This is a genomic window from Roseovarius sp. THAF27, assembly GCF_009363655.1.
Classification (GTDB): Bacteria; Pseudomonadota; Alphaproteobacteria; order Rhodobacterales; family Rhodobacteraceae; genus Roseovarius.
Genome location: NZ_CP045393.1, coordinates 3,922,842 through 3,977,755, shown reverse-complemented (window position 1 = coordinate 3,977,755; position 54,914 = coordinate 3,922,842). Strand labels below are relative to the sequence as shown.

At 66.4% G+C, this 54,914-nt stretch carries 57 protein-coding genes and 1 riboswitch (2 of these 58 cut by a window edge); of the genes, 33 read left to right on the top strand and 24 right to left on the bottom strand.

The window, feature by feature from the left end:
• Both pyk and FIU89_RS19700 read left to right on the top strand, forming a co-directional pair.
• A protein-coding gene (gene pyk / locus FIU89_RS19705) for a pyruvate kinase (RefSeq protein ID WP_152494166.1) crosses the window boundary here: on the top strand, positions 1-1,054 show its 3' portion. Its footprint begins 392 nt before the window's first position; the window shows 1,054 of its 1,446 coding nt (coding positions 393-1,446); the start codon falls outside the window, past its left edge; the stop codon is at positions 1,052-1,054.
• Between the two features lie 46 nt (positions 1,055-1,100).
• A complete protein-coding gene (locus FIU89_RS19700) occupies positions 1,101-1,325 on the top strand; it encodes a hypothetical protein (RefSeq protein WP_152494165.1) in 225 nt (74 codons plus the stop codon).
• Between the two features lie 61 nt (positions 1,326-1,386).
• Here the strand turns inward: FIU89_RS19700 and adh are convergent, their stop codons facing one another.
• The 3 genes from adh to FIU89_RS19685 all read right to left on the bottom strand — a co-directional run bounded on the left by adh (position 1,387) and on the right by FIU89_RS19685 (position 4,971).
• Complete coding sequence (adh, locus tag FIU89_RS19695; RefSeq protein ID WP_152494164.1) at positions 1,387-2,907, bottom strand: aldehyde dehydrogenase; 1,521 nt, start codon at positions 2,905-2,907, stop codon at positions 1,387-1,389.
• Positions 2,908-3,040: 133 nt separating this feature from the next.
• Positions 3,041-3,901 carry a helix-turn-helix domain-containing protein gene (locus FIU89_RS19690; protein ID WP_152494605.1) on the bottom strand — a complete coding sequence of 287 codons (861 nt, stop codon included), beginning with the start codon at positions 3,899-3,901 and terminating at the stop codon, positions 3,041-3,043.
• A gap of 179 nt (positions 3,902-4,080) precedes the next feature.
• Positions 4,081-4,971: a cation diffusion facilitator family transporter gene (locus FIU89_RS19685; protein ID WP_152494163.1), complete on the bottom strand. Its 891-nt coding sequence runs from the start codon at positions 4,969-4,971 to the stop codon at positions 4,081-4,083.
• A gap of 214 nt (positions 4,972-5,185) precedes the next feature.
• On the opposite strand from FIU89_RS19685, the gene rpmI reads away from it, so the two are divergent.
• Entirely contained in the window at positions 5,186-5,386 is a 201-nt protein-coding gene (gene rpmI, locus FIU89_RS19680; RefSeq protein WP_152494162.1) for a 50S ribosomal protein L35, read from the top strand.
• A 13-nt stretch (positions 5,387-5,399) separates the two neighbouring features.
• On the top strand, positions 5,400-5,765 hold the full coding sequence (gene rplT, locus FIU89_RS19675) for a 50S ribosomal protein L20 (RefSeq protein ID WP_152494161.1): 366 nt from the start codon (positions 5,400-5,402) through the stop codon (positions 5,763-5,765).
• Between the two features lie 332 nt (positions 5,766-6,097).
• On the opposite strand, the gene FIU89_RS19670 is transcribed toward rplT, so the two are convergent.
• Positions 6,098-6,778: a hypothetical protein gene (locus tag FIU89_RS19670; RefSeq protein ID WP_152494160.1), complete on the bottom strand. Its 681-nt coding sequence runs from the start codon at positions 6,776-6,778 to the stop codon at positions 6,098-6,100.
• A 252-nt stretch (positions 6,779-7,030) separates the two neighbouring features.
• Between FIU89_RS19670 and FIU89_RS19665 the strand changes: the two genes are divergently transcribed.
• From FIU89_RS19665 to FIU89_RS19580, 18 genes are all read left to right on the top strand, one after another.
• Entirely contained in the window at positions 7,031-7,918 is an 888-nt protein-coding gene (locus FIU89_RS19665; RefSeq protein ID WP_152494159.1) for a fatty acid desaturase, read from the top strand.
• 49 nt (positions 7,919-7,967) lie between these two features.
• On the top strand, positions 7,968-9,038 hold the full coding sequence (gene pheS / locus FIU89_RS19660) for a phenylalanine--tRNA ligase subunit alpha (protein WP_152494158.1): 1,071 nt from the start codon (positions 7,968-7,970) through the stop codon (positions 9,036-9,038).
• Positions 9,035-9,484: a hypothetical protein gene (locus FIU89_RS19655; protein ID WP_152494157.1), complete on the top strand. Its 450-nt coding sequence runs from the start codon at positions 9,035-9,037 to the stop codon at positions 9,482-9,484. Before pheS ends, FIU89_RS19655 begins: the two co-directional genes overlap by 4 nt.
• A 55-nt stretch (positions 9,485-9,539) precedes the next feature.
• Entirely contained in the window at positions 9,540-9,956 is a 417-nt protein-coding gene (locus FIU89_RS19650) for a BLUF domain-containing protein (RefSeq protein WP_152494156.1), read from the top strand.
• 73 nt (positions 9,957-10,029) lie between these two features.
• The gene (locus tag FIU89_RS19645; RefSeq protein WP_152494155.1) at positions 10,030-10,308 is read left to right on the top strand and encodes a YrhK family protein; all 279 of its coding nucleotides are present in this window, start codon (positions 10,030-10,032) and stop codon (positions 10,306-10,308) included.
• A gap of 120 nt (positions 10,309-10,428) precedes the next feature.
• Positions 10,429-11,361, top strand: a complete 933-nt coding sequence (locus tag FIU89_RS19640) for a dimethylarginine dimethylaminohydrolase family protein (RefSeq protein WP_152494154.1) — start codon at positions 10,429-10,431, stop codon at positions 11,359-11,361.
• A gap of 112 nt (positions 11,362-11,473) precedes the next feature.
• Entirely contained in the window at positions 11,474-12,853 is a 1,380-nt protein-coding gene (locus FIU89_RS19635; protein WP_152494153.1) for a hypothetical protein, read from the top strand.
• A gap of 87 nt (positions 12,854-12,940) precedes the next feature.
• A complete protein-coding gene (locus FIU89_RS19630; RefSeq protein ID WP_152494152.1) occupies positions 12,941-14,227 on the top strand; it encodes an ABC transporter substrate-binding protein in 1,287 nt (428 codons plus the stop codon).
• Positions 14,228-14,262: 35 nt separating this feature from the next.
• Positions 14,263-15,189 carry a branched-chain amino acid ABC transporter permease gene (locus FIU89_RS19625; protein ID WP_152494151.1) on the top strand — a complete coding sequence of 309 codons (927 nt, stop codon included), beginning with the start codon at positions 14,263-14,265 and terminating at the stop codon, positions 15,187-15,189.
• Complete coding sequence (locus tag FIU89_RS19620; RefSeq protein ID WP_152494150.1) at positions 15,186-16,130, top strand: branched-chain amino acid ABC transporter permease; 945 nt, start codon at positions 15,186-15,188, stop codon at positions 16,128-16,130. The genes FIU89_RS19625 and FIU89_RS19620 overlap by 4 nt, the downstream gene beginning before the upstream one ends.
• A complete protein-coding gene (locus FIU89_RS19615; RefSeq protein ID WP_152494149.1) occupies positions 16,130-16,834 on the top strand; it encodes an ABC transporter ATP-binding protein in 705 nt (234 codons plus the stop codon). The genes FIU89_RS19620 and FIU89_RS19615 overlap by 1 nt, the downstream gene beginning before the upstream one ends.
• Positions 16,834-17,529: an ABC transporter ATP-binding protein gene (locus FIU89_RS19610; protein WP_152494148.1), complete on the top strand. Its 696-nt coding sequence runs from the start codon at positions 16,834-16,836 to the stop codon at positions 17,527-17,529. The genes FIU89_RS19615 and FIU89_RS19610 overlap by 1 nt, the downstream gene beginning before the upstream one ends.
• A 106-nt stretch (positions 17,530-17,635) precedes the next feature.
• Complete coding sequence (locus FIU89_RS19605; RefSeq protein WP_152494147.1) at positions 17,636-18,487, top strand: xanthine dehydrogenase family protein subunit M; 852 nt, start codon at positions 17,636-17,638, stop codon at positions 18,485-18,487.
• Positions 18,488-18,495: 8 nt separating this feature from the next.
• The gene (locus FIU89_RS19600) at positions 18,496-21,174 is read left to right on the top strand and encodes a molybdopterin cofactor-binding domain-containing protein (protein WP_152494146.1); all 2,679 of its coding nucleotides are present in this window, start codon (positions 18,496-18,498) and stop codon (positions 21,172-21,174) included.
• On the top strand, positions 21,167-22,606 hold the full coding sequence (locus FIU89_RS19595; protein WP_152494145.1) for a 6-hydroxynicotinate reductase: 1,440 nt from the start codon (positions 21,167-21,169) through the stop codon (positions 22,604-22,606). Before FIU89_RS19600 ends, FIU89_RS19595 begins: the two co-directional genes overlap by 8 nt.
• Entirely contained in the window at positions 22,606-23,448 is an 843-nt protein-coding gene (locus FIU89_RS19590; protein WP_152494144.1) for a UPF0280 family protein, read from the top strand. Before FIU89_RS19595 ends, FIU89_RS19590 begins: the two co-directional genes overlap by 1 nt.
• Positions 23,441-24,022, top strand: a complete 582-nt coding sequence (locus FIU89_RS19585; protein ID WP_152494143.1) for an amino acid synthesis family protein — start codon at positions 23,441-23,443, stop codon at positions 24,020-24,022. The genes FIU89_RS19590 and FIU89_RS19585 overlap by 8 nt, the downstream gene beginning before the upstream one ends.
• A 425-nt stretch (positions 24,023-24,447) precedes the next feature.
• Complete coding sequence (locus FIU89_RS19580) at positions 24,448-26,232, top strand: ABC transporter ATP-binding protein (RefSeq protein WP_152494142.1); 1,785 nt, start codon at positions 24,448-24,450, stop codon at positions 26,230-26,232.
• Between the two features lie 152 nt (positions 26,233-26,384).
• Here the strand turns inward: FIU89_RS19580 and glp are convergent, their stop codons facing one another.
• Genes glp through fdhD form a run of 5 tightly spaced genes read right to left on the bottom strand, consistent with a single transcriptional unit; the run spans position 26,385 to position 31,045 of the window.
• Positions 26,385-28,493, bottom strand: coding sequence for a gephyrin-like molybdotransferase Glp (glp, locus tag FIU89_RS19575; RefSeq protein ID WP_152494141.1), 2,109 nt, complete (start codon positions 28,491-28,493; stop codon positions 26,385-26,387).
• The gene (gene mobB / locus FIU89_RS19570; RefSeq protein ID WP_152494140.1) at positions 28,490-28,981 is read right to left on the bottom strand and encodes a molybdopterin-guanine dinucleotide biosynthesis protein B; all 492 of its coding nucleotides are present in this window, start codon (positions 28,979-28,981) and stop codon (positions 28,490-28,492) included. Before mobB ends, glp begins: the two co-directional genes overlap by 4 nt.
• Entirely contained in the window at positions 28,978-29,622 is a 645-nt protein-coding gene (gene mobA, locus FIU89_RS19565) for a molybdenum cofactor guanylyltransferase MobA (protein WP_152494139.1), read from the bottom strand. Before mobA ends, mobB begins: the two co-directional genes overlap by 4 nt.
• On the bottom strand, positions 29,619-30,164 hold the full coding sequence (locus FIU89_RS19560) for a YcxB family protein (RefSeq protein ID WP_152494138.1): 546 nt from the start codon (positions 30,162-30,164) through the stop codon (positions 29,619-29,621). Before FIU89_RS19560 ends, mobA begins: the two co-directional genes overlap by 4 nt.
• Complete coding sequence (gene fdhD / locus FIU89_RS19555) at positions 30,161-31,045, bottom strand: formate dehydrogenase accessory sulfurtransferase FdhD (RefSeq protein ID WP_254701740.1); 885 nt, start codon at positions 31,043-31,045, stop codon at positions 30,161-30,163. The genes FIU89_RS19560 and fdhD overlap by 4 nt, the downstream gene beginning before the upstream one ends.
• 62 nt (positions 31,046-31,107) lie before the next feature.
• On the opposite strand from fdhD, the gene FIU89_RS19550 reads away from it, so the two are divergent.
• Together FIU89_RS19550 and FIU89_RS19545 are read left to right on the top strand one after the other, a co-directional pair.
• A complete protein-coding gene (locus FIU89_RS19550) occupies positions 31,108-31,821 on the top strand; it encodes an AzlC family ABC transporter permease (protein WP_152494136.1) in 714 nt (237 codons plus the stop codon).
• The gene (locus FIU89_RS19545) at positions 31,818-32,144 is read left to right on the top strand and encodes an AzlD domain-containing protein (RefSeq protein ID WP_152494135.1); all 327 of its coding nucleotides are present in this window, start codon (positions 31,818-31,820) and stop codon (positions 32,142-32,144) included. The genes FIU89_RS19550 and FIU89_RS19545 overlap by 4 nt, the downstream gene beginning before the upstream one ends.
• A gap of 96 nt (positions 32,145-32,240) precedes the next feature.
• Here the strand turns inward: FIU89_RS19545 and FIU89_RS19540 are convergent, their stop codons facing one another.
• From FIU89_RS19540 to FIU89_RS19525, 4 genes are all read right to left on the bottom strand, one after another.
• Complete coding sequence (locus tag FIU89_RS19540; protein WP_152494134.1) at positions 32,241-32,378, bottom strand: aa3-type cytochrome c oxidase subunit IV; 138 nt, start codon at positions 32,376-32,378, stop codon at positions 32,241-32,243.
• An 84-nt stretch (positions 32,379-32,462) separates the two neighbouring features.
• Entirely contained in the window at positions 32,463-32,918 is a 456-nt protein-coding gene (locus FIU89_RS19535) for a hypothetical protein (protein ID WP_152494133.1), read from the bottom strand.
• A gap of 7 nt (positions 32,919-32,925) precedes the next feature.
• The gene (locus FIU89_RS19530; RefSeq protein ID WP_152494132.1) at positions 32,926-33,966 is read right to left on the bottom strand and encodes an MBL fold metallo-hydrolase; all 1,041 of its coding nucleotides are present in this window, start codon (positions 33,964-33,966) and stop codon (positions 32,926-32,928) included.
• Entirely contained in the window at positions 33,966-35,681 is a 1,716-nt protein-coding gene (locus tag FIU89_RS19525; RefSeq protein ID WP_152494131.1) for an acyl-CoA dehydrogenase, read from the bottom strand. Before FIU89_RS19525 ends, FIU89_RS19530 begins: the two co-directional genes overlap by 1 nt.
• Before the next feature lie 133 nt (positions 35,682-35,814).
• Here FIU89_RS19525 and FIU89_RS19520 point away from each other — a divergent pair, with 133 nt between their 5' ends.
• The gene (locus tag FIU89_RS19520) at positions 35,815-36,771 is read left to right on the top strand and encodes an L-threonylcarbamoyladenylate synthase (RefSeq protein WP_152494130.1); all 957 of its coding nucleotides are present in this window, start codon (positions 35,815-35,817) and stop codon (positions 36,769-36,771) included.
• Between the two features lie 13 nt (positions 36,772-36,784).
• On the opposite strand, the gene FIU89_RS19515 is transcribed toward FIU89_RS19520, so the two are convergent.
• Positions 36,785-37,267, bottom strand: coding sequence for an invasion associated locus B family protein (locus tag FIU89_RS19515; RefSeq protein ID WP_152494604.1), 483 nt, complete (start codon positions 37,265-37,267; stop codon positions 36,785-36,787).
• A gap of 207 nt (positions 37,268-37,474) precedes the next feature.
• Between FIU89_RS19515 and FIU89_RS19510 the strand changes: the two genes are divergently transcribed.
• Both FIU89_RS19510 and FIU89_RS22650 read left to right on the top strand, forming a co-directional pair.
• Positions 37,475-38,515 (top strand): asparaginase, encoded by a 1,041-nt coding sequence (locus FIU89_RS19510; RefSeq protein WP_152494129.1) that lies wholly within the window; start codon positions 37,475-37,477, stop codon positions 38,513-38,515.
• A gap of 55 nt (positions 38,516-38,570) precedes the next feature.
• A complete protein-coding gene (locus FIU89_RS22650) occupies positions 38,571-39,008 on the top strand; it encodes a hypothetical protein (protein WP_254701739.1) in 438 nt (145 codons plus the stop codon).
• Positions 39,009-39,217: 209 nt separating this feature from the next.
• Here FIU89_RS22650 and FIU89_RS19500 read toward each other — a convergent pair whose 3' ends face one another.
• The 7 genes from FIU89_RS19500 to serB form a co-directional block, all read right to left on the bottom strand.
• Positions 39,218-39,913 carry an ATP-binding cassette domain-containing protein gene (locus tag FIU89_RS19500; RefSeq protein ID WP_152494128.1) on the bottom strand — a complete coding sequence of 232 codons (696 nt, stop codon included), beginning with the start codon at positions 39,911-39,913 and terminating at the stop codon, positions 39,218-39,220.
• Positions 39,900-41,456: a thiamine/thiamine pyrophosphate ABC transporter permease ThiP gene (locus FIU89_RS19495; protein ID WP_152494127.1), complete on the bottom strand. Its 1,557-nt coding sequence runs from the start codon at positions 41,454-41,456 to the stop codon at positions 39,900-39,902. Before FIU89_RS19495 ends, FIU89_RS19500 begins: the two co-directional genes overlap by 14 nt.
• Positions 41,432-42,424 carry a thiamine ABC transporter substrate binding subunit gene (thiB, locus tag FIU89_RS19490; RefSeq protein WP_152494126.1) on the bottom strand — a complete coding sequence of 331 codons (993 nt, stop codon included), beginning with the start codon at positions 42,422-42,424 and terminating at the stop codon, positions 41,432-41,434. Before thiB ends, FIU89_RS19495 begins: the two co-directional genes overlap by 25 nt.
• A 33-nt stretch (positions 42,425-42,457) precedes the next feature.
• A riboswitch (TPP riboswitch) is annotated at positions 42,458-42,568 on the bottom strand.
• 239 nt (positions 42,569-42,807) lie between these two features.
• Positions 42,808-43,122: a YciI family protein gene (locus tag FIU89_RS19485; RefSeq protein WP_152494125.1), complete on the bottom strand. Its 315-nt coding sequence runs from the start codon at positions 43,120-43,122 to the stop codon at positions 42,808-42,810.
• Positions 43,123-43,143: 21 nt separating this feature from the next.
• Positions 43,144-43,587: an SRPBCC domain-containing protein gene (locus FIU89_RS19480; RefSeq protein WP_152494124.1), complete on the bottom strand. Its 444-nt coding sequence runs from the start codon at positions 43,585-43,587 to the stop codon at positions 43,144-43,146.
• 3 nt (positions 43,588-43,590) lie between these two features.
• A complete protein-coding gene (locus FIU89_RS19475) occupies positions 43,591-43,914 on the bottom strand; it encodes a helix-turn-helix transcriptional regulator (protein WP_152494123.1) in 324 nt (107 codons plus the stop codon).
• A gap of 73 nt (positions 43,915-43,987) precedes the next feature.
• The gene (serB, locus tag FIU89_RS19470; RefSeq protein ID WP_152494122.1) at positions 43,988-44,860 is read right to left on the bottom strand and encodes a phosphoserine phosphatase SerB; all 873 of its coding nucleotides are present in this window, start codon (positions 44,858-44,860) and stop codon (positions 43,988-43,990) included.
• A 301-nt stretch (positions 44,861-45,161) separates the two neighbouring features.
• Between serB and FIU89_RS19465 the strand changes: the two genes are divergently transcribed.
• From FIU89_RS19465 to FIU89_RS19440, 6 genes are all read left to right on the top strand, one after another.
• Positions 45,162-45,944, top strand: a complete 783-nt coding sequence (locus tag FIU89_RS19465; protein WP_152494121.1) for a Crp/Fnr family transcriptional regulator — start codon at positions 45,162-45,164, stop codon at positions 45,942-45,944.
• A gap of 156 nt (positions 45,945-46,100) precedes the next feature.
• Positions 46,101-47,279: a phosphoserine transaminase gene (locus FIU89_RS19460; protein WP_152494120.1), complete on the top strand. Its 1,179-nt coding sequence runs from the start codon at positions 46,101-46,103 to the stop codon at positions 47,277-47,279.
• Positions 47,280-47,367: 88 nt separating this feature from the next.
• The gene (gene serA / locus FIU89_RS19455; RefSeq protein ID WP_152494119.1) at positions 47,368-48,963 is read left to right on the top strand and encodes a phosphoglycerate dehydrogenase; all 1,596 of its coding nucleotides are present in this window, start codon (positions 47,368-47,370) and stop codon (positions 48,961-48,963) included.
• 208 nt (positions 48,964-49,171) lie between these two features.
• On the top strand, positions 49,172-49,783 hold the full coding sequence (locus FIU89_RS19450) for a dimethylsulfonioproprionate lyase family protein (protein WP_152494118.1): 612 nt from the start codon (positions 49,172-49,174) through the stop codon (positions 49,781-49,783).
• Between the two features lie 41 nt (positions 49,784-49,824).
• Positions 49,825-50,523 carry a metallophosphoesterase family protein gene (locus tag FIU89_RS19445; RefSeq protein WP_152494117.1) on the top strand — a complete coding sequence of 233 codons (699 nt, stop codon included), beginning with the start codon at positions 49,825-49,827 and terminating at the stop codon, positions 50,521-50,523.
• Positions 50,524-50,592: 69 nt separating this feature from the next.
• Positions 50,593-51,768 carry an acetyl-CoA C-acyltransferase family protein gene (locus FIU89_RS19440; RefSeq protein WP_152494116.1) on the top strand — a complete coding sequence of 392 codons (1,176 nt, stop codon included), beginning with the start codon at positions 50,593-50,595 and terminating at the stop codon, positions 51,766-51,768.
• Between the two features lie 125 nt (positions 51,769-51,893).
• Here the strand turns inward: FIU89_RS19440 and pbpC are convergent, their stop codons facing one another.
• The 3 genes in view from pbpC to FIU89_RS19425 are tightly spaced (each overlapping or abutting the next) and all read right to left on the bottom strand, a layout consistent with a single transcriptional unit that may run on beyond the window.
• On the bottom strand, positions 51,894-53,942 hold the full coding sequence (pbpC, locus tag FIU89_RS19435) for a penicillin-binding protein 1C (RefSeq protein WP_152494115.1): 2,049 nt from the start codon (positions 53,940-53,942) through the stop codon (positions 51,894-51,896).
• Entirely contained in the window at positions 53,929-54,507 is a 579-nt protein-coding gene (locus FIU89_RS19430; protein ID WP_152494114.1) for a putative glycolipid-binding domain-containing protein, read from the bottom strand. Before FIU89_RS19430 ends, pbpC begins: the two co-directional genes overlap by 14 nt.
• Positions 54,504-54,914 carry the 3' portion of an alpha-2-macroglobulin family protein gene (locus tag FIU89_RS19425; protein WP_152494113.1) on the bottom strand. It continues 5,031 nt past the right edge of the window, so only the last 411 of its 5,442 coding nucleotides appear in the window; its start codon lies off the right edge, out of view; the stop codon is at positions 54,504-54,506. Before FIU89_RS19425 ends, FIU89_RS19430 begins: the two co-directional genes overlap by 4 nt.

Genomic DNA, 54,914 nt, shown 5'->3' with positions numbered 1-54,914 from the left:
CCGCCTGAAGGTCACCAAATGCGGCAATGACTATGCCGAAACCGAGGTTGTCACCGGCGGCACGATTTCGGATCGCAAGGGCGTGAACGTGCCTGACGTCGTGCTGCCGCTGGCAGCGCTGACCGATAAGGACCGCGCCGACCTGGAGTTCGCCTGCGAGCTTGGCGTGGATTGGCTGGCGCTGAGCTTCGTGCAGCGGGCGCGGGACGTGATCGAGGCAAGCGCGCTGGTGCGCGGGCGCGCGGCGATCATGGTGAAGGTGGAAAAACCGTCGGCGGTGACGGATTTCGATGCCATCCTGAAAGAGGTCGACGGGATCATGGTGGCCCGCGGCGACCTGGGCGTGGAACTGCCGGTGCAGAACGTGCCGCCGTTGCAAAAGCGGATGGTGCGCAAGTGCCGCGCGGCGGCCAAGCCGGTGATCATCGCCACGCAGATGCTGGAATCGATGATTTCCAGCCCGATGCCCACCCGCGCCGAGGTCAGTGACGTGGCCACGGCGATTTACGAAGGCGCGGACGCGATCATGCTGTCGGCGGAATCGGCGGCTGGCGAGTACCCGATCGAGGCGGTGCAGACGATGGACAACGTGGCCCGCGAGGTCGAGGAGGATCCGACCTATACCGAGATCATCGAAGCCTCGCGCAAGGCCGACCGCACCACGGTGGCCGACGGGATCGTCGCCGCGGCGCGGGAAATCGCGGAAACCACCGATGTGGCGGCGATCTGTTGCTTTACGCAAAGCGGCACGACCGCGCTGCTGACCGCGCGCGAGCGGCCGCGCGTGCCGATCATCGCCATGACGAACGTGCGCGACACGGCGCGGCGGCTGTCGCTGAACTGGGGCACCGACTGCGTCATGACGCCGGAACTGTCGCGGTTCAAGATGGCGGTGCAGAACGCCACGCGCGCCGCGCTGAAGCAGGGATACGCCACCGAGGACGACCTGGTGATCGTCACCGCGGGCGTGCCGTTCAACGTGCCGGGTACGACCAATATCCTGCGAGTAGCGCCCTGTAATCAAAAGGAACTTTCTTCGACTGACCAAGACTGAACTGCGCTATACTATTCCGCAGAGCAGTTAACGGAGGATCTTTTGAATGGATCCCGATCTTCTTTTCGTCATTGGTCTGGTGCTGGGTGTCTTCTCTATCCCGTCGATCCTGTCGGCGCTGTCGGACGGGCATGCGCCGCGGGTTGCGGCGCTGACGATAATCGCATCCGCTGTGATGATCTTTTGGGCAGTGCAGAACAAGCCGGGCGGGTATGATTTCAGCGAGATACCCGACGTCTTTGTCCAGGTGGTGGCAAGGTACCTGACCTGAGGCCGCTTGGACGGCCCTGGCGTGAAAAAGGGGCGACACATCGTGCCGCCCCGATCCGATCCTAGAAGAAACCCAGCTTGTTGGGGTTGTAGCTGACCAGCATGTTCTTGGTCTGCTGGTAGTGGTCCAGCATCATCTTGTGGTTCTCGCGCCCGATGCCGGACTGCTTGTAGCCGCCAAAGGCCGCGTGCGCCGGGTAGGCGTGGTAGTTGTTGACCCAGACGCGCCCGGCCTGGATGCCGCGCCCGAAGCGGTAGCAGGTGTTGGCGTCGCGCGACCAGACCCCGGCGCCAAGGCCGTAGATCGTGTCGTTGGCGAGCTCCAGCGCCTCGGCCTCGTCCTTGAAGGTGGTGACCGAGACGACGGGGCCGAAGATTTCCTCCTGGAAGACGCGCATCTTGTTGTGGCCTTTCAGGATGGTGGGCTGGATGTAGTAGCCCTCGGAGAGCTCGCCCTCCATCTGGGCCGCCGCACCGCCGGCCAGCACCTCGGCGCCTTCCTCGACACCGATCTGCAGGTAGCTGAGGATCTTGTCCTGCTGTGCGCGGCTGGCCTGTGCGCCCACCATCGTGTCCATCAGGCGGGGGTCGCCCTGCTTGATGGCCTTCACGCGTTCGATGGCGCGGGCGATGAACTCTTCATAGATGTCTTCCTGGATCAGCGCGCGGCTGGGGCAGGTGCAGACTTCGCCCTGGTTGAAGGCGAAGAGCACGAAACCCTCGATCGCCTTGTCGAGAAAGGCGTCGTCCTTGGCCATCACGTCGGAGAAGAAGATGTTGGGGGACTTGCCGCCCAGTTCCAGCGTGACGGGGATCAGGTTCTCGGTCGCGTATTGCATGATCGTGCGGCCGGTCTGGGTGGAGCCGGTGAAGGCGATCTTGGCGATGCGGTTGGATTTCGCCAGCGCCGCGCCGACCTCGGCGCCGTAGCCGTTGACGATGTTCAGCACGCCGTCGGGCAGCAGGTCGGCGATGACCTCCATCAGCACCATGATCGCGGCGGGGGTCTGTTCCGCCGGTTTCAGGACGATGCAGTTGCCGGCGGCCAGCGCCGGGGCGAGCTTCCACGCGGCCATCAGCACCGAGAAGTTCCACGGGATGATCTGGCCCACGACACCAAGCGGCTCGTGGTAGTGATAGGCGACGGTGTCGGCGTCGATTTCGGACATCGCGCCTTCCTGGCCGCGCAGGACGCTGGCGAAGTACCGGAAATGGTCGACGGCGAGCGGGATGTCGGCATTGACGGTCTCGCGGATCGGCTTGCCGTTGTCCCATGTCTCGGCCACGGCGATCAGGTCGAGGTTTTCCTCGATCCGGTCGGCGAGTTTGAGCAGGATGTTGGCGCGTTCGGTGGCCGAGGTGCGGCCCCACGCGTCTTTGGCGGCGTGGGCGGCGTCGAGCGCCAGCTCCACGTCGGCGGCATCCGAGCGGGCGATTTCGCAGACCGGCTGGCCGGTGATCGGGGTCACGTTGTCGAAATACTTGCCGTTCACGGGCGGGGTGAATTTGCCGCCGATGAAGTTGTCGTAACGGGTCTTGAACGGCGATTGGAATTCCGCCGAGAGTTGCGTCTGTTCGTTCATGTTGGTTCCTCCTGGTCGCCTCGGGTCCTCCGCCCGAAGTCGTGACGACAGGGGTGACGTGCGAAGAGCGATTCGTCAGGAGGGGGGCAAGCGGTGGTGGCGCGGGGGTGTCTCAGAACTGAGACAGGTCGGGTCAGGTGTCGTCCAGACCCAGCCGTTTCATGCGCCGATAGAGCGTGGCGCGGCCGATTCCCAGCGCGCGGGCGGCCTCGGACACGTTGCCGCCAGCGCGGGTGAGGGCGCGCACGACGGCGGCGCGCTCGGCCTTCTCGAAGCCGCGGGGGCCGTCCTCGCGCCCGAAGATGTCCGAGGCGGGGCGGGGCGTGAAGACGCCGCTGGGCGACAGGCCGAGCGCCTTGCGGGCCTCGCGGGTGGCGCCCACCACGATGTCGTCGCCATCCACGGCCAAGAGCGTCGCCGCGCTGCCTTCGGCAGAATCGGCCACCACGATGCGGGCCTTCGGATAGGAGGCGCGAAAGAAATCTGCCTCGATCGCGTGGGCGGTCTGATCGACCATCGCGGCGATGAGGCGGTTATAGGCCTCGGTCTGGTCGACACGGGCCGAGGAGACGTCGAGCGCGGCCAGAAGCCCGCCATCGGGGCCGAAAATGGGCGCGTCCATGCAGCTCATGCCGATGTTGCGGGCGAGGAAGTGGTCGTCGCGGTGAATGGTGATACGGCGTTTCTCGGTCAGGCAGGTGCCGATGCCATTGGTGCCCTCCGCGGCCTCGGACCAGTCGGCGCCGACGGCGAGGCCCCAGTCCTCGAACGTGGTGCGGTCCCCGTCGGAACAGCGCTGGTCGAGGATGACGCCGCTTTCGTCGGTCAAGAGGACGCCGCAGCCCGAGAGGCCCACGAGACCGAAAAGCTGGTCAAGCTTGGGGGCGGCGATGGTCATGAAGCGGTCGAGGCGGGCGCGGCTTTCGTCGGCCACGCTGTGATCGACGCGCTGGCCCTGTGCCGGGGCGGCGGGATCGAGCCCGTGCCGTTCCATCGAGCGGTGCCAGGACGCGGCCAGTGCCGAGCGCGCGGCGGCGCTGGGCGAGTTCACCGCGTTCACGACCTTGTCGATATGGCGCTTCCTGTCCAGCCTGCCGATCCTCCCTGGGCCGGATGTTACCGGCAATCGGATTTCCGCGCAAATGGCGCTTTGACGCGAGGCGGGGTCGGGGGTCAGTCCAGCACGACGATACCGGAATGCTTCTGCTTGTGCTCGGGCTCCACGTGGATGGTGATCCGTGCGCCCTCGACCGCCTGTTTCAGGGCGGCTTCGACCCGGTCGCAGATCTCGTGCGCGTCGAAGACCGTGGTGTCGCCGGGCACGACGAGGTGAAAGTCGATGAAGATCGCCGGCCCGGCATGGCGGGTGCGCAGGTCGTGCGCCTCGACCGCGCCGCCGGCCTCGGTCGCGATGATCTCGCGCACGGTGTCGAGCGTTTCGTCGGATACGGCCTCGTCCATCAGGCCGCTGAGCGATTCGCGCACGACGCGCGAGCCGGACCAGAGGATGTTGACCGCGACGATGGCGGCCATGATCGGGTCGAGCATCCACCAGCCGGTGATCATCGCCAGAAGGACGCCAAGCGCGACGCCCGCCGAGGTGACGACATCGGTCCACAGGTGGCGTCCGTCGGCGACGAGCGCGGGCGACGAATTGGCTCGGCCGCGGGTGACCAGGACCCAGGCCCAGAGCGCGTTGAAGACCGTGGCGGCGCCGTTGATCAGAAGCCCCTCGACCGGCATGTCGAGTGCTGCGGGATCGAGAAAGCCGCGATAGGCCTCGCGCAGGATGACGAGTGCGGCGATGATGATCATCACGCCTTCGAGCACGGCGCTGAAGAACTCGGCCTTGTGGTGGCCGTAGGGGTGCGAGGAATCCGCCGGTATGGCGGCGATGCGGATCGCGATGAGCGCCGCGATGGCCGTGGCCACGTTGACGGTGCTTTCCAGGGCATCCGACAGAAGGGCCACCGAGCCTGTCAGCCACCACGCCAGGCTTTTGATCGCGAGCACGATCGCACCGACGAAGATGCTTGCCATGGCGAGCCGGAGGGTGGTGGACACTGGCGCCTCCCGTGGGTTGGGAAAATTCGGTCTAGCCCTGCGGGTGCGTGTTGGCAAGCGCCCGGGGCACGCCCCCTTTCCAGGACGGCCGCAAACCGGGGCAAACCCCCTTGCTTTACGCACGCTGTCGTCCTATACGGCGCTCTCATTCGCGCGGCCGGCCGAAGTGGCATGCCGAGTCGCGCATAAGACCGACCATCAAGAGGAGCCGGAAATGCCCAAGATGAAGACGAAATCGAGCTGCAAGAAGCGGTTCAAGGTGACGGCCAAGGGCCGCGTGGTGGCTGGCCAGGCCGGCAAGCGCCACGGCATGATCAAACGCACCAACAAATTCATCCGCAACGCGCGTGGCACCACGACGCTGAGCAAGGCTGATGAGCAGATCATCAAGCCGATGATGCCTTACGCACGCTGAGGAGGTTCGAGACATGTCGAGAGTCAAAGGTGGGACCGTTACCCACGCCCGTCACAAGAAAATCACCAACGCCGCAAAAGGCTATTACGGCCGTCGCAAGAACACCTTCAAGGTGGCGGCACAGGCCGTGGACAAGGCCAACCAGTACGCCACGCGCGACCGCAAGAACCGCAAGCGGAACTTCCGCGCGCTGTGGATCCAGCGGATCAACGCCGCCGTGCGCGCCCATGACGAATCGCTGACCTATTCGCGGTTCATCAACGGCCTGTCGCTGGCCGGTGTCGAAGTGGACCGCAAGGTCCTGGCCGATCTGGCCGTGCACGAACCCGCCGCATTCGGCGCCATCGTGGAACAGGCAAAAGGCGCGCTGACCGCGTAAGCCTGCCGTTCGAGGGACAAGAAACGAGCGCCGTCGGGTCACCCCGGCGGCGTTTTTCTTTGTGCCGGGATCGTTAACAATTTTCTAAAATCAGACATACTTTCTCCGCAAAGTTGTGCGATGCCTTTTGACACAACGGCCCGGAAAGGGCGGCAACCCAGGAGGCAGAGACATGGTACGCGTGATCGTGCAGACCCGCGACGGGCAATCCGAACTGAGTGAAAAGGCCAAGCGGCTGCTGGCGGCGCATGACCGCGAAGTGCGCGAAATGCGCAGCACGTCAGCGGCCTGAGTTCCATTGGCCCGGTCCGGGGCGGGCGTGTGGATGCGGCTCAGGCCGCGTCTGGCCGTCCGAACGTCGCGGTGTTGGCCGGCGCAAGAAAGATCGACGTGGTCAGCAGGCTGAAGACGAATTCGTAAACCTCCCACTGCCGGGGGATCTCGACCACCAGCATCACCACGCTGGCGACAATGCCCATGATTCCGTGACGCCATGACGGCACCGGCCAAGCCAGGCGGTCCGCGATGCGCGTGACAAGGCGGGATCTGCCGTAAAGCGCCGGCAACGCCAGCAGGTAGAGCAGGATCGCGACAGTTAGCCCGCTGCCGAACACCGTCTTGGTCAGCTGCTTGCCGCCCACGACGATGTTGTGCAGCGTGATTTCCTCCTGGAAGTTGACCTCCCGGAGCGAGGCGGGCGTCTCCAGCCCCAGGATGCGCTGCCCCCAGGAAATCTCTTCGCCCGTGCCGAAAACGAAGATCAGGGCGTAGATCGACAGGCAGAGCCCGGCCAGCGCCTGGCCTTTGCGGCACTGGCGCGCGGAGTGCCATGCCAGCACCAGCGCCGACACGAACAGCATGACGGCGGTGCCGTACTCGACGGGGCCGTCCTCGATGGCGAAGCCGGTGGCGAACTGAGTGTCGAAGCCCAGGATCCAGTAGACCAAGGTGAAGAGGAGACTGGCGTTCATCAGCCCGAAGAGGAACTGGTCCACGGGGGAAAGGTTGCGCATAGGGACCTGCTATTGTTGATTAAAAAGCCTGCCCGGCTGCGCTATGGTCCGTCGTTGGGGGTGTCAAGTAACCCGTGCGTGAGCGGGGGCCGGCGATCTCCCCTTGCCGGAGCGCGAGGGGCTGCCTGAAGCGTTCCGCCTTTGACCTGAGGCCTCAGCAAAAGGCGGAACGCGTCCAACGATTGTGCGGAGCACTGCATTTCTTGAAAATCCGTGATTCAGGTTTTTCGCGAAACGCTATAGGCTTTCCGCATGGATCACCGGGAGTTCATCGCCACCTTGCCTCGGGACGTATTGGCCGGGCTGACCGAGGCCGAGAATGCGCCCGGCGTATTCCGGCTGGCGGTGCATTTCGGGCTGATCGGGCTTTTCGGTGTCTGGATCGGGCTGGGCTGGCCTTTGTGGGGGGCGCTGCTGATTCCGCAGGGCATCGCCATCTGTTTCCTGTTCACGCTGGAGCACGAGGCGACGCACAAGACGCCGTTCCGGTCGCCCTGGCTGAATGAAGCGGTGGGGCGGGTGTGTGGCCTGCTGATCGTGCAGCCGTTCGAGTGGTTCCGGTATTTTCACCTTGCGCATCACCGGCACACCAACATCCCCGGCGAGGACCCCGAACTGCTGGCCGGGGCCAAACCCGAAGGCTGGCGCGCCTATCTTTGGCATGTGACCGGCCTGCCGTTCTGGGCGGCCATGCTGACCCGGACCCTGCGGAATGCGGCGGGGGTCGACCCGGGCGATTACGTGCCCGAGCGCGCGCGGCCGCGCTTGGTGAGGGAGGCGCGGGCGATGCTGGCGCTCTACGCCGTGGCGCTGGCGAGCCTCGTGGTGACGCCCTTGCTGTTCTGGGCCTGGATCCTCCCGGCGCTTCTGGGGCAGCCGTTTCTGCGGCTGTACCTGCTGGCGGAACACGGGCGCTGTGCCTTCGTGGCGGATATGTTCCGGAACACGCGCACCACCCATACCAACCGGATCGTGCGGTTCCTGGCGTGGAACATGCCCTATCACACCGAGCATCACGCCCTGCCGCAGGTGCCGTTCCACCGCCTGCCGGAGCTGCATGGCATGATGCAGGGGCATCACGGTGTCGTCTCGGACGGGTACGTGGAATTCACCCGAGAGTATGCCGCGACCTTGCGCTGATGGGCCAGTCGGGGTAACCGGCGTTCAAACCGGGATTGAGTGAAACGCCATGGATGACCTGAGAGACAAGTACCTGAGTGCCATTGCCGAGGCCGGTGACGAGGCCGCGCTGGAGGATCTGCGCGTGCAGGCCGTGGGCAAGAAGGGCGAAGTCGCGCTGAAGATGCGCGAGCTGGGCAAGATGACGCCCGAAGAGCGGCAGGAGATGGGGCCGAAGCTGAACGCGCTGAAGGACGAGATCAACTCTGCGCTGGCGGCCAAGAAGGTGGCGCTGGCGGATGCCGCGCTGGACGAACGGCTGCGCGAGGAATGGCTGGACGTGACCCTGCCGGGACGGCCGCGGCGGCAAGGCACGATCCACCCGATCAGCCAGGTGACCGAGGAAGTCACGGCGATCTTCGCCGACATGGGGTTCGCCGTGGCCGAGGGGCCGCAGATCGACACCGACTGGTACAATTTCGACGCGCTGAACATCCCCAGCCACCACCCGGCGCGGGCCGAGATGGACACGTTCTATATGCATCGGGCCGAAGGGGACGACCGCGCGCCCGACGTGCTGCGCACGCACACCTCGCCGGTGCAGATCCGGCACCTGGAAAAACACGGCGCGCCTTGCCGGATCATCGCGCCGGGCCGCGTCTATCGCGCCGATTACGACCAGACCCACACGCCGATGTTCCACCAGGTCGAAGGGCTGGCCATCGACAAGGATATCTCGATGGCGAACCTGAAATGGGTACTGGAGGAGTTCTTCACCGCCTATTTCGGCACCTCGGTGAAGACCCGTTTCCGGGCCTCGCACTTTCCCTTCACCGAACCGTCGGCGGAGGTGGACATCCAGTGCGCCTTTGAAGGCGGCACGGTCAAGGTGGGCGAGGGCGACGACTGGCTGGAAGTGCTGGGGTCGGGCATGGTGCATCCGCATGTGCTGCGCTCGGGCGGGATCGACCCGGATGAATGGCAGGGCTTTGCCTTCGGCATGGGGATCGACCGGATCGCGATGCTGAAATACGGCATCCCGGACCTGCGGGCTTTCTTTGATTCGGACCTGCGGTGGCTGCGGCACTACGGCTTCGCGGCGCTGGATGTGCCGACGCTGCATGGCGGCTTGAGCCGGTGACCGTCGGGCAGGGCATTCTGGCGCTTTTGTGCGTGATTGCCACTCTGCTTACCTATATCGCAATCAAGGTTGCGCGGGCGTTTCGGCGGCTGACCGAGGCGCGGATCAGGCTCTATACCGAGCATTTGACCCACTTGCACGGGATGGCGCATGCGCTGAACCACGGGCAGGATCTGCCTAAGCGTGCGCCGGGGGCGGACCGGGCGATCGACGTGATCGCGTCGGTCGCGGTGATGCGGGCCAGCACTGAGGCCTACGAGGCGGTGCTGGCGTATCACCATGCCCGGAGTGAGCGGCAGGGTGCGGCGCGGATCGAGGCCGCGAAGCAGGCGCTGGAGGCAAAGCTGGTCGAGCTGAATGCGCGGATGCGCGACGATCTGAAGCTGAACCGTGGCGCGGGCCAGATTCCGAATGCAGAGCTGTTTCGCGCCCAGCGCGGATCGTGATCGCGTAGACAGCGCAGCGTTCGTGGCCTAGGCTGAGCGCGAAAGGAGCCCTGTCATGGCGCTCACGCAGTTGATCTATGCCTCTCGCCCCTTCGGATACGACGATGCGATGCTGGCCGGTATCCTGCTGGATGCGCGGCGGTGCAATGAACGGGACGGGATCACCGGGGCGTTGATCTGTCGGGCGGATCTGTACCTACAGTTGCTGGAAGGGCCCGACAAGGCCGTTAGGCACTGTTACGCGCGCATTCGGCAGGATGACCGGCATATCGAACCGCGCAACCTGCTGGAGCGGTCGATCAAAACGCGATTGTTCCCGGCCTGGGCGATGAGGGACGACCCAGCGCAATCTTGGGTCTGGAGCCGCGAGGCGGTGCGCGCGGGCGCGGTGGAACAGGCGACCGAGGACGAGGTTCTGGGCTTTTTCAACCGGCTGGCGGCGGACGGCGTGGTGCCTTTTCCGCAGGATTAGGGTCTTTTGCTTGCCAATTCGGGCGGCGTGGTCTTTCTAGGGCGCGACTTTCGACAGACCCGGGGAGAGTGCCATGCAGATGTTCAAGGACAAGCGCCATGTGAATGCCGAGACACGCCGGCTTTACGCCATTTTCGAGCTGTTGCACACGCTGGCGGATTTCGTCGCCGCGTTCTCGTTCCTGATCGGGTCGATCCTGTTTCTGTGGAAGGCGACGGAAACGGTGGCGGTCTGGCTGTTCATCGTGGGGTCCGTGTTCTTTTGCCTGAAACCGACGCTGAAGCTGATCCGCGAGGTCAAGCTGGCCTCGGTCGGGGATACGGAGGACCTGGCGGAGCGGTACAGGCCTTGAGGTTTCGCGCCCGCAACGGCTCTGTTTTGCGCAAGGACCGGGCGCGATGGCGGTGCCAGTGCGGTCGCGCTTGACTTGGACGTGGCATCGGCTCAGCCTCTCGCGCAAAGGAGAGCGGACATGAAAGATCAACCGGCTGACAATTTTACCCTGCGCGCACGGCGCGAGGGCGGCGGCACGCCCAGGCTGAACGACTGGGGAGCGGATAGTGACTATGGCACGTTGCGGTCGGTGCTGCTGGGGCCAATCGAGAATTACCGCTGGCTGAAGACCTCGTCGGTGAGCAAGAAGACGCTGCGGCGGGGGGTGGAATTTGACCCTAACGTTGCGAAAAAACAGCATTCCGAGATGATGAGCGCCTATGAAAGCGCGGGCGTCGAGGTGCAGACCCATGTGCCGGATCCGGAACTGCCCTACCAGGTTTATGCGCGGGACAGTTCGGTGATGACGCCCTATGGCGCAATCATCACGCATATGTCGCAACACTGGCGCCGGGGCGAGAATTTCCGGGCGATCGAGACCTACCAGGGCCTTGGCATTCCGATTTACGATTTCGTCACTGCGGGCACCTTCGAGGGGGGCGATTTCAACGTGATCGAGCCGGGGTGTGTTCTGATCGGCTGGGAAGGCGAAGAAGGCCGGTCGATGCATGAGGGCGCGCGGCAGGTCGCGTCGTGGATGGAGGCCGAGGGCTGGGAAGTGAAGCTGGCCGATATCGACCCGTTCTATGTGCATATCGACCTGATGGTGGTGATGCTGGCGCCGAAGCTGGCTGCGGTCTGCACCGATTGCACCGATCCCGAGATCGTCGACTGGCTGCGCGCGAAGAAGATCGAGATCGTCGAGGTGCCGTTCCAGGAGACCATCGCTCTGGGCTGCAACGTGGTGGCGCTGGGGCAGGACCGGGTGCTGCTGCCCGAGGGGTCGAAGACGCTGAAGGAGAAGCTGCGCGCGCTGGGGTTCACCATTTACGACCCGGACCTGAGCATGATCACCCAAGGGGGTGGCGGCGTGCATTGCATGTGCCAGAGTCTGATTCGCGACCCGGGGTGATCTGAATGAGTGGCTGCGCCACGCTTTATTGTGGGGAAGAGGGGCCAGCCCCTCACGTTGAAACTGCGTTTCAACGCTCTCCCCGGGATATTTCCGGCCAGAAGAAGAAATCGTGAGGCGGGCTCTGCCGGTCTGCCTTGTCCTGTTCTGGGGCGGGATGGCGCGGGCACATGCGTCGGAGCAGAGTTTCGTTCTTCTGTTGCCGACGGATGTCTACATTTCGGCTGGGGTGGCGAGCGTCGTCCTGACGGTACTGTTGCTGGCGGTGTTGCCGGCGCGGGCGGGCGAGGCGGTGTTTTCGCCGGTGCCGCTGGTGCGGCGGCCACGTTGGGCATTGCGGCATGGGACCAGCCTGCTGGCGACGGGGATCCTGGCATTCGGCGTCTGGCAGGGCTTTGCCGGGCCGCGCACGCCGATGGAGAACCCGATGCCGCTGTTGACCTGGACGGTGTGGTGGGTGGTGCTGGTGAGCCTGCAAGGGTTGATCGGCAATCACTGGCGCTGGACGAACCCGTGGACCGGGGTGGTGGCGGTGTTGGCGCGGTGGACGGGGATGCGGGCGTTGATGCGCTATCCGCGCGGCTGGGGGTATTGGCCGGCGGTTGTGCTGTTCCTGGCGTTCGCGGCGTTCCTGTTGTGCGACCCGGCGCCGGCGGATCCGGCGCGGTTGGCCAGTGTCGTGGGGTTATACTGGTACGCGGTACTGTTCGGGGTGCTGCTGTTCGGGCCGGCGTTCCTGCTGCGGGGCGAGATGGTGACGGTCATGATGCGGGCCTATGGGCGCATGGGGCTGTTTGCCAAGGCGCGCGGGCGGCTGGCGGTTGGCCTGTGGGGCTGGCAGGGCGTGGTGCGGCGGGCGCCGCCGCTGGCGCTGGCGGTGCTGATGGTGTTCCTGCTGGGGACGGGCAGCTTTGACGGGCTGCACGAGACTTTCTGGTGGCTGGGGGTGATCGGGGTCAATCCTCTGGAGTTTCCGGGGCGGTCGGCGGTGGTGGTGCCGAATCTCATTGGATTGGTGGTGGCGAATTTCGGTCTGTTGGCGGTGTTCGCCGCCTGCCTGTGGCTGGGCGAGCGCATTGCCGGGACCGGGCGGAGCCTGCGGGCGTCGGTATGCCTGTTCGCTCCGTCGATCCTGCCGATCGCGCTGGGCTATCACGTGGCGCATTACCTGCCGGCCTTCCTGGTCGAAGGGCAATACGTGGTGCTGATGCTGGATGATCCGTTGTCGAACGGGGCCCACTTGCTGGGCCTCGACGGGTTCTATGTGACCACGGGCTTCTTCAACACCCAAGACACGGTGCGGCGGATCTGGCTGAGCCAGGCCGGGGCCGTGGTGGCGGGGCATGTCGTCGCGATCCTGATGGCGCACTCGCTGGCCATGCGGGACAGGCCCGACCGGCGGCGCGCCGTGCTGGGGCAGGCGCCGCTGGCGGTGTTCATGGTGGCCTACACGTTCTTCGGGCTGTGGCTGCTGGCCTCGCCGCGCGGTTGAGGGCAGTCCGGTCAAAACACTGGACAAACCGGGGCGGGCTTCGCAGGATCGTGCCAAAGTCATTTCAAAGAACGGGGAGAGTTCGCGATGACCAAGCTGATCAAGGGCACGTCGCGCCGGGGCGCGTTGAAAACACTGGCCGGAGCAGCGGCGGGCGCGGCGAGCCTGCCGCTTTGGGCGCGGTATGCGCAGGCGCAGAGCTCGGAGCCGATCAAGATCGGGTTTCAGCAGCACAGCACCGGCATCGGGGCCGCCTATGGCCGCTGGTACGGGCGCACCACCGAGGCGGCGGTGAAGTTGATCAACGAGGGTGGCGGCATCAACGGACGGAAGATCGAGATCATCGCCGAGGATGACGGCACGGATCCCAAGCGCGGTGCCGAGGTGGTGGAGAAATTCGCCAACCAGCATGGCTGTGACGTCGGTTTCGGCACGCTGTTTTCCCACGTGGTGATCGGGTCTGCGCCGCGGGCAGGGGAGTTGAAGCTGCCCTATTTCGTGGTCTCCGAGGGGCATCACGTGGCGAGCGGGATGCTGAACCGCTATACCCTGCAACCGGGCATCACGGACGTGAAGAGCCAGGTGCAGGCGATGGCGCCTTACGTGTCGGAGAACCTCGGGAAAAAGGTCACGATGATCTTCCCCGATTTCGCCTTCGGTCACGATCACCGGGATTTCTTTACCGCCGCGATCGAGGAACAGGGCGGCGAGGTCTTGGAGCAGATCGCGATTCCGCCCAGCGAGACGAGCTTTACCAAGTATTTCCCGCAGATCCCACGCGATACCGAGGTGCTGTATCACGTGATGGTCGGCCCTGCCGTTCTGACCTTCGTGAAGGAATTGGGCGAGTTTTTCGGCGACCAGGGGCCGGAAATCTTCGGCTTTATCGACAGCCTGGAGGCGGTGGATATTTCCAGCCCGGGCCTGGAGTTTTTGGAAGGGACGTATTTCTGGGAAGGGATGCCGCGCTACGCGCAGGAGGACCAGAGCGAGCACGAGGCGTTCTATCGTGAGGCCGTGGGCGTGGACGAGACCGGCGCGTCGGTCAGCGACCCGAGCGACGTGTCGACCTATGCGCATATGTTCGGCTGCTGGGAGACGCTGCACATCATCAAGGCAGGAATGGAAGCGTCGGGCTATGCCGGGCCGCTGGACCGCGCAAAGCTGATCGAGGCGGTCGAGGCGATGGGCGATATGCCCGAAAGCCAGGCGCATCCGCAGGGGGCCAAGCGGTTCAATGGCAAGACGCACCAGGTGTTCGGGCATCAGCATATCAGCCGGGTCGAGAACGGGCGACTGGTGCGGGTGCACACGACGTCGATCGACGACACGATGTATCCCGACGAGGTGGATTACACCACGCAGCCGCTGTGATGCGTGCGGCGGGCGGGGGCGTGTGACCTGACCTGATGGAATTCGGACCTCATCTTATCCTCGCCACGCTGGAAGGCGCGGTGACGGCTGCGGTGCTGGCGCTGACCGCCGTGGGCCTGAGCCTTGTGTTCGGCGTGATGCGGGTGGTGAATATCGCGCATGGCGAGTTCTACATGCTGGGTGCGGTGATTGCCTGGTACGTCGCGCAGATGGTGGGGGGGCATCCGGCGCTGGGGTTCGTTGCCGCGTTGGTGATCGCGCCGCTGGTCGTGGGGGCGCTGGCGGCGGCGGCGGATGTGACCATACTGAAGCATATTGAATATGATCCGGAGCGGACGATCGTGGCGACGATTGGCTTGCTCTATGTAATCCAGCAACTGACCCTGATGACCTATGGCCCCGAGGCGCGCCCCGTGGAGGCACCCTTCAGTGGCCGGGTCGAGCTGCCGTGGTACGAGTGGTTCGAGACGCTGTTCGGCATGGCGCAGCCCTGGGGCTGGAGCATCACCTCGTACAAACTGTTCGTAATCTTTGCCGCGGGCGCGGTGTTGTGCGGCGTCTGGGCGATGATGGCGCGGACGAGGATCGGGTTGTTGATGCGGGCGACGCAGGCGGATCGGGACATGGCGCTGGCCTTTGGCATCCCGGTGGAGCGGGTCTATGCGCTGGTCTTCGGGATCGGCGCGGGGCTGGCGGCGCTGGGGGCGGTGCTTATCGTGCCGATCCAGCAGGCGCATTACCTGATGGGGGTGGAGCCGTTGCTGCTGGCCTTCATCGTGGTCATCATCGGGGGGCTGGGGAGCCTGCCGGGAACCGTGCTGGCGGCGCTGTTCATCGGGTTGAGTGACGGGATCATCTCGGTCTTCTTTTCGCCGACGCTGGCGAAGATTTTGGCGACGCTGCTGGTGGGGCTGGTGCTGGTGTTCCGGCCGCAGGGCCTGTTCGGGACCAGAACGGCATGAGCATGGGCGGGCGCGTTCTGGGGCTGCACCTGGGCCTACTGGTGGTGCTGTTCGCGTTGCAGTTCGTGCTGCCGGCGTATCACCAGGGGAACATTGCGCGGATCATGGTGCTGGCGTCTTACGCCGTGGGGTACAACATCCTTTTCGGCTACACGGGGCTGTTGAGCCTTGGGCACGCGTTGTTTTTTGCGGCGGGCATGTACGGGATGGGGCTGACCATCCAGCACGCGGGGTTCACGCCCGCGCCCGCGTTGATCGCGGGGATCGTGGCGGGGGCTCTGGTGGCCGGGGGGCTGGCGCTGTTGGCGCTCAGGACCTCTGGCGTGGCGTTCATGATCGTGACGCTGATGTTCGCGCAGGCGGGCTACCTGACGATCCTCTATTTCGGGGAATACACGCGGGGCGACGAGGGGTTTGTGATCCAGCAGGCGCAGCGGGTGCTGTGGGGGATCGACCTGATCGACCCGACGGCGCGGTATTTCGCGGCCTGGGGGCTGTTCTCGGTCTGCTTCCTACTGTCGTTGTGGCTGGTGCAGAGCCGGTTCGGGCGGACTCTGATCGCCATCCGCGAAAACGAGGAGCGGGTGCGGATGCTGGGCTACGACACCTATGCGCACAAGCTGGGGGCGATGGTGGCGTCGGGCACGATCTCGGCGGCGGCGGGGGCCTTTTACGGCCTTCTGTTCGGCTATGCCGGAGCCACCTTCGGGTCGGTGCAGTACTCGATCTTTCCGCTTTTGTGGGTGCTCTTGGGCGGCGCGGGCACCGTGCTGGGGCCGTTCGTGGGCACGCTCTTCATGTTCTACCTCATCGACCTCAGTTCCGGCGTCACCTCGGCCTATATGCTGATCGCGGGCGTGGCGCTGGTGGCGCTGACGCTCTTCGCGCCGCAGGGCCTGACCGGCGAAGTGCGGCGGCGGCTGTGGAAGGGACTGCCGTGATGCTGCTGAAGGTGCGGGGACTGTCCAAGTCGTTTGACGGGTTGCAGGCGGTCACGAACGTGGATTTCGACTTGCCGCAAGGCGAGGTGAGGGCGCTCATTGGTCCGAACGGGGCAGGCAAGACGACGCTGGTTGGCATGATCTGCGGGCGGATCGCGCCGACATCCGGGACCGTGACGTTCGACGGCGAGGACATCACCAGTCTGCCTGCGCACAAGCGGATCCTGAAGGGGATGGCGTACACTTTCCAGATCACCTCGATCTTTCCGCGTCTGCCGGTGCAGGAGAACGTGGCGCTGGCCGCGCGGCGGCGGTTGCAGGGTCGCGCGGTGGAGCCCGCCGTGGCGGAGGCGTTGGGGCGTGTGGGACTGGAAGGGCAGGCCGGTGAGGAGGCGGGGAACCTCAGCTACGGGCACCAGCGCCTGCTGGAGATCGCGATGGGGCTGGTGCAGGCGCCGCGCTTACTGATCCTGGACGAGCCGACGCAGGGCCTTTCGGAGGGCGAGATCGACGCGTTCAAGGCGTTGATCCGGGACCTGGCGGGCGAGACGACGATCCTGCTGATCGAGCACAACATGAAGGTGGTGATGGAGACCGCCGACACGGTGAGCGTGCTGAACTTCGGAGAGATGCTGGCCGAGGGGACGCCGGAGCAGATCCACGAGAATGCCGACGTGCAGGCGGCCTATCTGGGGACCGGATGATGCTGGAACTGCAAGCGGTCAATTCGGGGTATGGCGCGGCGCAGGTGTTGCGGGATCTGTCCTTGCGGGTTGAGGCGGGGGAGATCCTGTGCCTGCTGGGCCGAAATGGCGCCGGCAAGACCACCACGATGCAGACGATCATGGGGCTGTTGCCGCTGATGTCGGGGCGGATCACGCTGGACGGGCAGGATATCGGCAGCCTGCCCCCGCACGAGGTGCCGCGGGCCGGGATCGGGTATATCCCGCAGGGGCGGCGGCTGTTCGCGGGCCTCAGCGTGGCGCAGAACCTGGAGATCGGGTTGCAGGTGCGTGGCGCGGGCAAGGACGTTCTGGACGAGGTGCTGGAGCTCTTTCCCCGGTTGCGGGAGCGGATGGACCAGCCGGCGCAGACCCTGTCGGGCGGAGAGCAGCAGATGCTGGCCACGGCGCGGGCGTTGTGCATCCAGCCCAAGGCGCTGCTGCTCGATGAGCCGACCGAGGGGCTGCAACCCTCGATGATCGAGGCGATCCGGCAAGTCATCGTCAAGATGCGCGCGCAGGGCGTGGCGATCCTGCTGGTGGAACAGCGGGTCGATGCGGTACTCTCGGTGGCCGACCGGGTGGCATTCATCGAGAACGGGCGCAACGGCGAGGTGCTGAGTGCGGAAGCGCTGCGGCAGGATCACTCGATCGTGGATCGTTACGTGGGGGTTTGACGCGTTTCGCCTCTCGTTGATCCGCAAGGGTGACGGCAAAACGCTTTGAGTTGACAGGGCGAAATGCGGCGGCGCACGATGAGCGCACCCCGGCATGGAGAGCGCGGTGAGCGGTTACATGAGGCCCGAGACCCTTGACCATGCGCTGGCATTGCTGGCGCAGAGTGGCGGGCGCGTGGCGGCGGGATGCACCGATCTGTTTCCGGCGACGGCGGCACGGGCGTTGCAGGGGCCGGTGGTGGACATCAGCCGCGTGGCGGGCCTGCGCGGGATCGCGCGGGGTGACGATGGTGTGCGGATCGGGGCGGCAACCACCTGGAGCGATATCGTGAAGGCCGACTTGCCGCCCGCCTGCGAGATGCTGAAACAGGCGGCGCGCGAGGTCGGCGCGGCGCAGATCCAGAACGCCGGGACACTGGGCGGGAACATCTGCAACGCCTCGCCCGCGGCGGACGGGGTGCCGTGCCTGCTGGCGCTGGAGGCGGAGGTCGAGTTGGCCTCGGCCACGGGACTGCGGCGGATGCCGTTGGAACGCTTCATCACCGGGCCGCGCAGGACGGCACTGAAGCAAGGCGAGGTCGTCACGGCGATACACCTTCCGCATCCGGCATTGGCGGGACGCTCGCGCTTTCTGAAGCTGGGCGCGCGGAGATACCTGGTGATCTCGATCGCCATGGTGGCGGTGCGGCTGGAGGTGACGGACAGCACGGTGTCGCGGGTCGCGATGGCGGTCGGATCGTGCAGCGCGGTGGCCCTGCGATTGTCTGCGGTCGAGGCGGCGCTGATCGGGCGCAAGGCCGACCATACGCTGACGGATCGTGTCGACGCAGAGGCCGTGGCGGCCGCATTGTCGCCGCTCGACGATATCCGCGCCGATGCCGCGTATCGGAGCCACGCCGCAACGGAATTGCTGCGCCGGGCTGTGGCGGATGTCGCGTGTGCGGGGCGCGCGGGATGAACCGGCCCATGGACACCTGTACCCTGACCGTGAACGGCCGGCGCCAGGTTCTGCCGGCGGACCCGGCACGGCGTTTGTCCGAGGTGCTGCGCGACGGTCTGGGCTTGCGCGGCACCAAGGTGGGCTGTGACGCCGGGGATTGCGGAGCGTGCACGGTTCTGCTGGACGGGGCGCCCGTTTGCGCCTGTCTGACGCCGCTGGGCCAGGCCGAAGGCCGCAGCATCGAGACGATCGAAGGGCAGAAGAACACCCCGTTGCAGCAGGCGTTCCTGCGGCACGGTGCGGCGCAATGCGGGATCTGCACGCCCGGGATGGTGATGACGGCGGAGGCCTATCTGCGCGGCGCGCGCGCCCCGACACGGGCCGGAGCCGAGGAGGCGCTGGGCGGTGTCCTGTGCCGGTGCACGGGCTACACCAAGATCATCGACGCTGTGATGGATGCGGCCCCCGGCACGGTGGCGGAGATGCCGCAGCCGGGCCGGGCGGTGGGCGCGGCCGTGGCGCGGCTCGACGGGGCGGCGAAAGTCGACGGCACCGAAGCCTATGGCGCGGATGTGGTGCCGCAGGATGCGCTGCTGGTGCGCGCGGTGCGGGCCCCTTATGCGCCGGCGTCCTTTGCCTTTGGCGATATCGACGGATGGGCTGCGGACAAGGGCGTGCGCGTCTTCACCGCAAGGGATATCGCCGGGACCAACCGTTTCGGCGTGATCCCTGCGTTCCGCGACCAGCCGGCATTGGCCGAGGACCGGGCGCGGCTGGCGGGCGAGGCGGTGGCGCTGGTCGCGGGCAAGCCTGCGATCATCGAGGCCTTGGACCTGTCGGGATTTCCGGTCGCCTGGCGCGAGGATCCGGCGGACCGCCCGGTGCACGACGCGCATCCCGACAACCTGTTGATCGCGGGCAAGGTCCGGCGCGGCATGGCCCGAGAGGCGATGGCCGACGCGGTCGTCATGGTCCACGGCACCATGCGGACGGGATATGTCGAGCACGCCTATATCGAGCCCGAGGCCGGCGTCGCCTGGATGGACGGCGAGACGCTGGTGATCCGGGCCTGCACGCAGGCGCCGATCATGGACCGGGACGATACCGCCGCCGTGCTGGGACTGCCGCCCGAGGCGGTGCGGATCATTCCGGCGGCGACTGGCGGCGGGTTCGGGTCCAAGCTGGACGTCTCGCTGCAGCCGCTGATCGGGCTGGTCGCGCTGAAGACCGGACAGCCGGCGCGAATGGTCTATAGCCGGGCCGAAAGCATGGCCTCGACCACGAAGCGGCACCCGTCGGACATGCGTGGAACCATCGGTGCCGACGCCGAGGGGCGTATCGTGGCGATGGAGTTCGACGGCGATTTCAATACGGGAGCGTATGCAAGCTGGGGGCCGACCGTGGCCGGGCGCGTGCCGGTCCATGCCTCTGGGCCGTATTTCATCCTCAACTACCACGCCGAGGCGCGGGCGAATTACAGCTATCAGCCGATCTCCGGCGCGTTCCGGGGGTTCGGCGTGCCGCAGGCGGCGATCCTGCAGGAGACGCTGTTCGACGATCTGGCGAACCAGCTGGGCATAGACCGGCTGGCCTTCCGCAGGTTGAACGCGTTGCGCGATGGGCAGGCGACGGTGTGCGGTCAGACGCTTTACGGCGTGGGGATCGGGGCGTGCCTGGAGGCGCTGGAGATGCCGTGGCAGGACGCCTTGCGCCGGGCCGATGCGGCCAATGCCAGGGGCGGACACATTCGGCATGGCGTTGGTATCGCCTCCTGCTGGTACGGATGCGGGAATACGGCCATCGCCAATCCGTCGACCATTCGGATCGGGCTGACGCGCGACGGACGGCTGTGCCTGCACCAGGGCGCGGTGGATATCGGGCAGGGGTCGAACACGGTGATCCCGCAGATCGCGGCGGATGCGCTGGGGCTGCCCTTGGCGCAGTTCGAGATCATCGGGGCCGATACCGCGCTGACGCCGGACTGCGGGAAGACGTCCGGGTCGCGCCAGACCTACGTGACCGGCAGTGCGGCCTTGCGCGCCGGGCGGGCTTTGCGGGCGCTGATCCTGAAGCAGACGAATATGGGGCCGGAGGCGGTGTTGCGGCTGGACGGTACCGTGCTGCGCGTCAGCGATGGTGAACGCGAGCAACAGATTGATCTGACAGACCTTTCCGAGCAGGCGCATGGCTATGTGCTGTGGGCCGAGGAAAGTTACGATCCGCCGACCCAGCCGCTGGACGAGGATGGACAGGGGGTGCCCTATGCCGTCTATGGCTACGGCGCGCAGCTGGTGGAGCTGTCGGTGGACATCCGCCTGGGGACGGTGAAGGTGCACAGGATCACCGCGGCGCACGATCTGGGCCGGGTGATCAATCCGCAACTGGCTGAGGGGCAGGTCGAGGGCGGCATCGCGCAGGGGCTGGGACTTGCGCTGATGGAGGAGTTCATACCGGGGCGCACCGAGAACCTGCACGATTACCTGATCCCCACCACGGGCGACATGCCGGAGATCGAGACGATTTTCCTGGAGGTGCCGGACCCGGAAGGGCCGATGGGCGCCAAGGGGCTGGGCGAGCATGTGCTGATCCCCACCGCCCCCGCGATATTGAACGCGATCCGGGATGCGACGGGGGCGTTGGTGACTGAGCTGCCCGCGCTGCCGCACCGGGTATTGGCGGCGATCCGGGAGGCGGGGCATGGCTGAGCGGGGGCAGGAGGAAAAGATCCGCTGCGATGCCTGCCCGGTCATGTGCTATATCGCGCCGGGCAAGATCGGGGCGTGCGATCGCTATGCCAACGAGGGTGGCCGCATCGTGCGGTGTGATCCCTTGACCATACTAGACCGTAGGGTTGCCAAGGGAGATGCGGTGAAGCCGTTCCTTGGGCCGGAGTGGGACGGCGAGATCCTGGGCGGCGAGGAGGTATTCGTCAGCGGCGTGGGGGCGGGCACGACCTATCCCGATTACAAGCCCGCGCCCTTTATCGTGAGCCGCAAGGTCGAGGGGGCCGATTTCGTCACCGTGGTGACCGAGGCGATCTATTCCTATTGCGGGGTGAAGGTGAAGATCGACACCGACCGGCACCTCGGGCACGAGACCGCGACCGTGCGCAGCAATGGCGAGGCGGTGGGGCATGTGACCACCTCCGAATATGGCTCGCAGATGCTGTCGCTGGGCGGGGTCGATCACCTGACCGGCGGCGGTAAGGCCGAGGGGCGCGCGACCTGCGATGCGCTGATGCGGCTGTGCAACCGCGAGGCGGTGGAACTGGAGATCGACGACGGCGCGACGGTGGTCGTTGAGGCCGGGCAGGCGCCCGTGGTCAATGGTCAGCGCGAGGAGCGGATGCGCGTCGGCTGCGGCTCGGCCACGATCGGCATGTTCGCCAGCCAGTGGCACGGGCTGGTGGACGAGGTGGTGGTGGTGGACGACCATATCACCGGAGTGGTCAGCGAGCACCAGGCGGGCAAGGTGCTTGGCTGGCTCGATACCGGCATTCGCATCAAGGGGCGACGTTCGACGCCGGGGCGGTATTTCCGGGTGGCCGAGCCGGGACAGGGCTGGGGCGGTACCGACCTGGACGATCCGCTGGCGATCCTGAATCCATGGCTGGAAAAGAAAGGCGCGCGGCCGGGGCTGACGCTTTTGATGGTCAGCACCACGGGGGAGCATCACGGGTACTATGTTCTGGATGACGACTTGCAACCGCGCGAGGCGGAGTTGCCGGAGGCGTTGAAACCGTCGGTGGCGCTGATTGCCGAGAATTGCGAGCCGGCGCTGTGCACGGTGATGTTCCAGGCGGGGGCGGGTGGGTCGCTGCGCTCGGGCGTGACGCAGAACCCGGTGAAGCTGACCCGCTCGGTGCAGGCGCTGAAGACGCGGGTGACCTGTGGCGGGGCGCCGGCCTTCGTCTGGCCCGGGGGCGGGATCACGCTGATGGTGGACGTGCTGAAGATGCCGGAAGGATCGTTCGGGCATGTGCCGACGCCCGCGCTGGTGGCGCCGCTGGAATTCACCCTGAGCCGGGCGGATTACCGTGCGCTGGGCGGACATGATGCGTCCGTGCGGACGGTGAGCGATATTCTGAAGCATGGCGGCGAGTACGGCAGCGCGGTGCGTGTCGTGGAGGGCGAGTGATGCCGGGCGCGCAGGCGAACTGGTTGCCGGATGGGCAACGGCTGCACCTGCATCACGGACCAATCGACATGATCGTGGGCATCGAAGGCGCGGGGCGGGACGCGGCGTTTCAGAGAGCGGTGGCGCGGTTCGAGACGTTGCTGGACGAGTTGGTGGCGGAGCTGCCGCGTTTGCGCAGCCCCTTGGGCGGGCAAGTCGAGGGAGAGACGGCGCGGCGCATGGTCGAGGCGGTGCGGCCCTTTGCGCCGGAGTTCGTTACGCCGATGGCGGCGGTGGCGGGCGCGGGCGCGGAGACGATCCTGGCGGCCATTCGGGGCGGGTCGGGCGTGCGCAAGGCCTATGTGAACAACGGCGGCGACGTCGCCTTTCACGTCGGTCCGGGAGAGGCGATGCGGTTGGCGATTGCAAGCCCGGTGCCGGGGCATGTGACCCTGCGGTCCGGTGACCCTGTACGCGGGGTGGCGACTTCGGGCGCGGGCGGGCGGAGCCATTCGCTAGGCATTGCCGATGCGGTGACGGTGCTGGCGCGGGACGCCGCGACAGCCGACGCCGCCGCCACGCTGATCGCCAATGCCGTGGACCTGCCGGGGCATCCGACGATTGTCCGTGTTCCGGCCTGCGAGGTGTCGCCTGACAGTGACCTTGGCGCGCGCGCGGTGACGCGGGCGGTCGGGGCGCTGACCCCGGCGGAGGTTGCCGAGGCGCTGGAGGCCGGGCGCGCCCATGCGGCAGGGCTGGTGACGCGGGGCGTGATCCATGCGGCCTGCCTGAGCCTGCGTGGGCAGTGCGTGACCGTCGGCGAGAGTTTGATGATCGAAGAAAGAGAGCCAGAACATGCCTGACTTCACCCTGCGCAAGACCACGCTTTTCGTCGAGGAGATCCGTCACGACGGCGGGCCTGCCGCCGGGACGCCGCGCCGCCGCGCCGCCATGGCGGCTCTGGTGAGAAACCCCTTTGCGGGCAGCTATGCCGAGGATCTGCAATCGGCGATGGACGACTTGAAGCCGCTGGGCCTGATGATGACCGACCGTCTGATCGAGGCGATGGGCGGCCCTGAGGGCATCGACGGCTATGGCAAGGCCGCCATGGCGGGCGAGGCCGGGGAGCTGGAGCATACCGCGCTGTGGCATGTGCCTGGGGGATACGCGATGCGCGCGCGGCTGGGCGAGGCGAAGGCGATCGTGCCCTCGTCGATGAAGCAGGGCGGGCCGGGGAGCCGGATCGACGTGCCGCTGGGGCATATCAACGCGGCCTATGTGCGCAGCCATTTCGACGGAATGGAAGTGGGCCTGCCCGACGGACCCCGTGCCGATGAGCTGCTTTTCGTGCTGGCGATGAGCCGGGGCGGGCGTATCCACGACCGGATGGGCGGCCTGACGGTGGACGAGGTAAAGGGCGAGGACGGGCTGCGCTGAAGGCGTTGGGGGGCTTTGCCCCCGTCCCGGGCAGGCCCGGGCCTCCCCCAGGATATTTTTGGCCAGAGGAAAAGGGAAGCGTCCGCGCGGGCAGGCCCCGTACGGGATATGTTCGAGGACCACGTATGACCCTGAACGCAATAGGGTTCCAAACAGGCCAATGATCGCGCGGAAATATGCGGGGGCGGTTTCGTCATCCCGGACGTCGGCTATGGGGACGGAGTTGCCGTTCAAGACGGAGGCGAGCGTCAGCCCAAGGGAGGGGCTGACGATGGCCGGGCCGCTTCGCGGCTGTTAACCGGCTGGGGGCGCGACATGGTCGCGATCATCAACGCGTCTGGTAAGGGGCGTCCGCGCGGGGGGCTGACCTTTGGGATTGAACCCTCTATAGGCGTCAGTTGAGAAGCGATCGGACTGCACCTGACATGAGCGATACCCCAACCAAGACACGTCAGCCGCTGTATAGCGACGCGGACAAGCGGAACATGCGGTGGTTCTGGCGGAACTACCTGCGCAAACACCAGGGCAAGCTGTTGCTGGTTCTGCTGCTGATCCTGGTGCAGGGGTTGGTTTACCAGCAGTTCCTGGCGTTGACCGAGGACGGGTTGCGGGTGATCTTCGAGGCGGGCGCGATGCGTGAACTGATCGAGGTCTGTATCGTCGTGTTCGTGCTGTTCGCCGTACGCGGCGTGGTGTCCTTCCTGGCGCCGATGATCACGGTCAAGGTGTCGAACCAGGCGATCTTCGAGATGCGGCGGGACCTGGTGGGGCACCTGATGTCGCTGGACCTTGCCTATTTCGAGCGCACCAAGTCGGGCGAGATCATCCAGAAGCTAGTGACGCAGACGCAGCAGATCGGCGCCTTCGTGGGCCTGGGCGTGGCGGGCGCGCTGCGCGACGCGGTGACGGTGGTCGTGGTGTCGGGGTACCTTATCTGGAAGAACCCGATCCTGTTCGTGTCGGCCATCGTGGTGCTGCCGTTCATAATCGTGGTGATGAATTTCGTCTCGGACCGGGTGAAACAGGCCCAGGGCGAGGCCGAGGAGGCACTGGGCGGCTACATGAACGGGATCGAGGAGACGGTGAACGGGATGCGCACCGTCAAGATCGCCCGGCAGGAGGAGGTCGAGAAAGACCGGCTGATGCGCGGGACCGATGCGATCCGGCAGCTGACGACCCGGGTGCAGGTGACCCAGGCGCTGGTGCTGCCGTCGATCGACCTCAGCTCGGCCTTTGTCTATGTGCTGGTGATCGGGGGCGGGGGCTACATGGTGCTGTCGCCCGCATACGACGTGGATGGCGCGGGGATCATCACCTTCCTGCTGGGCATGGTCATGGTCTTCGACCCAGCGCGCCTGCTGGCACAGTTCTTCGGCGGGCTGCAATCGAGCCTGGTGCTGCTCGACCGGGTGCGAAGCCTTTACGACCAGGAGCCAAGCATCAGGGATGCCGAGGGGGCGAAGACGGCGTTCGACACCAGCGGGGATATCGTTCTGAAGGACGTGACGTTCTCCTATTCGCCGGATCAGCCGCTGTTCCAGGGCCTGAACATGGCGTTCGAGGGGGGGAAGGTGTCGGCCATCGTCGGCTCGACCGGGTCGGGCAAGACGACGATCCTGTCGCTGCTGTCGCGCCTTTACGACGTGCAGGGAGGTGACATCACCTTTGGCGGGACGCCCATCCGGGACCTGCAGGTGGCGGCACTGCGCGGGGCGTTTTCGGTGGTGGCGCAGGATATCGTCATTTTCAACGCGTCGATCTGGGACAACATCCGTTACGTCAATCCGAAGGCGACCGAGGCGCAGGTCTGGCAGGCGGCCGAGGATGCCGAGATCGCCGACCTGATCCGGGCGCGCGGCGAGGTGCCGGTGGGGCCCAAGGGGGCGCAGCTGTCGGGCGGGCAGAAGCAGCGGATCGCAATTGCGCGGGCGTTCCTGCGCGATGCGCCGATCCTGCTTCTGGACGAGGCGACCTCGGCGCTGGACCAGGCGACGGAGGAGCGGATCAAGTCGGCGCTGGAGCGGCTGACGAAAGGCAAGACGACGATCGTGGTGGCGCACCGGCTGAGCTCGATCGCGGATGCGGACCGGATATTCGTGCTGGAATCCGGGCAGCTGGTGGAGCAGGGCCGGCACGAGGACCTGCTGGCCGAGAATAGGCTCTACGCGCGGCTCTACCAGGCGCAGAAGAAAGGCTATGACGACAGATAGGCGGAGCGGCCTTGCCGCGCAGGGTGTCTCGGCGCCGGCCCTTGGCCGCCGCCTCGGGGCAGCAGGGGCCGGCCTGACGCGCCGGTGCCGGTCGTGGGACGTGTGGCCGGTGGCTCCGGCGGGAATATTCCGGGACCAGTGAAGGCGATTGCCTAGAGGAAGCTGGCGAACGGGATGTAGGTGACCGGGTCCCCGGGGGAGATCGTGGCGGCACCGTCGGGCAGTTCGACCAGCCCGTCGGCCCAGCTGAGGCCGCTGATGCGGCCCGAACCTTCGGACTTGAAGACCTCCGCCTGCCCGTCGGTGACACGGGCGCGCAGGTATTCGCGGCGGCCGGGTTTCTTGGACTTGGAAAAGGCGGCGGGGACCTGAAAGCCCTGCGGGCGACGCCAGCCCTGACCCGACAGGAGGCCCATCGCGGGACGGGCGAAGATCAGTGTGCAGACCAGCGCGGCAACCGGGTTGCCGGGCAGGCCGAAGACCGGCGCGCCGTTCCAGAGGCCGAGCGCGAGGGGGCGGCCCGGCTTGACGGCGATGCGCCATTGCGACATCGCGCCGGCCTCGTTCAGGAGGGCCGAGACGTGGTCTTCGTCGCCCGCCGAGGCGCCGCCGGAGGTGAGGATCACGTCGGCCTGTTGCGCGCCGCGGTCGAGTGTGGCGCGAAGGGTGTCGCGGTCGTCGGGGACGCGGCCCAGGTCGATGGGCGTGAACCCGAATTGCTCGACCAGTCCCAGGAGCATGGGGCGGTTGGCGTCGAAGATCTGGCCGGCGGCGGCGGTGGCGCCCGGTTCGACCAGTTCGTCGCCGGTGGACAGCACCGCGACGCGCAGCGGCGTGTGGACCGTAAGGTCGGTGTTCCCGGTGGCCGAGAGGAGCGCGAGGTCGGCGGGGGTGAGCCTGCGGCCCTGGCGAAGAATGGTGTCGCCTCGCCTTACGTCCTCGCCCGCCTTGCGGGTGTTGGCGCCGGGCTTGATGCCGGGGCGGAAGGCGATGGCGGTGTCGCTGGCGGTGACGTCCTCTTGCAGGATGACCGTGTCGACGCCCCGGGGCAACGCGGCGCCGGTGAGGATGCGGATGGCATGGCCCGGGGGCACGGTGCCCTCGAACGCCATGCCGGCGGCGGCGCGTCCGGGGATGAGGGGCAGGGTCTGGTTGTTGTCCGTCAGGCTGGCATGGTTGAAGCCATAACCGTCGACGGCGGTGTTGGGCAGGGGCGGGTTGGCCCTCTTGGCAGTCACATCGGCGGCAAGGATCCGGCCGCGGGCGCGGTCTAGGGGCAGCGTTTCGGCGCCGACGACCGGATGGAGCCGGTCTTGCAGCAGGGCCAGCGCGTCGTCCACCGGCGTCCAGTCCACCCCGGCGGGCAGGGCGAAACAGTCGTCGCGCAGCGGCGGGGGGTGCAGGATGTCGTCGGCGGCGGCCATCAGTTTATCCTCGTGTCCAAGCCCCATGATCCAGCCTTCGACAGGGGCGTCGACGTCCAGCATGGCGGCCAGCGCACCGGGGTGCAAGCGGGCGACGGCGCGCGCCAGCAGGCGGACCTGGTGGGCATCGCGAATGCCGCCCCGTGCTTCGGCCCGCTTGACGATGGGGTTGATGAGGCCGGGCCAGATTTCGACCAGGGCGACGGGGGTGTCGAGCGGCTCGAACGGCCATGTGGCGATCAGCCCTGGGAAGCGCTGGCGCAGGCGGTGCAGGACGGGCAGGCCGGTGAGGACCTGGCCGCCGACCGCGCCGGCACCGGAGAGTTGCCAGCAGGTGAAGCTGCCCTTGGCTTGCTCTTCGACCGCGCGGCGGTCGGGAAAGAGATTGCGGTAGCCATGTTTGGTGCGCGGCAGGCCGGGGACGTCGTGATTGGGGCGGCCATTGCCCCAGAAGGGGCCGATGCCGTTGCCGATCGCGCGATTGATCTGGCCGGCGACGTCGAAGCGGGTGTTGGCCTTGGGGGTGTCGGTGACGTGGTCGGTCAGCCATTCCCAGACGGCGAAGGGAGAGTCGGTGCCGGTGAGGGCGCGGGCAAAGCCCGACGGGTAGGCGAAGGGGAAGTCGAGACCGATGAAGAGGCGGCGATTGGCGGCGGTCTCAGACTCGATGAGATCGGTGAGGATCGACTCGGCTTCAATACGGTTGCGTATGTATTGCGGTTCGGCATCGGTTCCGTCGCGGGTGATGCCCAGCCAGATCGCGTCTTTGCAGGGTCTGGCTCCAGTGTCGTTTCCGCCGGACCAGTCGACGATGGCGACCGTGTCGAATGTCTTCACAGACCCGTCTCGGCGAGGATGAAATCGGCGATGGCCTTGGTGTCGTCGAGGTCGAAGACCGGGCGGTCGAGGTCCAACGCGGTGTCGCTGGCCACGGCGCGGATTGTGGGGTCATCGGGCGCAATGAGCGGATTGCCCGTGACCGAGCGGTGCGCCTCGACCTTGGGATGGGCGTCGCGCTTGTAGCCTTCGATCAGGACCAGGTCTACGGGCGCAAGCTTGGACAAGAGCGCGTCGAGGGACGGCTCGTCCTCGTCGCGCAGTTCGTGCATCAGGGCAAAGCGGTTGCGCGAGGCCAGAAGCACCTCGGTGGCGCCGGCGACGCGGTGGCGGTGGCTGTCCTTGCCGGGATGATCGACGTCGAAGCGGTGATGCGCGTGCTTGACGGTGGAAACGGAGAAGCCGCGGCCGGTGATCTCGGTCACCAGGCGTTCCATCAGGCCGGTCTTGCCGGCGTTCTTCCAACCTACGACACCGTATAGTTTCATCCGTGGTCTTTCATCATGTCCTGCGCGCGCGCCAGATCCTCGGGCGTGTTCACGTTGAAGAACGGATCGCCCGCGATGTCAAACAGCGCCTCGCGGCCGCCGTGCTTTTCGGTCCAGATCACGACCTTGCGCAGGCCGTCCTGCAAGGCCGCGCGGAGGTCGTCGCGCAGGGCTGTGGGCCAGAGGCCGAAGGTGGGATGGCGGATGAGGCCGGAGCGGGACATGGACTTGGTTTTCTCGTCCGCGCCGCGCGGGGTCGCGGCAAGGACGAGCGGGTGGGGCATGTCCTGTGCCGTGTCGGAGAGGTGGGCGACGAGGGTTTCCGGGAAGAAGGGCGTGTCGGCGGCGACTGTCACGATGGTGTCGGCGCCTTGGGTCGCGGCCCAGTCGAGCCCGGCGAGAACTCCCACGAGAGGCCCGGGGAAATCGGGCAGGGGGTCGGGCAAAACAGGCAGGCCGAACGCGTCGAACCGGGTGGGGTCGCCATTGGCGTTGAGCGCCATGCCCGCCACTTGCGGCGACAGGCGCGCAATGACCTGATTCAGGATCGTGCCGTCGCCCAGCGGCAACAGCCCCTTGTCGCCGCCGCCCATCCGGGTGGCGAGGCCACCCGCGAGGATCACGCCGAGAGGCCCGGTCATTGCGAGGCCTCGAACCAGTGTCTGATGTCGTCCCACATGGCGTCATATTGATCGGCGGGCGCGGCCTCTTTCGGGATGGCGTAGATGAAGCCGCCAGCATACATGAAGAGACCCGACGGGTGGCGCGTGACCTTGTCCATTGCGGGCCAATCCACCGACCAGTGGGCGGTGTCGGAGGTCATGGCGAAGCCCTTCTGCGTTACGTCGTAGCGGACAGGGCCGTTGTAGAGCGGTGAATCGAGCATTCGGCGGTACATGCCGCGCGCGATGCTGCGCATGAAGCCCAACCAGATGAGCGCGGCGACGGCGAAGGGCAGCAGCGTGAGCAGAAGGGTGCCGATCGTGCCGTCCACGTCGAGCCATGCGATCAGCAGGAGACCGATGGCGATACACCCCGCGATGACGAAGACCATCAGGCCGAGGATGAAGGCCTGCATCGGCAGGTAGGCGCGGTGAAGCGCGTTCATCATGGGTTGGCGGTGCGACGCCTTGATGAACAACTCGACGCCGAGCGGGGCGTTGCTTTGGAACTGGTAACTCATGCGTCGGCGCTTTTGCGGCGGTGCTTCTTGTCTTCGTCCGGGATCGAGGCCGGGTCGGCGTCGCGCACCAGGCGTTCCTCGCCCGCGAGGCAGACGAAGCGGCGGCCGCGCATCCGGCCGATCAGGGTGAGGCCGACCTCGCGCGCGATCTCGACCCCCCAGGCAGTGAAACCGGAGCGGGAGGCCAGCGCGGGGATGCCCATGAGGGCGGTCTTGATGACCATTTCCGAGGTCAGCCGCCCGGTGGTGTAGAGCAGCTTGTCGTCGGGCGAGACGCCTTCCGACAGCATCCAGCCGGCGATCTTGTCGACGGCGTTGTGGCGGCCGACATCCTCCATGTAAACGAGCGGGCGGTCGCCCTGACAAAGTACGGTGCCGTGGATCGCGCCGGCCTCGAGGTACAGGGACGGTGTGCGGTTGATCGTCGCCGACAGTGCGTAGAGGTCCGAGGTTTTCACCTTGAGGTCGGGCAGGGTCGTGTCCTCCAGCCCTTCCATCATGTCGCCGAAGACGGTGCCGACGGCACAGCCCGAGGTGCGGGTCTTTTTCTTCAGCTTTTCCTCATAGGTCGTTTCGCCATCGGTGCGCACGACGACGGTTTCGAGATCCTCCTCGTAATCGACGCCCTTGACCGTTTCGCCATCCTTGAGCATCCCCTGGTTTCGCAGGAAGCCGAGGGCGAGATAGTCGGGATAGTCCCCGATGGTCATGGCGGTGACGATTTCCTGACCGTTGAGGAAGATCGTCAGGGGCCGTTCCTCGACCACCGCAATATTCGTGGGATTGCCGTCATGGTCCGCGCCGTCCACGGCCCGCGTCAGGCGGGGCGCTTTGGGGTCAGGGGCTATGATGTACGCGTTCAGATTGTCGGTCTTCGCCAATTGCGATCCCTCTAATTGCAGGATAGGCATCCCTTGGGTAAGTGGTAACGTAAGATCTTCGGATGACAACGGAAACCGACAAGTCGATTTTCTTCAAAGGGGTACGCGATGCGGCCCCCTTTATTTTGGTGGTGTCGCCCTTTGCCACCCTGTTTGGCGTGGTGGCGACCGAGGCCGGGCTGAACGTGCTGGAGGCGCTGACCTTTTCCTTTGCGGTAATCGCGGGGGCGGCGCAGTTCACGGCGCTCGCGCTGATGGTGGACAACGCGCCGGTGATCCTGGTGCTGGCCTCGGCGCTGGCGGTGAACCTGCGGATGGCGATGTATTCCGCCGCGCTGACGCCCTATCTGGGGGCCGCGCCGCTGTGGCACCGGGCGCTGGCGGCGTATTTCATCGTCGATCAGAGCTATGCACTCGCCTCGATCCGCTATGAACAGAATCGGCAATGGAGCCTGCGCCAGAAGCTGGTCTATTTCTGGGGGACGGTCGTGCCGGTCTGCCCGTTCTGGTACCTGTTCACGGTGGTAGGCGCTGTTCTGGGCAGTGCGATCCCCGAGTGGATGGCGCTGGATTTCGCGGTGCCGATCACCTTCATCGCGCTGATCATGCCGATGCTGCGCACGCGCGCGCACCTGGCGGCTGCGCTGGTCTCGGTCGTGGGGGCGCTGGTCCTTTCCTTCCTGCCCTATAACCTCGGTCTGTTCGCGGCGGGGATCGCGGCAATGATGACCGGGGCCGAGATCGAGCGGCGGACGCAGCCCGAAGGGAGCGTGTGATGGACAGCGCGACCGTCTGGACCGTGATCGTCCTTTTGGGGCTGGGCAGCTATGCGCTGCGGTTCTTCTTTATCGGCATCGTCGGGGACAGGCCGCTGCCGCCATGGCTGTTGCGGCACCTGCGCTATACCGCCGTCGCTATCCTGCCGGGATTGGTTGCGCCGCTGGTGCTGTGGCCCGCGGCAACGGACGGAGAGCCGGACCCGGCGCGTCTGGTGGCGGCGGCGGCCACCGTCGTTGTGGGAGGATGGACCCGCAACATCATCGCGGCGATTCTTTCGGGCGGCTTTGCGCTGTACCTGATGCTGTACCTGGTGGGGTGACGGGCCGCGCGAATGCGGGCAGATCAGGGCAAAACAAAACGCCCCCTCAGTGTCCTGCGGGGGCGTCGCATGCCTGTCGATGTGACGACGCTCGGCCTAGACGTTGATCATCGCCAGCAGGATAAGAAAGATGATGGAGCCGGCCGCGACGTAGGTCGATGCCTTCAGGAAGCCCTCGAAGGTCTTTTCCTGAACCTTGATGTCCATTTCGCCGTGCTTGTGTTCGTTGGCCATGATCACGATCCTTGTGTGCGGTTGTCACTGTTTGCGACTGGATAACGGATTCCGATGTGGCTGTCACGGCCCGGAACGTCGCAGTCAGGCAGAGGTTTCGAGATCCTGCGCCAGGCGGAAGCCGATGCGCACCGGCTCGGCGGTCTCGGACGGCTTGGGCAGGGCGCGGAGCATCACGCCAAGCTGGCTGACATGCTGGATCAGCTGGGTCTTGGCGCCCGAAGGGTCGGAGCCGTAGAAGGTGACGATGTCGGGATCGAAATAGCCCATCCCCTCGATCCTCAGGGTGCCGGGGCCGCCACCGGCGAAGCCCATGGCGACCTCGTGTTCGTTATCCAGCGTCTTCTCGAAGTTCTGGATATAGAGAATCAGCCGCTCGTAGGCCCACTGCGCGGCACTCTTTCTCGCCACGGCCTGTTTGGTTGCCAGTTTCTCGGGCACCTCGGTGCAGCGCGTGTCGGGATCGGCGTGAACCTCGTGACAGCGGGCGAAGACCGCGCGTTCGACATGTTCGGCGGTGGTCTCGATCTTGTCGTCCATGGCGGGTCTAGTCCTTCGCTTGCCAGAGCCACGCGCCGTCGTCGTCCAGGGTCCGCGTGACGCGGCCAGCCTGATGCAGGTGGTTGAGATGTGCAACCGCTTCGACCAGGGCAAGCCCGTAGGTGCCGCCGTCGATCCTGCGCTTGAAGAGCGGCGGGAAGCACTGGGCGGCGGTGCGGGGCGTGGCGAGGTGTTTCTCAAGCCGCTTGAGCGCGCCGTGGTGATTCTCGGCCAGTTGGCGCATTCGTGTGGGCAGGCCGGTGAAAGGCAGCTTGTGACCCGACAGGACCAGTTGATCGGGACGGGCGAGGGCCGACAGACGCGCGCAGCTGTCCAGCCATTCGCCCAGCGGGTCGGCGTCGGGTTCGGTGGGGTAGACGCCGATATTGGGGCTGATGGACGAGATGATCTGATCGCCCGCGATCACCAGCGCGTCGTCGCGGGACCAGAGCGTCAGGTGTTCGGGCGCGTGGCCGTGGCCCACATGGATGTCCCAATCGCGCCCCCCGGCGGTGAGCGTGCCGCCCTGTTGCAGGCGGGTATAGCCCACCGGGAGGGGCGCGCAGCTGTCCGCGAAGTTGAAAGGGCGGTCGGTCTTGCGGGCCTCGAAGATGTCCGGGTCCATGCCCGCGCGTTGCCAGAATTCAAGCGCCTGCGGGGTGGGGCGTTCCTCGACATCGAGGATCAGCATCCGGGCCATCAGGTAGGCGGTGCGGGTCATCAGCAGCTCGGCGCCGAAGAGGTCCATCAGCCAGCCGGCCATGCCGATATGGTCGGGGTGGTGATGGGTGAGGATGATTCGTGAGACGGGTTTGCCTTGCAGCGGTGCGGCCAGCACATCCTCCCACAGCGCGATGGAGCGCTTGGTGCGCACGCCGGTATCGACGATGGTCCAGCTGTCGCCCTCGTCCAGCGCGTAGATGTTGACGTGATCCAGCGCCATGGGCAGGGGCAGGCGGATCCACAGGATGCCGGGCGCGACCTCGACGGCCGCGCCGTGATCGGGAGCTTCGTCCCAGGGGGTGGCGATCTTGCTTCCGTCGGCCATCAGGCTGCGAAGTCTTCTGGAGCGAGGGCGTAGAGGTCATCCGCCCCGGCGGTGGCGTGGGCGATATGGGCCTGCGCCTCGGGCAGGATGCGGGTGATGTAGAACCGCGCAAGGCGCGCGCGGGTGCCATCGGTGTCGTGCATCGCGGCCAGCAGGTGCGCATGGCCGCCAAGGACGCGCGCGAAGGCCCGCAGGAACGGCACGGCCCCGGCGAAGCGGTTGTTCATCTCGGTCTGCGCGACCATCCACTCGGTCGCTTCGCGCAGCGATTCGGTGGCTTGCCAGACGGGCTCGGCCAGTTCGGGGCGCTTTGCGCGGGCGGTCTCGGCGGTGCTTTCGATCTCGTCGAGGAGGGCATAGGCGGCCTCGCCCCCGTCCATCAGCTTGCGGCCCACGAGGTCCATCGCCTGGATGCCGTTGGTGCCTTCGTAGATCGCCGTGACGCGGACATCGCGCAGGTATTGCGCGGCGCCGGTTTCCTCGATGAAGCCCATGCCGCCATGCAGCTGGATGCCCATGTTGGCGACGGAAATGCCGGTATAGGTGCCGAACGCCTTGGCGATGGGTGTCAGGAACGCGGCGCGGGCGGCCCAGTCGGGCGCGGCGGTGGCGGTTTCCATGTCGATGGCGGCGGCACAGGTGAGCGCGATGGCGCGGGCGGCGAAGGTCTCGGCCTTCATCGTGGCCAGCATCCGGCGCACATTGGCGTGGTCTATGATGGTGCCGGTGCCGTTCTCTATCGTGCTGCGGCCCTGCTTGCGGTCCTGCGCATAGGCCAGCGCGTGCTGGTAGGCGCCGTCGGCCACGCCCACCCCTTGGGTGCCGACACCCAGCCGGGCGTTGTTCATCATGGTGAACATGGCACGCATCCCGTCATGTTCTTCGCCCACCAGCCAGCCGGTGGCGCCGTCATACTGCATCACCGCGGTGGGGCTGCCATGCAGGCCCATCTTGTGTTCCAGGCTGACGACCTTGAGGTCATTGGCGCGGCCCGGTTCGCCGTTCTCGTCAGGAATGAATTTCGGCACGAGGAACAGGCTGATGCCCTTGGTCCCCGGCTTGGCGTCGGGCAGGCGGGCCAGCACAAGGTGGCAGACATTGGGGGTGAAGTCGTTGTCGCCCCAGCTGATATAGATCTTCTGGCCGGTGATGGCGTAGGTGCCGTCACCGTTCGGCACGGCCTTGGTGGACAGCGCGCCGACGTCGCTGCCGGCCTGCGCCTCGGTCAGGTTCATGGTGCCGGTCCATTCGCCGCTGACCAGTTTGGGCAGGTAGGTCTGCTTGAGCGCGTCGCTGGCGTGATGCTCCAGCGCCTCGATCTGGCCTTGCGTCATCAGGGGGCTGAGTTGCAGGGACAGGCAGGCGGCCGACATCATGTCATTCACGGCGGTGGTCACGGTCATGGGCAGGCCCATGCCGCCATGTTCGGGATCGGCGGCGATGGCAACCCAGCCGCCTTCTGCGATGGCCTTGTAGCCCTCGGCATAGCCGGGGCTGGTGCGCACGACGCCGTTTTCGAGCCTGGCGGGATGCAGGTCGCCGGGACGTTGCAGGGGGGCCAGCACCTCTTCGCACAGCTTGCCGGCCTCGGTCAGGATCGCGGAGGTGACATCCGGCGTCGCCTCGGCGAAGCGGTCGGTGGCGGTGACGCGGTCCAGGCCGACCACGTGATCGAACAGGAACTGGAAATCCTCGACAGGGGCGCGATAGGGCATCGGTATCTCCCGAATGGCGGTGGGCGGCGCGGCTTGGAATCCGGCACGGGCATCTGTAACTGTGACTTGGGCTTGGCATCAACACTATTGCACCCGCCCGACACGGCAACAGAAACGCGGCGTCAGACCGGCCATGACACTTGAGACACGACACCTGACCGCCGATGCGGAGGGATATGCGCAGGCGGCGGAGGTCTGGCGCGCGGGCGGGCTTGTCGCCTTTCCGACAGAGACGGTCTACGGGCTGGGCGCGGATGCGCGGGACGACATGGCCGTCGCGCGCATCTTCGAGGCCAAGGGGCGGCCCCGCTTCAACCCGCTGATCGTGCATGTGCCCGACGCCGACGTCGCCAGGACGCTGGTGGAGTGGTCGGACGCGGCGGAAATCCTCGCCTCGGCCTTCTGGCCCGGGGCGATCACGCTGGTCTTGCCGATCCGGGGCGGGGCGGGGCTGTCCCCGCTGGTGACGGCGGAGTTGCCGACGCTGGCGGTGCGGGTGCCCGCGCATCCCGTGGCGCAGGCGTTGCTGCGCGCGTTCGGCGGGCCGGTGGCGGCGCCCTCGGCCAACCCCTCGGGGCGGATCAGCCCGACCGAGCCGGCGCATGTGGCGGCGGGCCTGTCGGGCCGGATCGAGGCGATCGTCGAGGGCGGGGCTTGTGACGTGGGGCTGGAATCGACCATCCTGGGGCTGGACGGCGCGCCGACGCTGTTGCGGCCCGGGGGCATTCCGGCAGAGGCCATCGAGGCCGCGCTGGGCACATCGCTGGAGCGGCATGTCGAGGGCGGCACGCTGACCGCGCCGGGGCAGATGACCTCGCATTACGCGCCGGGGGCGGCGGTGCGCCTGAACGCGACCGAGGTGACCGAGGGCGAGCTGATGCTGGGCTTCGGGCCGATGGAGAGCGATCTGAACCTGTCGCCCACCGGCGACCTGGTGGAAGCGGCTGCGCATCTTTTCGGGTACCTGCACCGGCTGGACGCCGCCAATGTAGGCGGAATCGCCGTGGCACCGATCCCGGACAGCGGGTTGGGCCGGGCGATCAATGACCGTTTGCGCCGCGCGGCGGCCCCGCGCGACGTCATCGGCTAGCTTGCGGCCAGGCTTACTTGCAGCGGTTCTCGGCTTCTTCCAGGGCGGCGGTGTAGCCCAAGAGCGAGAACGTGTCCTTGGTGACCGTGCCCCGCCCGGACCGCGCGGTGAGCACGGCATCGGCGCCCCGCTTCATCGCGGCGATGATCTTGGCGTCGTCGGACGCGCTTGCCGGCCAGGCCCACTCGCCCTCGGTGAACATCTCGAACTCGGTGCCGCCGATATTGACGTTCACGGTCGAGCCGCCCGCGAAGGGGTAGCCGCCGGTAAAGGTGATCTGACCGTCCACGCCCGCGCCGGGCCGGAAGAAGGTCATCAGCAGGATGTCGCCACGGCGGACGGCGACGACGCGCCCATCCTTGGTGTTCACCGTCTCGGTGGGTGAGCTGACGGCCCAGCACTCTTTCGGGTCGGCGTCCTCGAACACGCTCCACGCGGTTTTCGCGGCGACCTGGTTGGTGCTTTCGTCTTGTGCGGTTGCGCCCGACGCGACCATGGCCAACAGGGCCGCGGCGGCGCCGAATGCTTTGAATAATCCCATTTGTCCAGCCTCCAAGCTGTCCTTTTGCCTCAATCGTCCCTGGCGGCACTCACCCCCTGACGGGATTTTCTGCACGTGCAGCCATTTCCTTCTCGACATTGCAATACTAGCCTGAAACACGCGAGACATGAAAGGTGCAATTGGCGAATTTTCGCCGTAGGAATGACGCGCCGAGACGACCAGCCCGACGACCGGAGGCCCCAAGTGACGAATGCCGTTCCCCTGACCGAAATCTGGCGCGGAGACATCGTGGAAAGCCTGCATCTGGGCCATGCCGTGATCTGTAATGGCGCGGGCGAGGTGATTGAGGCCTGGGGAGACCCGGACGCGGTGATCTATCCGCGCAGTTCGGCCAAGATGATACAGGCGATGCCGCTGGTCGATAGCGGTGCGGCGGATGCGTTCGGGCTGACCCAGCAGCAACTGGCACTGGCCTGCGCGTCGCACCAGGGCGCGGCGGTGCATACGGACGCGGTGAATCACTGGATCCACGGGCTGGGTCTGAGTGACGAGGATTTCCGCTGCGGGCCGCAGATGCCGCAGGACCGGGAGGCGTTCAATCACCTGATCAAGACCGACGGATCGCCCTGCCAGGTGCATAACAACTGTTCCGGCAAGCATGCCGGGTTCATGACCCTGTCGAAGCACCTGAACGGCGGGCCCGAATACGTGGACCCGGACCACCCGGTGCAGCGCGCCTGTTTCGAGGCGTTCGAGGAACTGACCGGAGAGCGCAGCCCGGGATTTGCGCCAGACGGGTGCAACGCGCCCAACTCGATCACCACAATGCGCGGGATGGGGGGCGCCATGGGCTGGTTCGCCAATGCCACCGAAGGCGGTGGCGCGCGGCAGGATGCTGCGGTGCGGCTGCGCGAGGCGATGATCGCCAATCCGCTGCTGGTGGCGGGCGAGAAACGCGCCTGTACCGAGCTGATGAAAGCCTGCCACGAGCCCGTGGCGCTGAAGACGGGCGCCGAAGGCTTCTTCGTGGCCATTGCGCCGACCAGGAAGCTGGGCATCGCGCTGAAAGTTGCGGATGGCAGCACGCGGGCCGCGAATTGCACCATCGCCGCCTTGCTGGTGCGCATCGGTGTGCTTGCGCCCGAGCATCCGGCGACGCTGAAATTCATGAACGCGCCGATCCTGAATCGCCGCAAGGTACGCACCGGAATCGTGAAGCCGGTGGACGGGCTGCTGGCCTGACTCTTCAAGGTGTCGCGGCGCCTTTGACGACATCCTGCCGATTGCGGTATCCGCCATGCGCTGGTTTTCGCGTTGCGGCGTTTCCCTGCCCAACACCGGCAGCACAATGCCGAGGAAAACCGGCGCTTTAGGCCTGATTTCGCACGACCGGCTTTCATCCGGCGACGGGCTCTTTCGGGATTGGAATGGCGCGATCATGTTCAGGGTCCGCGGGCAGAAACGCCCCGGACAACCTGAACCCAGAAAAGGGAAACCAAAGATGACCAAGACACTTTCTGCAGCGACGTTCGCGCTTGCCCTGACCGTTCCGGCCCTGGCCTTTGCCTTGGAAGCGGATACCGACGGCGACGGCATGGTCTCGATGGAAGAATTCCAGGCTGCGATGCCCGATGCGCCGGCCGGCACTTTCGAGCAACTGGACTCTGATGCCGATGGCATGCTGAGCGAAGCCGAAGTCGCGGCAGGACAAGAGGCGGGCATCCTTCCCGCCTAGGCCGTCACCCGGCCGGGGCGTGCGCCTTTCCCCCCATCCTGAGCGCACGCCCCATTCTGACGCCCGTGGTGTTTCATGAAACGCCCGGGCCGCGGCACGGGCCGGAAGGCGGGCACATTCCCCAGATGAGTGCATCGGTGTCCGTCCTCTTGATCTTCAGGCCCCCTCAGGGGTCGGTCCGTACCGCCTTTTCCTTTTGAAATGAAGGTCTACGCGCCGAGATAGTCGCGCAGGACCGGCGGCGGATCGTCGAGCAGGTCGGCGGTCGGTCGCGGGGCATGCGCGGTGCCGTCGGCGACGAGGATGGCCCGTTCGGTGATGCGCCGGGCGTCCTCTGGCGCGTGGGAGATCATCAGGAGGGTCGCGCCGGTTTCGCGGGCGATCTCTGCGACGAGGTCGAGCATCTCCATCCGCAGCGCCGGGCCAAGCGCGGCGAAGGGTTCATCCAGCAGGAGCAACGGCTTGTCCTGCAGCATGACGCGGGCGAGGGCCGCGCGGCTGCGCTGGCCGCCCGACAGTTCGCCGGGTTTGCGGGCGTCCATGTCCGCCAGGCCGACGCGGTCCAGAGCCTGGGTCACGCGGCTCCTGTCGGCGGGCGGCAGGCGCAGGTTGGGTGAGAGGCCAAGGCCGACGTTCTGCGCCAGTGTCAGGTGCGGGAAAAGGTTGTCCTCCTGAAACAGCATGGCGACGGGGCGGGCTCCGGGGGCTTGATTGGTGATGTCGACGCCGTGCCAGGTCATGTGCCCCTCTGCCACGGGCAGGAATCCCGCGATGCCTTCGAGCAGGGTGGACTTGCCGGCGCCCGAGGGGCCGATGACGGCGACGGTCGCGCGTTCCGGTACGGTCAGGTCGGCGGCCAGCGTGAAGCTGCCGTTGCGGATGGTGGTGGCGTCAAGTTTCAGCATGGCGGTGCCCACCACGGTCGAGCAGCCAAAAGACCCCGAAGGACAGGATCAGCAGCAGGAAGGAGGCGGCGGCTGCGGCCTCCATCTGGTAGGAGCCCATGAGGCGGTAGATCTGCAGCGGCAGGGTGGCGACGTCGGGGTCGGCAAAGAGCGTTATGACGCCGAGATCGCCCATCGAGAGGGCGGCGGCCAGTCCGGCGGCGAACCCGATTTGCGGGCGCAGGCGGGGTAGAAGGACATGCCGCAAAAAGGGCAGCCCGGCCATGCCGAGCGACAGGCCGAGGCGGCCTTGGCGCGCCACGATATCGCGGGCGCGGGGGACGAGGATGCGCAGCGCGAAAGGCAGGACGGTGATGGCGTTGACCAGCGCGGTGACGGGCAGGGCGAAGGCCTGCGGATTGGCGTAGGGTCGGATCGCGATGAAGAGCCCGGTGCCGATCACCAGCGGCGAGGCGGCGAGGCCGAGCAGGCCCGCGATTTCCACCATACGGCCCCGTTCGGTTGCGATGGTGGCGGCCATGGGCAAGGCCATGCAGAGCAGAAGGACCGTGCTGAGCGCCGCGACCCAGAGCGAGGTGAGCGCGGCGGTCCAGACCTGTCCCGGCATGTCGGCAAAGCCGGGCAGGCCCGACAGAGCGATGGCCATGAGCGGCACGAGCAGGAAGACTGCCGCCACACAGATGAACAGCGCGTCAACCCACCGTGCGGTGGTCGTTTTTCCGTCGAACCGGCTCAAACCGCGATCGAGGCCCGAGCCGAACCCTTCGCCGCGCGCCAGCCAGAGGGCGATGCCACCGGCAAGAACCGTCAGGCCAAGCTGCACGGCAGAGAGAAGCGCGGCCCGCCCAAGATCGAAGTCAAACCTGAACGCCTGGTAAATGGCGAGTTCTATCGTGGTCGCACGCGGCCCGCCGCCAAGCGTGAGCGCGACGGCAAAGCTGGTGAGGCAGATGGCGAAGATCACGGTGAAGGCGCCGGGGATCAGGCGCAATAGCATGGGCAGTTCGATCACCCGGAACATCGACCAGCCGTCGATGCCCAGAAGCGTGGCAAGACGGAAACGTTCGGCAGGGATCTCCTGCCAGCCTTGCAGGACAAGGCGAGTGGCCAGCGGCAGGTTGAAGAACACATGCGCGAGGACCACGCCGTGCAGGCCGTAGATCTGAACCGGCGGCAGGCCGAGCGTGCCAAGCGCTGCGCTGACCCAGCCGCCACGGCCGAAAACCTCGATCAGGCCCAGGACGGCGACGATCACCGGCAGGATGAACGGGGCACCCAGAAGCGCGATCAGCAGGCTGCGGCCCCGGAACCGGCGGCGGGCGAGGGCGCGCGCGACGGGGACGGCCAGCAGAACCGAGAAAAGCGCCGAGAGGGTGGCCTGCACCAGCGTGAAGCGCAGGGCGGCCCAGTCGGCGGCGGTGAAGCCGCGCCCGGTTTCGGCGCGCAAGGCCACGGCCAGCAGCGCCCCGAAGATGAGCGCCGCCACGAGGGCGGCGGCGCTCCACCCCGGTCTGGCGCTTAGCGGCTGAGCGCGTTCAGCCATTCATCGAGCGCCGCATCGCGGGCGGCGGCGGCCTCTTCGGCGCTGAGAAGCAGGGATTTTTCCGGTTGCACGAGTGTCTCGAACCCGTCGGGCAGACCGTCATCGAGTTCTACGGCGGGATACATCCAGTTGGTGGTGGGAATGACCGACTGGAAGTCCTGGGTCAGCATGAACGCGAGGAACTGGTCGGCCAGCTCCGGCTGATCGGTGGAGGCCAGTTTGCCGGCCACCTCGACCTGCATGTAATGGCCTTCGTCGAAGGTGGCGGCGGTCTTGGTGTCGTCCTCTTCGGCGATCAGGTGATAGGCGGGCGAGGTGGTGTAGGACAGCACCATGTCGGCCTCGCCTTCGAGGAAGAGGCCGTAGGCTTCGGTCCAGCCCTTGGTGACGGTGACGATGTTGTCCGAGAGCCCCTCCCAGATCGCCGGGGCCTCGTCGCCATAGGCGGTCTTGACCCACATCAGCAGGCCGAGGCCGGGGGTGGACGAGCGCGGATCCTGGATGACGATCGAGGTGTCGCTGTCGGCCAGAGCCTTGAAATTGCTGGGCGCTTCAAGAGTTTTATTGTGGACGAAGGCGAAGTGGCCCCAGTCGTAGGGCAGGAACACCGGGTCTTCCCAGGTGATCGGCAGATCGAGTTTGGGCGACTGGCCGTGCTCGGCAAAAAGGCCGGTTTCCTTGGCCGCGGCAACGAGGTTGGTGTCGAGACCGAGGACGATGTCGGCGTCGGTATTTTGCCCCTCCAACCGGACGCGGGCCAAGAGAGCTGCGCCGTCTTCGACGCCGACGAGGGTGAGGTCGCAGTTGCAGGTGGCCTCGAACGCCTTTTCGATCTGCGGGCCGGGGCCCCATTCGGCGACGAAGCTGTCATAGGTGTAAACGGTCAGTTCGGGCGTCTGGTCTGACTCCTGGGCCATCGCAGATGTGGCGGCGGTCAGGAATCCCGCAGTGAAAACAAGGTGTTTCATGGCATCCTCCGTTCCGGTGGAGGGTGCGGCGCGATGCGGCTGCATGACCTTCCCTCCGCCGGTTTCAGCCGGTTCAGGTTCAACGGGTTCGCGATCTGCATCTCAGTCGCCGGGCCGGGCCGGGCGACACCCCGAGGTTTCAACAGGAACCTAGGGGCAAGCCGGGGTCGGGACAAGGTGAATCGGCGAATCGGAAGGTTAAGGCGTTGGGAATCGCCGAAAACGGCATGTCGGTATCGTGTTGGTATCCGGGTGGTATCGCGACGGTGCGATTTTCGCCGGGGCACCGGGTTGACGCACCGCGCGGTGCTGCGGCGGGTCGAGAGCGGGCTGACGGCCCGAAACGGCCGGTGAGGTCCCGGGTCGAGCCCGGGACGCGTGGGTTACATTTCGACGATCGGGGCGACCTCGACGCTGCCCTTGCCGCCATCGAGGATCGGGCAGCCGCGGGCGATCTCGCAGGCCTCGGCGTCATCCGCGGCCTCGACGATGGAATAGCCCGAGAGGGGATTGGACCCGCCATTGTCGGCGATGCCCTCGGTGCTGACCGTCTTGGACATGCCGACGGGGTTGCCGGGGTCGATGAGCTTGCCGCCGAGGCCGCCGAGCCAGCTTTCCCAGGCCTTCATCGCCTTGAGCCCCTCTTCTTCGGTCTCGGGCCGGCCGCCGCCGTGATAGGCGAGGATGTACTTGGGCATGTGTCGGTCTCCTTTCAGGGGTCAGTGGGGTTGGCTTTGCAGATGGCGGGCGAGGCGGACCATGGGGCCGCTTGTCCAGCCGGTTTCGTGCCGCGCGGCGCGGTCGTCGTCGGGCAGGTCGCGGTGGTCGATGGTCAGCCGGGCGCCGCCCGCGGCGGGTGTGACGGTGAAGGTGACGTGGCTTTCGGGGGCGCGCATGCCCTCGGGCAGGTGCCATGTCCAGGTGAAGCCGACGCTGTGCGGCGGGTCGACATGCGTCACCTGCCCCGACATGCGGTAGCGGTTGCCGTCGGCATCGCGCATCTCGGAATGCCAGGGACCTTCGCGGGTGAAGTCGAGGGCTGTGTCGGGCAGGGTCATGCCGTCATGGCCCCACCATTCCAGTACCTCGGCGCGCTGGGTGATGGCGCGGAACAGGCGCGCGGGCGTGACCGGGAAGTCGCGGGTGATGCGGACGTCGCCCATCAGTCAATCCTCGTCCTGAAGGGCGAGGTGGGTGGCGAGGCGGTCCATCGACGCCTGCCAGAAGGCGCGGTGATCGAGCGTCCAGTCGGAGATGGATTTCAGCGCCTCGGGGCGGACGGAATAGAGCCGGCTGGTGCCCTGGATGCGCTGTTCGACCAGCCCGGCCTGCCGCAGCACCTTGAGGTGGCGGGACATGGCCGGGGCGCTGATATCGGCCTGTTCGACGAGACGACCGGCGGGCAGCTCGCCCTCGGCCATCAGGCGCTCGACCACGGCAAGGCGGGTCGGGTCGGAGAGGGCGGCGAAGGTGTCGGTCAGGTGGGGCATAACGCGTAATTAACATAGTAGTTAATTAACGTAAAGACGAAATGGTCCGACGATGCGTGGGCTTTCGCCCACCCTACAGGATCTGGAAATCGTTGCGGTCGTAACCTTGCAGGTAAAGGAGCGCCGTGAGATCGCCGTGGTTGATGCGCAACTCGCACTCGGCGGCGACGGACGGCTTGGCATGGAGTGCCACACCGCTGCCTGCGCGGGCGAGCATCCCGAGGTCGTTGGCCCCGTCGCCCACCGCCAGCACGTCGATTTCGGAAATGTTGAGGCGGGTGGTGATGTCGGCGAGCGCCTGCACCTTGGCCTCGCGCCCGAGGATGGGGCGGGCGACGTCGCCGGTGAGCTTGCCATCCTCGACAAGCAGCGTGTTGGCGCGGTTCTCGTCGAAGCCGAGCAGCGTGGCGACATGCGAGGTGAAGGCGGTGAAGCCGCCCGACACGAGGGCGGTATAGGCACCGTGGGCCTGCATCGTGGCCAGCAAGGTGGCGCCGCCGGGCATGAGGGTGATGCGGGTGTCTAGAACCTCGGCGATGACGTCTTCGGGGAGATCCCTGAGCAGGGCGACACGTTCCAGAAGGGCACCCTCGAAATCGAGTTCGCCGTTCATGGCGCGGGCGGTGATGTCCTTGACATGCGCGCCGACGCCGGCCTCTTCGGCCAGCTCGTCAATGCACTCCTGCTGGATCATGGTGCTGTCCATGTCGGCCAGCAGCATCCGCTTTCGGCGATTCTCGGACGGTTGGACCACAAGGTCGGTGCGCAGGGTTTGCAGGTTGTCCCAGACCTCCCACCGGTTGTCGGGGAGCGCGGCCATGTCGAACTCCGCCGCTTCGTCGGGCGAGAGCCAGCGGGCGTCGAACCCGCCCCAGGCATTGCGCAGGTTCTCGACCAGGGCGGGGTCGAGCGTGCCCGGAGGCGCGATGAGGGTGGTGGTGAACATGGGGACGTCTCCGCTATGCGCTGTGAGTGCGGGCATAGCGCAGGTTGGGAGGGGGTTCTAGGTGGGGGGACGCAATCGCGGGTCACGCATGGCAGAAGGTGCGAACAAGGCCGTGGCACCTGCCGGGAGGGGCGCGTGGGTTTTCACCCACCCTACGACAGGGCGAGCAAGGTCTGCATGCCGTGTCACCGGATGACGGATGCCAGTGTTTCCAAAACCGCAACATTATGCTAAGGCTGAACGTACTACTTTTTGAATACACTTTTTTTGAAGTCATTTTTTTATTCAATGGATTTCGATCATGGAATTGTTTTCCCTGATTTCGCAAAGCCGTATTTCCGATTTCGTGGACCTGTTCGGGGTGCTCGGTGTCACGATCTACCTTGCGTCATATTTCGCCCTGCAAATCGGCCTGATCCGGGGTCAGGGGTTCACCTATCCGTTCCTGAACATTCTTGCCGCCGGATCGGTGCTTTATAGTCTTCAGACCAATTTCAACCTGTCGGCGGCCCTGATCCAGATCAGCTTTATCGCCATCAGCACGATCGGACTGCTGCGCAACTGGCTTTCGGATTACCTGTTGTTCCTGAAGGAGGACGAGAAGCTTCTGCTTGCCAGCAAGTTTCCCGACCTCAGGGGGTTCCGGGCGCGCCGGCTTCTTGAATCGGGGCATTGGAAGCATCTGCCGGCCGGCACCGTGCTGACACGCGAGGGGAAGATATCGGGGGAGTTGTTCTATATCGCGTCGGGCGCCGTGACGGTCTATTCCGAAGACACGTGTCTTTTCCGGTACGAGAGAGACGTGTTCATCGGCGAGATTTCATGTCTGTCGGGGCAGCCGTCGACGGCCACCACCATCGTGGCCGAAGCGGCATACGCGTTCTGTATCAGCAGTGCCAAGATCAGAAAGATCGCCCGGCGCGACAGCGAGATCAGGCGGCACCTCGACAATTGCTTTTCTCGTGAGATCCGGCAGAAGGTGCTTCAGAAGCACGTCAACTTTCGCAATATCGTGCGCCGCCAGCCGATGGAGACGGCAGGCGGTGTTGCTTTGCCCGAAGCGCATGACCGGTTGTGCGGGTGACGAAGTTTCCGATGATAGTCGCCCGGGGTCGCTTTCAGCACGTAAACCGCCGCGCAAAGGCTGTTTTCCCTCTTGCGGGACTCAGCCGGCGGGCGTAATCCCGTAGGTGGGACACCCCTCCCCAACGAGGGGCGCTTATCTGGAAGGATAGCAGAAATGGCTATTGAGACACCCGGCACGCGGCCGGACACTAAACCTGTCGCCGTTCCGGCGAACCCGCGTTTTTCCTCCGGCCCCTGTGCCAAACCCCCCGTATTCGACCTGAGCAAGCTTGCCGACGCGCCCCTGGGCCGGTCGCACCGCGCCGCCGTGGGCAAGGCCAAGCTGAAGGCCGCGATTGACGGCACGCGCGAGGTGCTGGGCATTCCCGATGACTACAAGGTCGGCATCGTGCCGGCGTCTGATACCGGCGCGGTCGAGATGGCGATGTGGAGCCTTCTGGGCGAACGCAAGGTCGAGATGCTGGCCTGGGAAAGCTTTGGCGCGGGCTGGGTCACCGATGCGGTGAAGCAACTGAAACTCGATGCCGAGGTCAAGACCGCCGAGTATGGCGAGATCGTCGATCTTAGTGGCGTGGATACGGACAATGACGTTGTCTTTACCTGGAACGGCACGACCAGTGGCGTGCGGGTGCCGGACGGCGACTGGATCAAGGCGGACCGCCAGGGACTGACGATCTGCGATGCGACCTCTGCGGCCTTTGCGCAGGACCTGCCTTGGGACAAGCTGGATGTGGTGACGTTCTCCTGGCAGAAGGTGCTGGGCGGCGAGGCGGCGCATGGGATGCTGGTGCTGAGCCCCCGCGCGGTGGAACGGCTGGAAAGCTATACACCGCCCTGGCCGATGCCGAAGATTTTCCGCCTGACGAAAGGCGGCAAGCTGATCGAGGGCATCTTCGAGGGGGCGACGATCAACACGCCGTCGATGCTGGCGGTGGAGGATTACCTGCTGGCGCTCGACTGGGCGCGGTCGGTGGGCGGGCTGGGCGGCCTGATCGCGCGGGCGGATGCCAATACCAAGGCGGTGGCGGATTTCGTCGGCACCCATGAGTGGGTCGAATTCCTGGCCAAGGACCCGGCGACGGCGTCGAACACGAGCGTGTGCCTGAAGTTCAACGACGATCGGATCAGCGACGGGGCGGCGTTCGCCAAGGCCGTGGCCAAGCGGCTGGAAGCCGAGGGCGTGGCCTTTGACGTGGGCGCTTATCGCGACGCGCCGCCGGGACTGCGGATCTGGTGCGGGGGCACGGTGGAGACCGCCGATGTGACCGCGCTGATGCCGTGGATCGAATGGGCGTTCAACGCCGAGATCGCGGCGCTTTCCGAGACCGTGTGAGGTGGGGTGAAACCCCACCCTGCGCGGGATGTGTAGGGTGGGTTTCAAACCCACCATTCCCAGAATTCAAAGATGAAGGACCAGACAGATGGCTCCCAAAGTACTCGTATCCGACAAGCTGAGTGAAACCGCCGTGCAGATCTTCCGCGACCGGGGGATCGAGGTGGATTTCAGGCCCGAGCTGGGCAAGGACAAGGACAAGCTGGCCGAGGTGATCGGCGATTATGACGGGCTGGCGATCCGCTCGGCCACCAAGGTGACGCCGACGATCCTGGAGGCGGCCACGAAACTGAAGGTCATCGGTCGCGCCGGGATCGGTACCGACAATGTGGACAAGCCTGCGGCATCGAAGAAAGGCGTGATCGTGATGAACACGCCCTTCGGCAACATGGTGACCACCGCCGAGCACGCCATCGCGATGATGTTCGCCGTTGCGCGGCAGATCCCCGAGGCGAGCGCCAGCACCCATGCCGGCAAGTGGGAAAAGTCCAAGTTCATGGGAGTCGAGCTGACCAACAAGACGCTGGGCATCATCGGCATCGGCAATATCGGCGGCGTCGTGGCCGACCGGGCGCGGGGCCTGAAGATGAAGGTGATCGCCTATGACCCGACGCTGAGCGAAGAGAAGATCGCGCAGAAGGGGGCCGAGAAGGTGGATCTGGATACGCTGCTGGCGCGGTCGGATTTCATCACGCTGCACACGCCGCTGATCGATGCGACGCGCAATATCCTGAGCCGTGAGAACCTTGGCAAGACCAAGAAGGGCGTGCGGATCGTCAACTGTGCCCGCGGCGGGCTGGTGGACGAGGCGGCGCTGGCGGAGTTGCTGCAATCGGGTCACGTGGCCGGCGCGGCGCTGGACGTGTTTGCCGAGGAACCGGCGACGGAAAATCCGCTGTTCGGTCTGCCCAACGTGGTTTGCACGCCGCATCTGGGTGCCGCGACCAGCGAGGCGCAGGAGAACGTCGCGTTGCAGGTGGCCGAGCAGATGTCGGATTACCTGCTGACGGGGGCGGTCACCAATGCGCTGAACATGCCGTCGGTGACCGCCGAGGAAGCCAAGGTGATGGGGCCGTGGATCAAGCTGGCAGATCATCTGGGCAATTTCATCGGCCAGATGACGGAAGAGCCGATCAAGGCGATCAACCTGCTCTATGATGGTGTGGTCAGCCAGATGAACCTCGAGGCGCTGACCAGCGCGTCCGTGGCGGGGATCATGAAGGCGGTGAACCCGGAGGTGAACATGGTGTCAGCGCCGCTGATTGCCAAGGAACGGGGGATCAAGATCTCGACCACCAAGCAGGACAAGTCGGGCGCGTTCGAGGGCTATATCAAGCTGACCGTGGTGACGGCGGAGCGGGAGCGGTCCATCGGTGGCACGGTGTTCAGCGACGGCAAGCCGCGCTTCATCCAGATCAAGGGGATCAATATCGACGCCGAGATCGGGCAGCACATGCTGTACACGACGAACCGCGACGAGCCGGGTATCATCGGCGCGCTGGGCCAGACCATGGGCGGCAATGGCGTGAACATCGCGAATTTTACCCTTGGCCGGTCGAAGGCGGGGGAGGAGGCGATTGCGCTATTGTACGTCGATGCGCCGGTGCCGGAGGACGTGATCGCCAAGCTGCATAAGACGGGCCTCTTTCAGCAGATCCGGGCGCTGGAGTTCGATGTTGGGTGATGGGCCCGGACGCGTGGTTGCGGTGTCGGGCGATGCCGGGGTGAACCCCGGCCTACGGGCTGCGTAGGGCGGGGTTCACCCCGCCTTTGGCGCCCGACATGGCCACAGGCTGAAAAGGCGCGAAAAACGACCATTTCCGGGTCGCTGTGGCGAAAGCCGTGGCGGCCCGTTTGCGTTAGGCGAGGTGCATGCGGCCGAGGAGGTTCCGATGCACGACCCGTTCCAGCTTTTCCTGTCCGAGATGTCGGCGGTGTTCCGCGCCGAGGGGCGGGCCTGTGCCAATGAGACCGCCACGGCGCTGCTGTCGGCGACCGAGGTTGCGCCGCTGACGAACGACTCGCCCGGCGATACGGACGCGATTTGCGGTCTGCTGGCGGGGTCGACCCTGGCGGTGGCCCGGGCGGCCTGGGCGGCGCATGACGTGCTGCCATGGGGCCACAACCCGGTGTCGAGCCAGATGAAGCCCGAGGACGAGGCGCTGTTTTCGGTCGTGGACCTGATGGGGCCGGAGGCGCCGCTGTATTGCCCGACCCTGCGGGCGGGGCTGTATTACCAGCGGCCGAACACGCGCTATGGGCTGCATTCCCATGCCGCGGTCGAGACCTACGTGATCATCGCGGGCCGGGCGCTGTGGACGGCTGGCGACGCGCAGCGCGAGATGGTGGCGGGGCATTCGGTGCATCATTCCACCTACTTGCCCCATGCCTGCCAGACCGGCGACGAGGGTGTGGTGGCGCTGTGGCGCTGGTCGGGAGATATCGGCATCGAGAGCTACCGCGTGCATCACGGGGCCGAGGCGTTCGGGGCCTTCGCGGCCTGAGCCGGGTTTGCACTCGCGCCGTGGCGCATTAGGTCTGGGGCATGACCCAACCGCTTTACGTGATCCCGGATATCCATGGCTATCGTTCCGAGCTCGACCGCGTGCTGGCGCGGATCGACGCACGGGCGGGCCGCGACGCCAGGGTGGTGTTCCTTGGCGACTACACCGACCGCGGGCCGGACAGCCGTGGCGTGGTGCAAACGCTGATCGACGGAATCGCGGAGGGGCGGAACTGGACCGCGCTGCGGGGCAATCACGACCAGATGTTCCTGGATGCGCTGGAAGGCCGGATGGAACCCGTGCGCTTCCAGTGGTGGATGCAGGGCAACCTTGGCGGCCGCGAAACGCTGGCCTCTTACGGAATCGAGAACGCAGAGTATGAGGGCGACTGGCGTGAGCAGGTGCCGGGGCTGCATCGCCAGTTCCTGAGCACCTTGCCCTATAGCTTCGAGACGGAAGAGCTGTTCCTGTGCCATGCGGGCGTGTCGCCCGGCACGCCGCTGGAGCGCCAGGTGCCCGAGGACCTGATGTGGATCCGCGAGCCGTTTCTGTATGACGACCGGGATCATGGCAAGCTGGTGGTGCATGGGCACACGCCGGTCGATGCGCCCGAGCATCACGGCAACCGCGTGGCGCTGGATTGCGGCACGGGCTGGGGGCGGCCCTTGCAACTGGCGGTGTTCGAAGGGCGGGAGGCGTGGATCCTGACCGAGGACGGCCCGGTGCCGCTGGTGCCGTGACGGCACGTCGGGGTTGCGGGAAAAGCGCCGGAAGGCGATGATCGGTCGGACTGACGCAGGGAGGCTCTCATGACGGATATCGTACTTCTGGATGGCGCGCGCACGGCCATCGGCACTTTTGGCGGATCGCTGGCGGGCACGCCGCCGGGGCAGCTGGGGGCCGTGGTGACGAAGGCGGCGTTGGAGCGGTCGGGCGTGGAGCCGGGGCAGATTGGCCATGTGGTGTTCGGCCATGTCATAAACACTGAGCCGTGCGACATGTACCTGAGCCGTGTCGCCGCGATGGAGGCGGGCATTCCCGAGACGACCCCGGCGATGAACGTGAACCGGCTGTGCGGCTCGGGTGCGCAGGCGGTGGTGTCGGTGGTGCAATCCCTGATGCTGGGCGATGCGGATTTCGGCGTCGCGGGCGGGGCCGAGAACATGAGCCGCTCGCCCTTCATCGTGCCGGACCAGCGCTGGGGCGCCAAGATGGGCGATGTGCGCACGCTGGACATGATGCTGGGGGCGCTGAACTGTCCGTTCGGGACGGGGCATATGGGGGTCACGGCCGAGAACGTGGCCGCCGAGCATGGCGTCAGCCGCGAGGACCAGGATGCATTTGCGCTGGAAAGCCAGGCGCGGGCGGCGAAGGCGATCGAGGAAAGCCGCTTTGCCAGTCAGATCGTGCCGGTCGAGGTGCGGGTGAAGCGCGACATGGTGGCGTTCGAGACGGATGAGCACCCCAAGCCCACGACCGCCGAAGGGCTGGCCGGGCTGCGGGCGGCGTTCCAGAAGGACGGCACGGTGACGGCTGGCAACGCGAGCGGCATCAATGACGGCGCAGCGGCGCTGGTCTTTGCCCGCGGGGAGGCGGCTGAGAGGGCCGGGTTGAAACCCAAGGCGCGGGTGTTGGGCTATGCTCATGCGGGCGTGCGCCCCGAGGTGATGGGGATCGGGCCGGTGCCGGCGGTGGAGGGTTTGCTGGAGAAGACCGGGCTGAGTGCGGCGGATTTCGACGTGGTGGAATCGAACGAGGCGTTTGCGGCGCAGGCGATTGCGGTGAACCGTGGGCTCGGGCTGGACACGGACAAGGTGAATCCGAACGGCGGCGCGATTGCGCTGGGGCATCCGGTGGGCGCGACGGGGGCGATCCTGATGGTGAAGGCGCTTTATGAGTTGGAGCGGATCGGCGGGACAAAAGCGCTGATCACCATGTGCATCGGCGGCGGGCAGGGGATTGCCGTGGCGATCGAGCGGATGTGAGGGCCGGTCGCGGAATTTTGCAAAATTCCGCGGCGAAAAATTGCAATTTTTCGGAACGATTTCTTGCAAGAAATCGGGCAAGAATTTTTGAAAATTCTTGCTGCGAAACTGCGTAGAAAATGGGGTCAGTCGATCCAGACGGTGACGCTGCTGGAGCGGCCCGTTGCGTCGATCACCGACAGTTTGGAATAGCCCCGGGCGAGGCCGGTCAGCTCGGCCTCGCGACGGCGGGTGCCGGTTTTCTGCGGCGTGCCGTTGGCGAGCCAGGTGAAGGGCGGCTTGCCGTCGCGGAGTTTGACCGTGAGGCGGCCGTCCTGGACGGGCAGGCGGGCGCCGGCTGGGGGGAAGATCAGCTTGGGCGCATCCTCGGACGGTTGGAACACCGCGTCGCGCCCGGCGAAGCGGCGCAGGGGTTGCGGCAGGCGGGCGGTGGGCAAGAGCAGCGTCTCGGGCGGAGGCGGCGGCAGGGCGTCGGCTTTGGGTTTCAGACGCTGGAACGCCTCGAACAGCACCGGCGCGGCGAGGTCCCCGCCGAAGGCGCCGGGGACGGGCGTGCCGTCGGGGCGGCCGATCCAGACGGCGGCGACATGGCGGCCGTCGAAGCCCACGGCCCACGCGTCGCGGTGGCCGTAGGAGGTGCCGGTCTTGTAGGCGAGGCGACGCTTGGGTGCGCCGGGCGGTGGCGCGAGGCCCGCGAGGATATCGGCCACGTGCCAGGCGGCGGCGCGGTTCAGAACATTCGTTGGCGTATGTTGGGGGGCGTCCTGACGCCAGTTCAGCGGACGTGTCTGGCCGCTATTTGCCAGCATGGCGTAGGCGGTCGTCAGGCCTTCTAGCGTGATGCCGAGGCCGCCGAGGCCGACGGCAAGGCCGGGCTGGTCGCCGGGCAGCTCGGTCGGCACGCCGGCGCGGCGCAGGGTGTCGAGCAGGTGGGCGGGGCCGATCTCGTCCAGCAGCAGAACCACCGGGATGTTGAGCGACTGGCGCAGGGCGTCGGCCACGGTCAGCTCGCCCCGGAAGGCGCCGTCGAAATTCTGTGGCGCGTAGGTGCCGAAGGCGACAGGGCGGTCGTGAATGAGGGTTTGCGGATGGGCGAGGCCGCGGTCGAAACCCATGGCGTAGATGAAGGGCTTCAGCGTCGAGCCGGGGGAGCGCATGGCCTGTGTCATGTCGACGAAGCCGGAGCGGGCGTCGCCGATGCCATAGGTGGCGGACCCGACGGAGGCGAGGATGTCGCCGGTCTTGTGGTCGGCGATCATCATGGCGATGGAAACGTCCGGGGGCAGATCGCGCAGGCTGTGGGTGGCGAGGCGTTCCAGCGCGGCTTGCAGGGGGGCGTCGAGCGTGAGGTCATGGCGCAGGCGGGCGGGGTCGTCGGATATCGCGCGGTCGGCCATGTGCGGCGCGAGGGACGGGAAGGCGCGGCGTGTGTGGGGCACCGGCTCGGTCAGGGCGGCCTCGACCGCGCCTTGGGTCAGCAGGCCGTCGCGTTCCGCGCGGGCGAGGACGCGGGCGCGGGCCTCGGCCGCCTGGAAGTGGTGCCGGTCGGGGCGTCGGGATTCGGGGGATTGCGGCAGGGCGACGAGCAGCGCGGACTCGGCGGGGGTCAGGCGGCGCGGGTCCTTGCCGAACCACGCGTAGCTAGCGGCGCGGACGCCTTCGATATTGCCGCCGAAGGGCGCGCGTTCGAGGTAGAGTTGAAGGATCTGCTGCTTGGTCAGGCGGCGTTCGAGGGCGAGCGCGACGCGGGCCTGTCGCAGCTTTCCGGAAAGCCGCCCGGTGCCGCTGTCCTCGAGCAGGCGGGCGACCTGCATGGTGAGGGTGGAGGCACCCGAGACGACCTCACCGTTCCAGATGGCCTGCGCGGTCGCGCGGAGGATGGCGCGGGGATCGACGCCGGAATGGGTGTAGAAGCGTTTGTCCTCGTAGGCGATGAGCATGTCGAGGTAGCCCGCATCCACCGCGTCGGGCGTGGCGCCGAGCCGCCAGCGGCCGTCCTCGACCGTATAGACCCGCAGGAGCGTACCGGTGCGGTCGCGGACCTCGGTGGAGAGGGGCGTCAGGAGTGGCGGGAGGTCGGTTGCGGCGATCCACTGGTCGAGCTTGTCGCGCCCGAGGCCGGAGGCAAAGAGCGCGAGGGCCAGCAGCAGGAGGAGGCGGTCAAAGCGGAACATGCTGGTCTTCCGCGTGCCAGAGGCCGGGATAGTCGGTGACGAAGCCCGCGTCGTTGACCTCGAGCGTGGTGGTGTAGTCGGTCTGTTCGGCGCGGTAGTCGATCACGCCATACGTAGACGTACGGCTGTAGGTCTGGTCCAGAGGCGCGAGGGTGGCGGCGGGATAGTGCAGCCACGCGGCGCGGGTGGTCAGGGCGTCGTCCTGCTGTTTGAAGAGGCGACGCAGGGGCATGAGGTTGGTGGCGGGGGTGAAGCTGAGGTCGATGTCGGTGGCGTCCTTTAGCCCGGGTTGCGGTGTCTCGTTCAGCAGCCATTCGCCGTTGCGGTGGTCGATATGCAGGCGGACGTCCATCTCGCCATGGGTGCCGGCGATATCGGCGTCGAGGGTCTGCCACTCCTCAGAGCAGCGCACGACGTAATCCAGCGCGGCGAAGCCGTCATCGTCGTGAAAGCGGGCGTGGCCGACCAGAAGCCAGCCGTGATCGGCGCGGGCGAGGCGGCAGGTGTCCTGCCCCTCGCAATAGAGCGCGCGCCAGGTGATCGTGGCGACGGTCTTGCCCGTCATTCTGCCGTGACCGTCATCCGCCCGGTGGCCGAGCGCGCGCGGTATTGCGGGCGGTACATGTCCTCGACCGAGGCTGCCGGGTGGTGGTAGCTGCCGGGGCTGATCGCGCGGACGATATAGGCGAGGCGGAAGGCCTTGTCCGAGCGCCAGTCGACGGCGGCGATGAAGCGGTCGGCGCGGAACTCGGAATGCTCGGCGTTGGCCGGGTCGAGCCAGTCGAGCGCGTTCACGTCGCCCGAGCGCAGGAGGTTCGGGTTGTCGATCTCCAGACCGGCGGGGAGAGGGTCGTCGATGATGAGCCGCGCCTCGCCCTTTTCGAAGGGGCGCACCGTCAGAACGGTGACGAGGCGGGTGCCGGTGGGCACTATCGACAGGTCCACGGGCGTGCCGTCCATGTCGAAATAGCT

What these genes read in the sequence shown, in the direction of transcription:
- FIU89_RS19650 (WP_152494156.1), top strand. Translation starts at nt 9,540, where the DNA reads ATGGCGCTCACGCAGTTGATCTATGCCTCTCGCCCCTTCGGATACGAC.
- FIU89_RS19460 (WP_152494120.1), top strand. Translation starts at nt 46,101, where the DNA reads ATGGCTATTGAGACACCCGGCACGCGGCCGGACACTAAACCTGTCGCC.
- FIU89_RS19600 (WP_152494146.1), top strand. Translation starts at nt 18,496, where the DNA reads ATGGACACCTGTACCCTGACCGTGAACGGCCGGCGCCAGGTTCTGCCG.
- FIU89_RS19585 (WP_152494143.1), top strand. Translation starts at nt 23,441, where the DNA reads ATGCCTGACTTCACCCTGCGCAAGACCACGCTTTTCGTCGAGGAGATC.
- FIU89_RS19525 (WP_152494131.1), bottom strand. Translation starts at nt 35,681, where the DNA reads ATGCCCTATCGCGCCCCTGTCGAGGATTTCCAGTTCCTGTTCGATCAC.
- serB (WP_152494122.1), bottom strand. Translation starts at nt 44,860, where the DNA reads ATGTTCACCACCACCCTCATCGCGCCTCCGGGCACGCTCGACCCCGCC.
- FIU89_RS19610 (WP_152494148.1), top strand. Translation starts at nt 16,834, where the DNA reads ATGCTGGAACTGCAAGCGGTCAATTCGGGGTATGGCGCGGCGCAGGTG.
- FIU89_RS19440 (WP_152494116.1), top strand. Translation starts at nt 50,593, where the DNA reads ATGACGGATATCGTACTTCTGGATGGCGCGCGCACGGCCATCGGCACT.
- mobA (WP_152494139.1), bottom strand. Translation starts at nt 29,622, where the DNA reads ATGACCGGGCCTCTCGGCGTGATCCTCGCGGGTGGCCTCGCCACCCGG.
- FIU89_RS19550 (WP_152494136.1), top strand. Translation starts at nt 31,108, where the DNA reads ATGACAACGGAAACCGACAAGTCGATTTTCTTCAAAGGGGTACGCGAT.
- FIU89_RS19640 (WP_152494154.1), top strand. Translation starts at nt 10,429, where the DNA reads ATGAAAGATCAACCGGCTGACAATTTTACCCTGCGCGCACGGCGCGAG.
- FIU89_RS19520 (WP_152494130.1), top strand. Translation starts at nt 35,815, where the DNA reads ATGACACTTGAGACACGACACCTGACCGCCGATGCGGAGGGATATGCG.
- FIU89_RS22650 (WP_254701739.1), top strand. Translation starts at nt 38,571, where the DNA reads ATGCGCTGGTTTTCGCGTTGCGGCGTTTCCCTGCCCAACACCGGCAGC.
- FIU89_RS19700 (WP_152494165.1), top strand. Translation starts at nt 1,101, where the DNA reads ATGGATCCCGATCTTCTTTTCGTCATTGGTCTGGTGCTGGGTGTCTTC.
- mobB (WP_152494140.1), bottom strand. Translation starts at nt 28,981, where the DNA reads ATGAAACTATACGGTGTCGTAGGTTGGAAGAACGCCGGCAAGACCGGC.
- FIU89_RS19485 (WP_152494125.1), bottom strand. Translation starts at nt 43,122, where the DNA reads ATGCCCAAGTACATCCTCGCCTATCACGGCGGCGGCCGGCCCGAGACC.
- FIU89_RS19625 (WP_152494151.1), top strand. Translation starts at nt 14,263, where the DNA reads ATGGAATTCGGACCTCATCTTATCCTCGCCACGCTGGAAGGCGCGGTG.
- FIU89_RS19670 (WP_152494160.1), bottom strand. Translation starts at nt 6,778, where the DNA reads ATGCGCAACCTTTCCCCCGTGGACCAGTTCCTCTTCGGGCTGATGAAC.
- FIU89_RS19595 (WP_152494145.1), top strand. Translation starts at nt 21,167, where the DNA reads ATGGCTGAGCGGGGGCAGGAGGAAAAGATCCGCTGCGATGCCTGCCCG.
- FIU89_RS19560 (WP_152494138.1), bottom strand. Translation starts at nt 30,164, where the DNA reads ATGAGTTACCAGTTCCAAAGCAACGCCCCGCTCGGCGTCGAGTTGTTC.
- FIU89_RS19590 (WP_152494144.1), top strand. Translation starts at nt 22,606, where the DNA reads ATGCCGGGCGCGCAGGCGAACTGGTTGCCGGATGGGCAACGGCTGCAC.
- rpmI (WP_152494162.1), top strand. Translation starts at nt 5,186, where the DNA reads ATGCCCAAGATGAAGACGAAATCGAGCTGCAAGAAGCGGTTCAAGGTG.
- FIU89_RS19445 (WP_152494117.1), top strand. Translation starts at nt 49,825, where the DNA reads ATGACCCAACCGCTTTACGTGATCCCGGATATCCATGGCTATCGTTCC.
- FIU89_RS19630 (WP_152494152.1), top strand. Translation starts at nt 12,941, where the DNA reads ATGACCAAGCTGATCAAGGGCACGTCGCGCCGGGGCGCGTTGAAAACA.
- FIU89_RS19615 (WP_152494149.1), top strand. Translation starts at nt 16,130, where the DNA reads ATGCTGCTGAAGGTGCGGGGACTGTCCAAGTCGTTTGACGGGTTGCAG.
- FIU89_RS19500 (WP_152494128.1), bottom strand. Translation starts at nt 39,913, where the DNA reads ATGCTGAAACTTGACGCCACCACCATCCGCAACGGCAGCTTCACGCTG.
- FIU89_RS19430 (WP_152494114.1), bottom strand. Translation starts at nt 54,507, where the DNA reads ATGACGGGCAAGACCGTCGCCACGATCACCTGGCGCGCGCTCTATTGC.
- FIU89_RS19475 (WP_152494123.1), bottom strand. Translation starts at nt 43,914, where the DNA reads ATGCCCCACCTGACCGACACCTTCGCCGCCCTCTCCGACCCGACCCGC.
- pbpC (WP_152494115.1), bottom strand. Translation starts at nt 53,942, where the DNA reads ATGTTCCGCTTTGACCGCCTCCTCCTGCTGCTGGCCCTCGCGCTCTTT.
- FIU89_RS19515 (WP_152494604.1), bottom strand. Translation starts at nt 37,267, where the DNA reads ATGGTCGCGTCGGGCGCAACCGCACAAGACGAAAGCACCAACCAGGTC.
- FIU89_RS19530 (WP_152494132.1), bottom strand. Translation starts at nt 33,966, where the DNA reads ATGGCCGACGGAAGCAAGATCGCCACCCCCTGGGACGAAGCTCCCGAT.
- thiB (WP_152494126.1), bottom strand. Translation starts at nt 42,424, where the DNA reads ATGAAACACCTTGTTTTCACTGCGGGATTCCTGACCGCCGCCACATCT.
- FIU89_RS19665 (WP_152494159.1), top strand. Translation starts at nt 7,031, where the DNA reads ATGGATCACCGGGAGTTCATCGCCACCTTGCCTCGGGACGTATTGGCC.
- FIU89_RS19510 (WP_152494129.1), top strand. Translation starts at nt 37,475, where the DNA reads ATGACGCGCCGAGACGACCAGCCCGACGACCGGAGGCCCCAAGTGACG.
- pheS (WP_152494158.1), top strand. Translation starts at nt 7,968, where the DNA reads ATGGATGACCTGAGAGACAAGTACCTGAGTGCCATTGCCGAGGCCGGT.
- FIU89_RS19620 (WP_152494150.1), top strand. Translation starts at nt 15,186, where the DNA reads ATGAGCATGGGCGGGCGCGTTCTGGGGCTGCACCTGGGCCTACTGGTG.
- FIU89_RS19540 (WP_152494134.1), bottom strand. Translation starts at nt 32,378, where the DNA reads ATGGCCAACGAACACAAGCACGGCGAAATGGACATCAAGGTTCAGGAA.
- FIU89_RS19690 (WP_152494605.1), bottom strand. Translation starts at nt 3,901, where the DNA reads ATGGAACGGCACGGGCTCGATCCCGCCGCCCCGGCACAGGGCCAGCGC.
- FIU89_RS19645 (WP_152494155.1), top strand. Translation starts at nt 10,030, where the DNA reads ATGCAGATGTTCAAGGACAAGCGCCATGTGAATGCCGAGACACGCCGG.
- FIU89_RS19480 (WP_152494124.1), bottom strand. Translation starts at nt 43,587, where the DNA reads ATGGGCGACGTCCGCATCACCCGCGACTTCCCGGTCACGCCCGCGCGC.
- rplT (WP_152494161.1), top strand. Translation starts at nt 5,400, where the DNA reads ATGTCGAGAGTCAAAGGTGGGACCGTTACCCACGCCCGTCACAAGAAA.
- serA (WP_152494119.1), top strand. Translation starts at nt 47,368, where the DNA reads ATGGCTCCCAAAGTACTCGTATCCGACAAGCTGAGTGAAACCGCCGTG.
- FIU89_RS19535 (WP_152494133.1), bottom strand. Translation starts at nt 32,918, where the DNA reads ATGGACGACAAGATCGAGACCACCGCCGAACATGTCGAACGCGCGGTC.
- FIU89_RS19495 (WP_152494127.1), bottom strand. Translation starts at nt 41,456, where the DNA reads ATGGCTGAACGCGCTCAGCCGCTAAGCGCCAGACCGGGGTGGAGCGCC.
- FIU89_RS19580 (WP_152494142.1), top strand. Translation starts at nt 24,448, where the DNA reads ATGAGCGATACCCCAACCAAGACACGTCAGCCGCTGTATAGCGACGCG.
- FIU89_RS19465 (WP_152494121.1), top strand. Translation starts at nt 45,162, where the DNA reads ATGGAATTGTTTTCCCTGATTTCGCAAAGCCGTATTTCCGATTTCGTG.
- adh (WP_152494164.1), bottom strand. Translation starts at nt 2,907, where the DNA reads ATGAACGAACAGACGCAACTCTCGGCGGAATTCCAATCGCCGTTCAAG.
- FIU89_RS19450 (WP_152494118.1), top strand. Translation starts at nt 49,172, where the DNA reads ATGCACGACCCGTTCCAGCTTTTCCTGTCCGAGATGTCGGCGGTGTTC.